The sequence below is a fragment of the Pseudomonas sp. NY15437 genome, from assembly GCF_048068435.1.
GTDB classification, from domain to species: domain Bacteria; phylum Pseudomonadota; class Gammaproteobacteria; order Pseudomonadales; family Pseudomonadaceae; genus Pseudomonas; species Pseudomonas nitroreducens_B.
The window spans coordinates 224750-275103 of sequence record NZ_JBLUQC010000009.1 but is presented as its reverse complement, the minus strand read 5'-3'; the positions used below and the strand labels follow the sequence as shown (position 1 = coordinate 275103).

The window sequence follows — 50354 nt, the reverse complement described above, 5'->3', positions numbered from 1 at the left end:
TCCGCGGATCGCGAGCGTGGCTCGCTCCTACAGGGGGCACAGCGTTGACCTGTAGGAGCTGGCCATGCCTGCGACAGCCCGGGCGCTGGAGCATCGCGGACGGAGTCCGCTCCTACGCCTGGGCTGACATCGGCGTTCGGTGGCGCGCGCGGACGTTGTCCGCGGATCGCGAGCATGGCTCGCTCCTACAGTGAGCGCGGGATTGCCCTGTAGGAGCTGGCCATGCCTGCGACAGCCCGGGCACCGAAGCACCGGGGCGGCGTCCGTTGTGGGCTTTTCGTAGGACCGAGGGGGACGCCCAGTCCTTGCTCGCGAACCCGCCCAGCACCCGAGCGGCCGGGGAACTCGGTTCGCGAGCGTGGCTCGCTCCTACAGCTCCGGCATCAGGCCTGCTGCAACGCGCGCGGGCGGCTGCTGCGGTCTTCGGCATCGGCGGAGGCGGCCCGCTGCAGTTGGAAATCGAATTCGATCTCGGCAAAGCGCCCTTCCACGCCGCGCGCCTGGGCGGCGGCCGCGTCCTCGATGAAACGCACCTCGCCGATCAGCCCGTCGCGGGTGGCGTAGGCGAAGTCGTCCCACAGGTATTGGTCACCGGCCAGGTTGATCTGCGTGGTCAGGTGGCGATGTCCCGGCGCGGAGATGAAGAAGTGGATGTGCGCCGGGCGCTGACCGTGGCGGCCGAGCTGGTTCAGCAGTTCCTGGGTTGGGCCGTCCGGCGGGCAGCCGTAGCCGCTGGGCACGATGCTGCGCGCCTTGTAGCGGCCCTCGGCGTCGGTGACGATGCGGCGGCGCAGGTTGAACTCGGACTGGGTGCTGTCGAAGTAGGAGTACGTGCCCTGGGTGTTGGCGTGCCACAGGTCGACCACCGCGCCGGCCAGCGGCTTGCCCTCCGGGTCGAACACGCGGCCGGAGAGGAACATCACGGTGCCCGGGTCCTTGCCGTCGTCCATCCGTGCTTCGCCTTCGGACAGCGGTGCGCCGGCCACGTACAGCGGGCCTTCGATGGTACGCGGGGTGCCGCCGCCGATACCGGCCGCCGCGTCCTGGGCGTCCAGCAGCAGGTCGAGGTAGTGCTCGATGCCCAGGCCCGCGACCACCAGCCCGGCCTCCTGGCGGGCGCCCAGGCGATTGAGATAGTCCACCGCCTTCCAGAACTCGTCGGGGGTGACGTTCATGTCTTCGATCAGTCTGGCGGTGTCCTGCAGGATGCGCAGGACGAGGTTCTTCACGCGCGGGTTGCCCGCATCGTTCAGGGCGCCGCTGGCTTCTTCGAAGAACTTCTGGATGTCGGCAGTCTGGGAAATCTTCACGGTCATGGTGCGATCCTCAAGTCTTGTTCTTGTCGAGTCGTACGAAAATCAGCGGTCGTCGGCATGGATCGAGGACGGATGGCGGCAAAGCCCGTCGACCTCGATATCCATGTAGGGGAACAGCGGCAGCTGCATCAGGGTGTCGTGCAGTTCCTCGACGCTGGCGAGGTCGAACACGCTGTAGTTGGCGTAGTGCCCGGCGATGCGCCACAGGTGGCGCCACTTGCCCTCGCGCTGCAGGCGCTGGGCCAGTTCCTTCTCGTCGGCCTTGAGCTGGGCGGCCCTGGCCGGGTCCATGTCGACGGGCAATTTCACGGTCATCTTCACGTGGAACAGCATCGGGTGTTCTCCTCTATCGGGCAGTCGGGAAAGGCTTTCGAATCAAGTGCGGCGGAAGCGCGCCAGGCGCTCCTCGTCGAGCGTCAGGCCCAGGCCGGGCGTGCGCGGCACCTGCAGCTGGAAGTCGCGGTAGACCGGCGCGTGGGTGACGATTTCCTCGGTGAGCAGCAGCGGGCCGAACAGTTCGGTGGCCCAGGTCAGCTTCTCCAGGGTGAGGAAGGCGTGGGCCGAGGCCAGGGTGCCGACCGCGCCTTCGAGCATGGTCCCGCCGTACAGCGCGATGCCGGCGGCTTCGGCGATCTGCGCAGTGCGCAGCACGGCGCGCGGGCCGCCGTTCTTGGCGATCTTCAAGGCGAAGATGCTGGCCGCGCCGTCAGCGGCGAGGCTGAAGGCGTCGGCCACGCTCTCGATGGATTCGTCAGCCATAATCGGCGCCGGGCTGCGCTGGTTCAGGCGCACCTGGCCGCTGCGGTTGATCCGCGAGATGGGCTGTTCGATGAGGTCGATGCCGTTCTCGCCGAGCACCTGGCAGCCGCGGATAGCCTGGGATTCGTCCCAGCCCTGGTTGACGTCCACGCGCACGCTGGCGCGCTCGCCAAGGGCCTGCTTGATCGCCACCACGTGCTTGAGGTCCTGCTCCAGCGGGTTGGCGCCGATCTTCAGCTTGAAGATGCGGTGGCGGCGAATGTCGAGCATCTGCTCGGCTTCGGCAATGTCGCGGGCGGTGTCGCCGGAGGCCAGGGTCCAGGCCACCTCCAGGCTGTCGCGCACGCGGCCGCCGAGCAGCTCGCTGACCGGCAGGCCGAGGCGCTTGCCCTGGGCGTCCAGCAGTGCGCTCTCGATGCCGGAGCGGGCGAAGGTGTTGCCCTTGATCGCCTTGTCCAGGCGCTGCATGCAGGCGTTGATGTTGCTGGCGTCCTCGCCCTTGAGCAGCGGCGCGAAGTGCGCGTCGAGGTTGGCCTTGATGCTTTCCGGGCTCTCGTTGCCGTAGGCCAGGCCGCCGATGGTGGTGGCTTCGCCGATGCCCTCGACGCCGTCGGAGCAGCGCAGGCGGATGATCACCAGCGTCTGCTGCTGCATGGTGTGCATGGCCAGCTTGTGCGGGCGGATGGTCGGCAGGTCGACGATGATCGACTCGAGGCGTTCGATGACGGGGCTACTCATGGACGGCGTTCCGGTCTGGGATTTCTGAAGAGGCCGGGTCGCGCTGTGGCGATACCCGGCAGGTCGTTTCACGGTGGACGAAGGATTGCGCCGGGGCTAGCGGGCAGTCCAATATCGATGCCGTCTTGTTGCATACCCTGGAGGTATCATGGAGCTGCGACACCTGCGCTACTTCCGCGAAGTGGCCGGCACCCTCAACTTCACCCGCGCCGCCGAGCGCCTGCACATCGCCCAGCCGCCGCTGAGCCGGCAGATCCAGCAGCTCGAGGAACTGCTCGGCGTGCCCCTGCTGGAGCGTGGGCGACCGCTGCGCCTGACCGACGCCGGGCGCTACTTCCACGAGCAGACCGGCACCCTGCTGGCGCAACTGGAAAGCATCTGCCAAAGCACCCGGCGCATCGGCCTGGGCGAACGCCAGTGGTTCGGCATCGGCTTCGCGCCCTCGACGCTGTACGACGGGCTGCCCGAGCTGATCCGCGAGCTGCGCGGTGACGCCGGACTGGAGCTGGGCTTGCAGGAAATGACCACGGTGCAGCAGGTCGAGGCGCTCAAGAGTGGGCGCATCGATATCGGCTTCGGGCGCATCCGCATCGACGATCCGGCCATTACCCAGCAGGTATTGCGCGAGGAGCCGATGGTCGCCGTGCTGCCCGCCGGGCACCGCCTGCTCGGCGCGCCGTTGAGCCTGGAACAGCTGGCCGGCGAGGACTTCGTGCTCTACCCCGCCAACCCGCGCCCCAGCTACGCCGACCATGTGCTGGCGCTGTTCGCCAACCACGGCCTGGGCATCCGCGTGGCGCAGTGGACCAACGAGCTGCAGACCGCCATCGGCCTGGTCGCCGCCGGCCTGGGCGTGGCGCTGGTGCCGGCGTCGGTGCAACAGCAGCACCGCGCCGACATCGGCTACGCCACGCTGACCGACGCCGAGGCGGTCTCGCCGATCATCCTCAGCCAGCGCCGTGGCGACGTCAGCGCGCCGCTGCAACGCTGCCTGCAGCTGATCGGCGCGAAGCTGCCGTAGACGCATCATCGCGGCGCCTCAGCCCAGATCACCGCCACCCACCGGCAGGGTCACGCCGGTGATGTAGCTGGCTTCGTCGGAAGCGAGGAAGAGGATCGCGCCGACCTGCTCGTCGAGGGTCCCGTAGCGTTTCATCAGGCTGCTGCCCACGGTCTGGTCGACGATCTGCTGGTACCAGCGCTGCTCCTCTTCGCTCTGCTGCGCCGCGTTGCGCGGGATGCGCCGCGGCGGCGCCTCGGTACCGCCCGGCGCGGTGGCATTGACCCGCACACCGCGCTCGGCTGTCTCGAAGGCCAGGCAGGCGGTCAGCGCATTCACCCCGCCCTTCGCGGCGCCGTAGGGCACGCGGTTCACCCCTCGGGTGGCGATGGACGACACGTTGACGATGGCGCCCGCGCCCTGCTCCAGCATCGGCACCAGCGCCGCGCGGCAGCACCACAGGGTGGGGAACAGCGAGCGGCGCACTTCCGCTTCTATCTCCTCTTCGGCGTAGTGCTCGAAGGGCTTGGCCCAGATGGTGCCGCCGACGTTGTTGACCAGGATGTCGAGGCGGCCGAAGCGCGCGAGCGCCTGGGCGACCATATCCTGGCAGTCGGCGAAGCGCTCCAGGTCGGCGGTCAGCGTCAGCACGTCGCCACGCTGGCCGAGGGCGTCCTGCAGCTCGTGGACGATCTCGGAGCGGTCCACGGCGATGACCGTCGCGCCCTCTTCCACCAGCCGCTCGGCGACGCGCCGGCCGATGCCCTGGGCGGCGCCGGTGACGAGGGCGGTTTTGTTGGTGAATCTATTCATGGTGACCTCATCGCATCAGGTGGCCACCCCTGTAGGAGCGAGCTTGCTCGCGAACCAAGCCCCGCTGTGAAGCTGTTCGCGAGCAAGCTCGCTCCTACAAGGATCCGTCACGCCTGAGTTGTGGTTGTCGAATTCAGGCCGCACTCGCCGCGAACTTCTCGTAGTAGAAATTCGCCGGGGTGATGCCCTGTTCGCGGATGTACTGGCTCACCGCCTCGACCATCGGCGGCGGGCCGCAGAGGTAGATGTCCACCTCGCCGTCGTTCAGGTGCGCCGGTGTGATGTGCTGGGTGACGTAGCCCTTGCGCGGGTGGGTGCTCTGCGGGCTGGCCACGCAGGCGCTCCAGGTGAAGGTGGGGATGCGCGCGGCGAAGGCCTCCAGGCGGTCCAGCTCCACCAGGTCGACGTCGTGGGTGACGCCGTAAATCAGGTGCAGCGGATGTTCGCTGCCGCGCTCGGCGATCTGTTCGAGCATCGCGGTGAAGGGCGCAAGACCGGTGCCGCCGGCCAGCAGCAACAGCGGCCGCCTGATCTCGCGCAGGTAGAAGCTGCCCAGCGGGCCGGCCAGGGTCATGGGGTCACCGGCCTTGGCAAGCCCGGTGAGGAAGCTGCTCATCAGCCCGCCCGGCACGTTGCGGATCAGGAAGCTGACCTCGCCGTCCTTCTGCAACGAGCTGAAGGAGTAGGCGCGGCTCTGTTCGCTGCCCGGCACCCGCAGGTTGACGTATTGCCCCGGGAGGAAGGCCAGCGTGCTCAGCGACTCGCCACGAATGGACAGCGAAATCGTGCTGTCGGACAGCTGGCGCACCGCACTGATGCTCGCCTCGAAGCTGGCCTGGGCGGTCTTGCAGACCTGCGAGGAAGCCGGCACGCGCACCACGCAGTCGCTCTGCGCACGCATCTGGCAGGTGAGCACGTAGCCCTGCTGGGCTTCCTCCTCGCTCAGCGCGTCCTCGATGTAGTCCTGGCCCAGGTCGTAGCGGCCGGCCTCGGCGAAGCACTTGCAGGTGCCGCAGGCGCCGTCGCGGCAGTCCAGCGGGATGTTGATGCCCTGGCGGTAGGCCGCGTCGGCCACGGTTTCGCTGGGGCTGGCGTCGATGAAGCGGGTAACGCCGTCTTCGAAGTTGAGGGCGATCTTGTGGTTCATGGCATGCACCTCGGCGCCACGCAGGCGGCGTCGCGCGCGGCGATTCCACGCGCGCTGCGGCCGTCCTGCCGGCGAAGTCAGATGTGGTAGATGTCGATGACTTGCCGTACGTAGTCGTTCTTCAACACGACCTTCTTCGCCAACACCCGCGGTTGCTCGCCGCGTAAATCGAGGGTGTAGAAACTGGTGCCGAAGTAGCTGTCGACGGTCTTGTAGCGGAAGCTCAGGGTGTGCCAGTTGAAGCGCACCTGGCACTGCCCGTCGGCCTCGCCGAGCACCTCGATGTTGCTGAGGTTGTGGGAGGTGCGGGTGTCCGGCAGGGTCGCGCTGGAACGCTCGGTCTTGATGCGGAATACACGGTCTTCCAGGCCGCCGCGGTTGCCGTACCAGATCAGCGAGATTTCCCGCTGCGGGTCCTCGGTGAGCTGGTCGCGGTCATCCCAGGCGGGCATCCAGAAGGTGGCGTCGGCGGCGTACAGCTCCAGCCAGGCGTCCCAGTCCTTGTCGTCGAGGTAGCGGGCTTCGCGGTAGAGGAAGTCGCGCACGGTCTCGTAGCGGCTCATCACACGCCCTCCTCTTTCAGCGCGATGCGCTTGGCCTGCTCGGCGGCCAGTGCGTCGATCATGGTCTGCTGCCAGTACTGGTGCTGCAGCACGAACAGGCCTTCGTCCTCGGTGCGTACGCCGGACAGCGCCGGGGCAAGATCGATCTCCCGCGCGGCGGCATCGGCGCCTTCGACCCAGTGCTGCGCCCCGCGCGACAGGTCGTTCCAGCCGCCGGCGCTGCCCTGGTAGGCCTGCTGGCAGGAACGGAACTCCTCCAGGTCGTCCGGCGTGGCCATGCCGCTGACGTTGAAGAAGTCCTCGTACTGGCGGATGCGCTGGGCGCGCGCCGCGCTGCTCTCGCCCTTGGGGGCGATGCAGTAGATGGTGATCTCGGTGCGGTTGACGTCGATGGGCCGGGCGATGCGGATCTGCGAGCTGAACTGGTCCATCAGGTAGACGTTGGGGTACAGGCACAGGTTGCGCGAATTCTCGATCATCCAGTCGGCACGGGCCTGGCCATGGTCGCGGACCAGTTCGTCGCGGCGCTCGAAGGCCGGGCGCGCCTCGGGGTTGGCCCAGCGGGTCCAGAGCAGCAGGTGGCCATGGTCGAAGGAGTAGAAACCGCCGCCCTGCTTGGCCCAGCCGCCGGCGCTCATGGTCTTCACCTCGCCGCCTGCTTCGCGCTGCTGCCGCTGGTTCTGGGTGGCGGCGTAGTTCCAGTGCACGGAGCTCACGTGGTAGCCGTCGGCGCCGTTCTCGGCGGTGAGCTTCCAGTTGCCTTCGTAGATGTAGCTGCTCGATCCGCGCAGCACTTCCAGGCCTTCGGGGGACTGGTCGACGATCATGTCGATGATCTTCGCCGACTCGCCCAGGTGCTCCACCAGCGGCCTGACCTCGGCCTTCAGGCTGCCGAAGAGGAAGCCGCGGTAGGACTCGAAGCGCGCGACCTTCGTCAGGTCGTGGGAGCCTTCGCAGTTGAAGCCTTGCGGGTAGCCCGCCTCGGCCGGGTTCTTGACCTTGAGCAGCTTGCCGGAGTTGTTGAAGGTCCAGCCGTGGAACGGGCAGGTGTAGCTCGCGCGGTTGCCGGACTTGTGCCGGCAGAGCATGGCGCCCTTGTGGCTGCAGGCGTTGAGGAAGGCGTTGAGCTGGCCTTCCTTGTTGCGCGCGATGAAGATCGACTGGCGACCGATCATCGTGGTGAGGAAGTCGTTCTTCTCGGGGATCTGGCTTTCATGGGCGAGGTAGACCCAGTTGCCCTCGAAGATGTGGGTCATCTCCAGGTCGAACAGGCGCGGGTCGGTGAACATCTCCCGCCGGCAGCGGTAGACGCCCTTCTCGGGGTCTTCCTCAAGCAGCGAACGCAAGTACTCGATACCCAGGGACATGGCCGGGGCCTCCGTTGTTATTGTTCAGGCAGGCTCAGGTTAGGGCTGGGGTCGCAGGGGCAATATCCGCTGTGTGCAGAGTGCTATCCGTTTTCTGCACGGTTGCCGTGAAGCCGGGATGGGGCCCGCGCGGGTGGGCCGGCCGGGCGTTCAGAGGCGGAAGATGACACCGTATTCGCCGGCCACGGCGACGGTCTTCGGCACGTCCAGCGGGCCGGGCGGGAGTTCGCGATCCAGCGCGCGGAACATCTCGATGGCCTGGCTCTGGCTGCCGGTGATCTCCAGCATCTCGCCGCCGCCGGGGCCGAAGTGGAAGCCATGCAGGGTGCCGGCGGGAATATGGATCAGCGTGCCGGGATGGCAGGCGGCGGTGCGCTCGGCGACGGTGAAGACGACCTCGCCGTGCAGCACATAGAAGGACTCGTCCCAGTCATGGGTATGCGGCGGCGGCCCGGCGCCCTCCTCGCCCGTCTGGAAGGTGATTCGCTGCGCTGCCGAATCGGTGTCGGCCACCAGCACGTTGATGCGGATGCCGACCACATTGAGCGCCGGGCTGCGCTCGCCCGGCGTGAGGATGAACGGGGTGGGATGCATGGACGCGACCTCCCGGGGACGGCGCAGGAATTGCGCACGCCTCTTCCCAGTACAGCCCCATCCGCGCAAGCGAAGCGGGGAATCGGAGGAACGGCAGGGTCTGCCTTGCAGGACCGGGCCACGCCCGCGATTCGTGGCCGCACGGCGCCTGCCGATCAATGCTGGAATGGGCGGATGCGTAGGAGCGGACTTTGTCCGCGATATTCCGGCACGCCGGCACCAGGAGCGTCTGCGTGCAAGCCAAGGAGTTCACCTTGCAGGCCCCATTGCGCCGCGGTGGATTTCGCGGGCATGGCCCGCTTCTACAGCGCAACGCCGGCGTTTGAGTATGCCCCGGCTTACACCGGACGCCTCGGCGCCAGCGCGGTGGCTTTCGCGGACAAGTTCCGCTCCTACGCGAGCCAGGACGTCGATGTCGGTCTGTAGGAGCGGGCCATGCGCGCGATCGCGGGCATGGCCCGCTCCTACACGGGCGCGGGCGGCGGTCAGCCGCGGCGCCTGAGCGTCTCCGAGGGCAGTTCGCCGAACTGTTGCCGGTAGCCTTCGGCGAAGCGCCCCAGGTGCAGGAAGCCATAGTCCAGCGCCAACTCGGTGACGCTGCGCACCGGGCACGCCGGATCGCTCAGGCAGGCGCGGATGCGCTCCAGCTTGAGCCGGCGGATGTACTGGCGCGGTGTGGTGCCGGCGTGGCGCTCGAACAGCGCATAGAGCGAACGCAGGCTCATGGACGCCTGGCGCGCCAGGGCCTCGATGTCGATGTCCTCGCGCAGGTGCCCCTCGATGTACGCCTCGATGCGCTCGAAGGACGCACTGGCGCCTGCGATGGGCTCGCGGCTGACGTTGGTCTTGAGCAGGGTCAGCAGCTTGCTGGCGACGATCTGCTGGTAGTGCTCGTCCACCCGCGCCAGGCGCTCGCTGGCCTCGGACTCCTGGCAGATCATCGACAGCAGGTTGACGAAGCCTTCCAGCTCGCCCAGCCGGTAGCGATTCTCGGTGAAGCGCACGCCGGCGCGCGGGTGCCGCCAGCGCTGGTCGGCGCAGATGGCTTCGAGCAGGGTCACCGGAATCTTCAGGATGAACTTCTCGCAGTCGTCCGAGTAGGTGAGGTCCACCGGGTCGTCCGGGTTGATCAGCAGCAGCTCGCCCGGCGCCAGGGCGTGCTCCTGGCGCTGGCTGCGCCACAGGCAGTGGCCGCTGAGGAGGATCTGCAGGTGGAAGATGCTCTCCAGTGCCGGCGAGGTGACGCGCACTGCGCCGCCATAGCTGATGCGGCACAGGTCCAGGCTGGCGAAGCGCCGGTGGTTGAGGCTGGCCTGCGGCTGGCCATGGGCTGGCAGGCGCAGGTCGTGGCTGCCGACATGCTGGTTGACGTAGCCGGACACCGCATAGGGGTCGGCACGCTCGAACACACGGCTGCGCTCGCTCAGCAGGCTTTGCATACAGGCACTCACTCTTGTGGATGGCCGCGCTCTTCGTCGTGGCTCGTGGCCCAGTCTATGCCGCGGCCCGGAGCACGGGCCGTGGCGGAGATGGACGGTCGCGCGGGCATTTTCAGGCGCAAGGCAGGCCCGCGAATGCGCTACACCCTAGAGGCACGACCTGACCTGCGCCATTGGACCTGTGGCGCAGTGTTCGCCAATCGCACGCTTTCGGCACCGGCTCACTGCCAGCAGGTGGTGCCGGTCCCCGTGCCGGTGTTGCTGCGGGTGCCGGCCTGGTCGATGCTCAGGCTCAGGCACTGGCCGTCCTTGGCCTGGGCGCCCTGGGCGGTGGCGGTGAGCGTGTAGCTGGTGTCGGTGACGTTGGAGATCGCCAGGCTGTAGTACTGCAGCGCGTTGACCTGGCCGGTCATGTTCAGCGCCGCCGCCGTGCTGGCGTAGGCGTTGTTCTGCGAGTAGTAGCGTTCCTGCCGGGCGGCGGCCTCGCTGAGCAGCGCCTGGGCTTCTACCCGATGGCTGCGCAGCACGTAGCGCTGGTAGCTGGGAAAGGCGATGCCGGCGAGGATCGCCACGATCACCACCGCGATCATCAGTTCGATCAGGGTGAAGCCCCGCTCGCGCCGCTGTTGCTTCATGTGCTGTTCCTGTCAGTTGGCTGGCTGGATCTGCCAGGTGCGCCGGCCGCTGACGGCGCCGGTGTTGGTGTGGATGGCATCGGGCAGCACGCTGGTGCCACCCCCTTCGGCACCGGTGTAGGTGTAGCCACCGGAGACAGTGATATCGCCACCGCCGGTGATGAATCCCGAGAGCGCATCGAAGGTGCCGTCGTTGTTCAGGTCGAAGACGTTGTAGAGCGTCAGCCCGCCGCTTTCGGGATCGATGGCGTAGCGGGTGCCGGAGAGGCCGGCGGCGCAGGTGCCGGTCTGCGGCGTCGAGCTGCTGAAGATGAGGCTGGCGCCATAGAGCGTCATGTCGTAGATCTGCCGCTCGCCGGCCACCGGGAAGTCGAAGTACCAGCCCCACCTGTTGACGTTGGCATCGGCGGTGTTGCCGGAGCTGTCGTACCAGGCCACCGCGTTGTTGCTCAGGGTGTAGGTCGACGTGCCGTTGAAGGTGCCCGCCGTGAGCGTCTGCGCCTGCAGGTTGCTGCGCGTGCGCGCGGCGGTCAGCGAGGCGCTGGTGGCCTCGCCGGCGACCTTGCGGTCCCAGATGCCATAGAGGCTCTGGGGCGCGGTGGAGGTTTTGTCGGACGTGAGCAGGTAGCGCCCCGTGCCGAAGGCGACGATGTAGCCGGTGCCGCTGGGATGGTCGACCAGGGACGGCGCGCTGGTGATCGGCTGGCGCGTGCCGCTGGCGTTGCGCGCGACGTACAGCGGGTTGCCGCCGAAGGACACGGCGTAGCGCGCCTCGGCGGCGGCGCTGTTGAGCGGGTCGCTCAGGCTGGTGTCGATGAGGTCGAAGCGCCAGAGGTTGCCCAGCAGGTCGCCGCCATAGGCATAGTCGGCGATGCCGTCACTGTTGGCGTCGGCGACGAACAGGCGCGACAGGCCATTGTTCAGCGCGTCCAGCGAGGCGGTTTCGGCGGCGGAGAGGCTCGGGGTGGCGGTGATCTTGCGCAGCAGCGCGCCGGTCTGGATGTCGATGATCAGCAGTGCGGCGCTGCTGCTGCCGATGTCGTAGCCGTTGGGCACCAGCGCCACCCACTTGCCGTTGTGCAGGCGGGCGATGGACGGCCGCGCCGCCGTGTAGCCGAGGCTGCTGTCGTTGTCGCTGGTGAACTCCCAGAGCAACCTGGGCGCGGTGGGGTCGGTGACGTCGAGGGCGAACACCTCGCGGCCGCCGGCGCCGAGGCTGCCCACCAGCACCTTGTGCCAGGCCGAGCCGTAGTAGACGTCGGAGACCACCGGCGTGCCGTCGACGAAGTAGCGGTGCTCGGTGCCCTGCTGCTTGCCGTAGTCCGGCGCGGTGAGGGCATTGAGGTTGGGGATGACGGCGCTGGGGATGAAGGCGAACAGCTCGGCGCCGGTGGCGGCGTTGAAGGCGTGCAGCATGCCGTCGTTGGCGCCGACGTAGACCACCGAGGGTTTTGCCGCCAGCGCCGTGGCATACGCCGCGTAGGTCGTGCTGCCCTCCAGGGCATCGGCGCGCGAGGCCAGGTAGTCGGAGCCGCTGACCAGCACCGGCGCCGAATTGATCATGTCGCCCAGCAGCGTGGTGCGGGTGCGGAAGCTGTTGTTCTCGCCGCGCAGGAAGCCGACCCGCGCCTGCCCCTGGCTGTCCACCACGCCGGCGACGGTGCGGTTGAGCTGGGTCTGCTGGGCCGCCGTCAGGTTGTTCCAGTTGAATGCGCTGAGCGCGCCGTTCCTGGCGAAGAGGATGTTGCGCGTGCTGGGCGTGCCCAGTTGCGCCGACGCGCGCCACAGCGTGGTGGTGGTCGTGGTGATCGCGCCGCTGCTGGTGGTGGTCAGGGTCTTCTGCTTCTTCACCAGATCGCCGGTCCAGTCGCCGGTGACGAAGGTGGGGACGTAGGTGTAGCTGCCGCTGTCCAGCGACTGCGAGTCCACCGCCACCGCGGCGACCGAGGTGTTGAGCTGGAGGATGTCGTCGAAGGCGGACTTGAGCTGGGAGGCGAGCTTGCCGGGGTTGCTGACCAGGAAGTAGTTGTCCGGGACGCCGTCGCCGTCGCGGTCCCAGTTGACCAGGTCGGTCTTGCCGTACTTGGCGGCGTACCACAACGGGTCCTGCAGGTTGGTCACGGCCGTGGTGGCCGAGGGCGTGAAGGTGCGCGTGTGATAGGCCAGGCGGCCGCCGCTGAGCGCCCCGCTGCTGCCGTTGAGGCCGGGCAGCAGGGCGCAGGTGACGCCGCTTGCCGAGCAGTCGCCGGGGAACCGGCCATCGGGCGTGTCGAGCTTGTTGCGCACGGACCCGCTGCCACCGCCGGTGACCTCCAGGTACACGCCATCCCGGGTGGTGCCAGCCATGGTGTAGCCCATGTGGGATTCGTCGCCGGCCACCGAATACTCGGTCCGGCTGGTGACGTCCACGCTGCCGTCGCTCTTCGCCGTCACGGTGTAGAGCACGATGGCGTCCATGTCGTAGTCGCGGCCCTGGGCAGAGTCGTCGTAGACCACGCGGAAGGTGATGGCGGTGAGGTTGCCGGCGCTGTCGCGGGTGAGCGTGTCGATGTAGAAGCCGGTGATCTGGCTGACCACGTTCTGGCTGACGTTCATGCTGAACGGCACCAGGCGCAGCGTGCCCTTGCTGGTCTTGATGCGGATGTTGGGCAGCGTCGAGGACTGGGCGATGGAGAAGCTCTGCACCCGGTTCGAGCCGGCGGTGGTCAGGGCGTTCTGGCTACCGAAGAAGGACACCGCGGAGGTGGCGTAGCTGCCCTGGCGCGTGGGTTCCTCGGCCAGCCCGCGAATGCTGGCGAAGCTGCTGGCGGTCTTGGCGGTGGGCGCCGAATCGTTGCTGGCGCCAGACTGGCCGACGTTCACCGACGCGCTGCCGCCCACCTCGCGGCTCCACAAAGTGGCGCCGATGCTGGCGAAGTCGAAGCCGATGTCGGTAGTCGGGCGGCTGTCGGTGCCCAGGGTGCTGCCCGGTACATCCGAGTCGTAGCTGGGGTTGACGTCGCTCATCAGCGTCATGAACGGCCGGGTGCAGGACGGATAGGTACTGTAGGGATTGGCCCAGGTGCTCAGGCTGGAAAGGCCGAGGGCGGTGTCGGCGGCACCGGCGGCATAGGCCGCGGTGGGCGCCTTGCCGGCGTAATAGCGCAGGGTCTCGTAGGCCATTTCGCCCAGCGGGTTGCCCCAGTCCACGCACTTGCCGTTGACCAGCGGGTTGAGGTTGTACCCGGTGGAGTCGGTGCAGCCGGCGGAAAACACCAGGCGGTCCAGGTTGGCGACGATGCCGCTGTTGTTCACGTAGCAGCGGCCGTTGAGGCAGCCGCTGCCACTGGTGGCATCGGTGAGGAAGCGCCCGGTGGTGCTGCTGTATTCGTTGCTGAAGGACGCCGCGGCCTTGCGCACCACGCCGCCGCGCAGGTTGTTGGCATAGGTGCCGGTGACCAGGCCGAAGTACATCTTGTCGGCGGCGCCGTAGTCGTGCAGCACGCCCGTGGGCTTGTAGAGGCTGCCGTACTGGGCGCAGTTGCTTTCCAGCAGGCCGGCCACGCAGACCTGCACGCGCACGTTGAGGTCGTAGGCCGGGGCGATGGTGGCGTCGCTGTTGGTGGTGCTGGTGAGGGTATTGGTGCCCTGGGCCGACTCCCGCGAGACCCAGCCCCAGATGCGGTAGGTGCCCAGGGTCTGCTGGGTGCTGGTGATGATGCGCAGACGGGGCACCGCGGCGCTGTTGTAGGCGCCCAGGGTGCCGCTGCCGATGGAGGTGTTGGCGAAGAGCACGTACTTGCCGTTGGTGGGCGCGCTGATCGGCGTGTAGTCGGCCAGGTTATAGCCGTCGCGCGCGACGCTCAGGTACTCCTTGCCCCAGCTGTGCGCGTCGTTGGGAATGAAGGCGCGCTCGAGCACCGTGGCCAGGCCGCTGTCGGTGGAGCGGTAGCCGCCGTAGAGCACCTTGCGCAGCACGTCCAGGCGCGACATGGTCAGGTAGTTCAGGTAGTCGCCGCTCCAGCGCCCGGCCGCGCTGGTGCAGCGCTTGGTGCTGGTGGTGCTGGACGGCGCGAAGGTGCCGCTCAGCGCGTCATAGACATAGCACTTGTAGGAGTCGAAGTAGCCGGTGTAGTCGATGCTCGGCTCGTAGTAGGTATCCAGCTCGCCGTCACCGTCGATGTCCGAGGCATCGTTGTAGGCCGGGAAGTACAGCTTCTGGTCGCGGCCGACCACCAGCATGTTCATCGGCGGGGCGATGTTGCTGACCAGCAGCGGCGTCTGCGCCAGTGAGGCGCCAAAGGCCTCGGCGCTCGCCAGGCAGGCGAGCAGCAGCAGGAGCGTCGCGCGCAGCAGGCTCAGGGGATGGGCCATGTCGTCGGCATCCTTCCAGCGGAACGGTTCACGGGATCACCAGCCCGAAGGTCGAGCGCAGGCACAGCGCATCGGCGCCGCAGGCCTTGCCGCCGGCGGTGCCCTTGTAGGCCTGGGCATTGACCTCGTAGTAGTAGGTGCAGCCCACCTGCCCCTTCGACAGGTAGGAGTTGCCACTGCCCCCCGCGCCGCCTTTGCAGTTGTTGGCGATGTAGCGCAGGTACCAGCGCGCGCTGCGCAGCAGGCGGGTGCTGCCGTCGAGGCCGGCGTAGAGGTTGGACTTGCTGAAGTCGGTGGCGTAGGTGGTCGCCGGCGCGGTGAAGCACGGCGTGGTGCCCGCCGTGCAGTTATCCAGCGCGCGGGTGCTGCTGCGCAGGCGCCCTTCCCCTTCGCGCAGCGCGGATTCCGCCGCGCTCATCAGGCGGTGCTGCTCCAAGCGGTTGCCGGTCATCCGGCCCTCCAGCTGCATGCCGCGCATGCCCGCCACGGCGGCCAGGGTGATCAGCAGCAACATCACCAGCGCGACGAACAGCACCGCGCCGCGCTGACGGTGGAAAGTCTGTCGGTTCATGGCATCAGGTTCCTCAGCATGCTGGTGCCGCTGACGATGCGCCGCACGGGCCCGTCGCCATCGGTGCAGACCTTGCTGCCGTACAGGTCCTGCCAGCGCTGGCAGGTGGTCGCGGCCAGGCCGCCGCTGACCGATTCGCTGCTGGCCAGCAGCAGCGCGTAACGCAGGCTGCGCACGGTTTGCCCCGCGGCGGGCACGGCGACGTACTGCCTCACCTGGCGATCGAATTCGTCGTTGCTGGTATCCACCCCGAAGTCGAAGCGCAGCGCGGCCACGTTCTCCACCAACGTGGTGCCGTTGCAGGTCAGCTGGTCACCGCTGAGAGTGAGCTTCTCCACCACGTTGTTGCTCGGGCTGTAGGTGCTGTAGGGCTCGCTCACCCCGCTACGGCTGCCCAGCGACGCGCCGGTGCAGTCGGTATCGCTGGGGTCGCGCGGCTGGTAGCGCAGGCAGAGGGTGTTGGCATCGCCCCGCACCAGCGCCTGCCCGGCAGCGAAGACGCAGCCGTCGGTGCTCTGCGCGGGAAACGCCGCGCTCATGCGCGAAGACGGCAGGCGTCGGTAGCCGGCTTTGGACAGGCGCGCGTCGAGCATCTGCTGGGCGTAGCGCGCGTTGTCCTGGTTCTGCGCCTGGCCGTCGAAGTAGCGCGAACGGTTCTGCCCATCGAGGAACATCTGCGTCACGCCGAGAATCAGGAACAGGCTCAGGCCCATGGCGATCATCAGTTCGATGAGCGTCACACCGCCCTGCCGGCACGCGCCTGGTCGACGCATCCTAGGGTTCCTCCCGCAGCACGTAGCGACAGATGGTGTCGTCGCCGGTGGCGCTGGCGTCCAGGCACTCGCCCGCCTTCACCCGCCAGGCCAGCTGGATCTCGATGGCCGAACCGCTGCCGGTGCAGGGACCGGTGCCATTGGTGCGGCACACATGGAACTCGCTGGCCAGGCCAGAGGCGCCCGGCAAGGCCTGGTTCACCCGTTGCGCCCAGCAGGCCAGGCGCTGGCTGGCGGTCAGCGACGCCAGCGAGGCGCAGCTGTCCGGCGCGCTGGGAAACGCCGCGCTGGCGGCCTTGTAGTAGCCCCAGTTGCTGGGGGGTAGCACCTGGGCGGCGCTGCCGTCCTGGGTGGAGTACAGGTCGGTGCGCATCATCTCCATCAGCTCGTCCGCCAGTTCCGCCGCGTTGCTGCGCAGCAGGGTGTCCTGGGCGTAACCGATGGTGCGCCCCTGCATCGCCAGCATGCCCAGCACGCCGATGCAGGTGACCAGCAGCGCCACCAGCACCTCCACCAGGCTGAAGCCCGCCATGGGCCGGCTCATTGGGCGCTCGCCCCTTGCAGGTTGATGTAGCCCGAGGCGGCCACCTTGATGCTGAACGCCTTGCTGGTGCCGCTGCTGGCGATGCCCAGGTCAGCCGCCGCTGCGGTGCCATCGGGCTTGAACGAGAGCGCGTTGACGCTGCTACTGACGCTCAGGCTGCCGGGCAGGTCGAGGCGCTGGCTGACCAGGTTGCCAGTCAGCGAGCCGCAGGTGCTGGCGCGCACCACCACCCACTGCAGGTTGCCGCTGGCGGGGCAAAGGGTGAGGGTCTGGCGGGTGTTCACCGCATCGGCGCGCGACGCCTGGAGCAGCCGGTAGAGCGTGGTGGCGCCGCTCTGTACCCGGCTGGATTCGATCAGGTAGCGAAAGCCTGGCAGCGCCACGCCGGCGAAGATCGCCAGCAACGCGACCACCACCATCAATTCCACCAGGGAAAAGCCTTCCTGGCGTCCGCGACCCCGCCGCACGGTCGGGCGGGAAATTGAGCATCCTACTGCATGAAGAACCATGGACTTTTCCAACGATGGTCAGGTGGCTGGCTCCCAAAGGAGCCCCCTTGCGGGGTGCCAAGACAAAGATTGGCTATTGGTCCGACAGCAATTTCTTCAGGGAGTTGAATCGGATTTGGCGAAAAGGGAGGAAATTTCGACCGCTCGCTCCTGCTCAGCGACCGTTCATCCTTTTGACGCCAGGGTAACCGACAGAGTGTCGGGTGTCGCCGAGCCAGCGATGGCGGCTGGCAGAAGGGCCGCGATCGTGCATCGCGGCCCCTTCAGAAACGCCTGTCAGGTGGCGTCGGCGTGACTCACCAGGCCCTTGACCAGCACGGCCGCCGTGGCGATGGCCGCGGGCACCATCAAGGCGGTCAGCACCTGCTCGAAGTTCCAGCCCAGGCCCAGCAGTGTCGCACCGATCCAGGCGCCAAGGATGGCGCCGAAGCGGCCGATGCCGAGCATCCAGGACACCCCGGTGGCGCGCCCCTGGGTCGGGTAGAAGCGCGCCGCCAGGGACGGCATGGCCGACTGCGCGCCGTTCACGCACATGCCGGCGGCCAGCACCAGGGTCGCCAGCAGCGTCACGGTGCCCAGGCTCTGGCCGACGAAATAGGCGAACACCCCGGCCAGGCAGTAGAAGATGCCGATGACCTTGTGCGGGTTGAAGCGATCCATGGCCCAGCCCACCGCGACCGAGCTGAGCACCCCGCCCAGCTGGAACAGCGCACCGATGAACGCCGCCTGCTCCATGCTCGCGCCGGCGTCACGCATCAGCGTCGGCAGCCAGCTGGTCAGCAGGTAGACGATCACCAGCCCCATGAAATAGGTCAGCCACAGCAGCAGCGTGCCCGCGCTGTAGGTGCCGGCGAAGATCACCTTGAACACGTTGCGGCTCTGCACCGTCTTCTGCTCGGGCACGCTGAAGTCCCGCGCGGCGACCACCTCGGCCGGCGCGATGGGCGCCAGCACCTGCTTGACCTTGTCCGCGCCACGGTTGCGCACCACCAGGAAGCGTGCCGACTCCGGCAGCCACACCAGCAGCACCGCCGCCAGCAGCAGCGGCAGCACGCCGCCGAGCAGCAGCAGGCTGTGCCAGCCGTAGGCCGGGATCAGCTTGGCGGAGACGAAACCGCCCGCCGCCATGCCCAGGTTGAAGCCGCAGAACATGCTCGTCACCAGCAGCGACTTCAGGCGCTCGGGGGTGTATTCGGAGAGCAGCGTGGTGGCATTGGGCATCGCCGCGCCCAGGCCGATGCCGGTCAGCAGGCGCAGCACCAGCAACTGATCGAGGTTGCTGCTGTAGGCCGAGATCAGGCTGAACAGGCCGAACAGGAACACCGCCACCACCAGCACGCCCTTGCGGCCGAAGCGGTCGGCCAGCGGGCCGGAACCCAGGGCGCCGAACACCATGCCGATCAGCGCGGCGCTCATCACCGGGCCGAGGCTGGCGCGGTCGATGCCCCAGTCCTGGGTCAGCGCCGGCGCGATGAAGCCCATGGCGGCGGTATCGAGGCCGTCGAGGAACACGATGAGGAAGCACAGCAGCACGATGCGGCACTGATACAGCGACAGCGGCTGGGCGTTGATGAAGGACTGGACGTCGAGAGTGCCGGCAGCGGGCACGCGGGCGGAACTGGTCATGCGAAGACTTCCTGCGAAGGCGTCGTCGCGGGAAGGTCGGCTGGATCGCCTGGCACTCCCGCAAGCTGGACAGGAATGAGGCGCGAGCCGGTGGACGCACGAACCGGCGGACGGGGCAGGCACACAGTGGCCATGGCTGACGCTCATTGTTGTTATGGCCCGTCCGGCTGGACGGGTGAAGCAACAGTACGAAGAGACGCCCAGCCGTTCAATTCGATAATCGCGCCTGTGGGCGGTTAGCGAACAGGATTACCCGCCCTGCCTGCTGCGGCTAAAATGCGCCGCGCCCAATAGGACATTCAGAGGAAGAAATGAACGATAACGAAAGGAAATCCATCAGCAAGTGGCTGTCGCTGATCCTGCGCCACAGCCCGGAAAGCGCCGGCCTGACCCTCGACGCCAATGGCTGGGCGAACGTCGATGAACTGCTCGCGCAGTCAGCTCGCAAGGGCCATCGCTTCGACCGCGCGATGCTCGATGAAGTGGTCGCGAGCAACGACAAGCAACGCTTTGCCCTCAGCGAGGACGGCCTGCGCATCCGCGCCAACCAGGGCCACTCGGTCCGCATCGATCTACAACTGGAGCCGTGCGAGCCACCCGAAGTGCTCTATCACGGCACGGTTCCCGCGGCGATGGCGGCGATCCTGGCAGACGGCCTCAAGCCCATGACGCGCCAGCACGTGCACCTCAGTGCGGACCGCGAAACCGCCGACCGGGTTGGCTCGCGACGCGGCAAGCCGACCATCCTGGTCGTGCGCAGCGGCCAGATGTGGCGCGACGGTCACCGATTCTACCGCTCGGCCAACGGCGTCTGGCTGGCCGACGCCGTCCCCTCGACCTACCTGGAGCAGCGCTGACTGCGATCAATGGAACAGCCGCGTACCCAGCTCGCGGCTGGCCTCCAGCAGCACCGGCAGGAAGCGCGTTTCCAGCTCCTGGCGCGACACGCGGCCGGCGTGGGTGCCGACGTTCAGCGCCGCGAGCACCTGGCCGGCGGAATCCTTCAGCGGCACGGCGATGGAGCGCAGGCCCACTTCCAGTTCCTGGTCGATGATCACCCAGCCCTGCTGGCGGATCTCGGCAATGCTGGCACGGAGCATTTCCGGCGTGTGCACGGTGCGGCTGGTCTTCACCTGCAGGTCGGCATGGGCGAGGTAGTCCTCCAGGGCGTCGTCATTCAGCCCGGCGAGCAGGATGCGGCCCATGGAGGTGCAGTAGGCCGGCAGGCGGCTGCCCACGCTGAGGTCCACGGAGATCAGGCGCTGCGGCGTGGCCGAGCGGGCGATGTAGAGAATCTCGTCGCCTTCGAGCGTGGCCATGGAGCAGGCCTCGTGCAGTTGCTCGCTCAAGCGGTCGAGAATCGGCTGCGCGGTAACCGCCAGCGGCGTCGAGGACAGGTAGGCATGGCCGAGGGTCAGCACCTTGGGCAGCAGCGAATAGGTGCGGCCATCGGAGGTGACGTAGCCCAGCTTCATCAGCGTGTGCAGGCAGCGACGCACGGCGGCGCGGGGGATTTCGGTGCGGTGGCTGATCTGCGCGATGGTCAGGTGGCGCTTGCGCTCCTGGAAGGCATGGATCACCGCCAGCCCCCGGGCCAGCGAGGTCATGAAGTTCGGGTCGCCGGTGAAGGCCTCGATGCGCTTGGCGGGCGAAGCGATGATCGGCGGCGCGAGGGGCGGCAGGCTGGCACGGGGAGCGTCGGTCATTGTGATTGTCCTGGCAGGCGGATGCCGGGCGATTATCGACACGCGCGGGCGATTATCGCAACACGAGTAGCCGATTACCGAACAGTGCTTCGCGGATAGCTGGGAAACTGTTTGCGCCCCTCAACCCTTCCCGCGCCCTGGCTGCGCGCCACGCTCCGAAGGGAGCGGGAGCTGTCCGTACCGGCTGATGCCATAATTTCAACCTGCGGCGAACCTGTCCCCTCTCCCTTCAGGGAGAGGGCTAGGGAGAGGGCACGACCCCGCTGCGGACCAACCGGTTGCGTAGGAGCGGACTTCGTTCGCGATGGGTTCCCGCCAGCACAGCGCATCGGTCGGTCGCGGGCATGGCCCGCTCCTACAGGGGACGTTCGGCGTGGCAGGAGCGGTCGCTTTCCGTTGGCGCAGCCGCGCCAGGCGTTGGTTCGCGAGCAAGCTCGCTCCTACGAAGAGCGGGAACGGAGCTGTAGGAGCGAGCTTGCTCGCGAACAGAGCTCGCCCGCCCGCTCAGCAGCCCCCTACAACGGCTCCAGCTTCAACTGCCGCAACCGGCTCAGCGTGCGCGAAAAGTCCAGGGCCGCGCCTCCGGCCGCCAGCTCATCCAGCGACACCGTGGCGAACAGCTGCAGCTTCAATTGGCGGTCGTAGGCGATGTCGATGAAGTTGAGAAAGCGCATGCTCACGTCCGGCGGATAGTCCGCCAGCGGGCCGAGGCCGCTCACCGCCATGCGCGGGTAATGCTCGATCAGCCACAGGTAGTCGCTGGCCGAGCGCGGGCGTTCGAACATCTCGCTGAAGTCCATCCACGCGCACTGGTCATCGTGGGCGTGCACCTTGAGCGGGTGGTGATTGACGCTGAGCACCTCGTCGAACGTGGCGTCCGCCGCCAACCCCAGCCGGGAGCCGATCAACTCCAGATCATCGGCACGGGCCGGCCAGAGGAAGCTGCCCCACTCCTCCAGCGACGTGCTGTGCTCGCGGTAGTCCTGCCCGGCATCCACCGAAATCACGTCGAAGCGCTTTTCGATCAGCTCGATGGCCGGGCGGAAGCGCTCGCGGTACAGCGGATTCGGACAGAGGTTTTCCGGCTCGTAGTTGGACGTACAGACCAGGCCTACACCTTCGTCCACCAAAACCTTCAGCATCCGCCCCAGGAGCATGGCGTCGCCGATGTCGTGCACGTGGAATTCGTCGAAGCACAGCAGCCGGGTTTCCTCGGCGATGGCGCGGGCCACGCGCACCAGCGGATCGGACTGCCCGGTAATTGCCAGCATGCGCCGCTGCAATTCCTGCAGGAAGGCGTGGAAGTGCACGCGGCGCTTGGCCTGGGTCGGTGCGGCGGCGAAGAACTGATCCATGACGAAGCTCTTGCCGCGCCCTACCCCGCCCCACAGATAGACGCCGGCCACCGGCTTGCGCAGGAAGCCATGGCGGCCGGCGAGGAAATCGTCGAGCCAGCTGGCGAGGTGGTCCACCGCCGCCATCTGGGCATCGTCCGCCCGGTAGCCGCGCTCGTCGAGCGCGGCGGCGAAGTGCCGCCGAACGCGGTCGGCGACCGATTCGGCGGATGCTGCATGTAGTCGTGTGTCAGAAGTCAAAGAACACCGTTTCCGCATTGCCCTGGACGCGGATATCAAACCGGTAAGCGAGCTTCCCGTCCACCTCGCAACGCTTTGCAATGAGGGTTTGCCGACGTTCGGGCTGCTCGATGAGGTTCAAGACCGGGTCCACGGCGTTCGCCTGCGCTTCGTCGTCGAAGTACAGGCGGGTCTGCAGGTGCAGGTTGATGCCACGGGCAAACAGCGACAGGTTGATGTGCGGCGCCATGGGCACGCCGGCGGCGTTTTTCACCACGCCGGGCTTGATGGTCCGCACCTGCCATTCGCCGGCGTCGAAGGTCGTTGCGGTACGTCCGAAGCCGTTGAAGGGCTTCTCCAGATCGTAGGCAGTGTCGTACACGCCTTCGTGATTCGCCTGCCACAGCTCCAGGAACGAATCGCGGATCAGGTGGCCATTGCCGTCATACACGTGGCCGATCAGCAGGATGTGCTCGCCGGGCGCGCCGGGTTTGGCCATCTCGCTCCAGATTTCCTGGTCACGGGTCGGGTTGCCGGCGGCGGCGAGCGCCAGGCCGATGTGCACATAGGGGCCGGCAGTCTGCGAGGGGGTTTCCGGCAGCAGTTCGATAGGCATGGTCGGTCCTCCTCACTTGTTCTCGAAATGTGTCTTGCGCTGGCCGCGCAGTACGATGTCGAAGCGGTAAGCCAGGCAATCCATGGGGTTGGCGTTGCTCATGTCGAGCTTGGCAATCAGGCTTTGCACCGCGTCCGGATTGGCGATGGACTTGACGATGGGGCACATCGGGATCAGCGGGTCACCCTCGAAGTACAGCTGGGTGATCAGCCGCGTGGAGATCGACGGGCCGCTGATGGAGAAGTGGATGTGCGCCGGGCGCCAGTCGTTCGGGCCGTTGCGCCAGGGGTACGGGCCGGGCTTGATGGTGCGGAAGATGTAGCGCCCTTCGCTGTCGGTCAGTGCGCGGCCGACGCCGCCGAAGTTCGGGTCCAGCGGCGCCAGGTAACGGTCGTTCTTGTGGCGGTAGCGGCCGCCGGCGTTGGCCTGCCACATCTCCACGAGGGTGTGCGGCACGGGCTTGCCGTACTGGTCCATGACCCGGCCGGAGACGAGAATGCGCTCGCCGATGGGCAGGCCGCCCTGGTTGAAGTTGAGCAGCAGGTCGTTGTCGTGCTCGCCCATCTTCAGGTGCGAGAAATCCGGGCCGCTGGTTTCGGAGATCGACTGCGGAATGCTCACCAGCGCCTGGCGCGGCGAGCGGGGAATGGAGGTCTTGTAGTCGGGCGTGAGGGCTTTGGGGTGCCAGTTTCGGTCACGAATGACGAAGCGGCTGTTCTCCGCGTCGGACATGTCGGTCTCCTGTTGTTGGATTTATCGGAGCCTGTTGCATCAGGCAGTGCGGCGAAGTGTCGCCGGCAAGCCTGACGCCGAAAACTGAAAAGATGCCCTCCATCCATAACCATATGGTTATGGGTAAGTTCCTTCCCGGTACGCCTCGCCCACCTCGCGCAGCACCTCCAGGCACCAGTGCGCGCCCAGCGAAAGCGGCAACGTCGAATTGCTGCAGACCCCCACCGAACCGCCCGGCTCCTGTACGTCCAGCGGCAGTTCGACGATCTCGCCGGAGCGCAGGTCCAGGCGCACCGAATCCAGCGGGGCGATCCACAGGGCGTCGCTGGTCAATACATAACGACGGCTGAGCACTGTGGAGAGGGTTTCCAGGCGCTGGCGCGGCTGGCCGAGGCCGCTTTGCACCAGCAGGCTGTCGGCGGATTTGCGGATGGTGGTGCCGGCCAGCGGCAGCACCAGCGGCCAGTCGTCCAGCGCCGAGGGCGGCAGCGGCCGGCCCAGCAGCGGGTGGCCGGCGCGGGCCACCAGGGTCATGGACTCGCTGTACAGGTGCTCGAAGGCGAGGCCCTGGATCTGCGGGCTTTCGGTCATGCGGCCCACTACCAGGTCCAGTTCGCCGACGCGCAATTGCGAGAGCAGGTGGGCGCTCGGCCCGGTCACCACGCTGACCACCAGCGCCGGGTGGCGCTGGTGCAGACGCCGCACCGTCTCCGGCATCAGCAGGCTCTCCACGGTGGAGAGCACGCCCAGGCGCACGGTGCTGGAGGCGTACTCGCCGCCGCGCAGGCTGTTCACCCCGTCGCGCAGGGCCTGCACGCAGGGGCCGGCGTAACGCAGGAAGGCCACGCCCGCCTCGGTCAGGCTGGCGCCGCTCTTGCCGCGCTCGAACAGGCTGGCGTCGAGCAGATCCTCCAGTTCCTTGAGCGTCTTCGAGATCGCCGGCTGGCTGACCGCCAGGACGTCCGCCGCGCGGGCCAGGCTGCCCTGCCGGGCCACCTCGAGGAAACACACCAGGTGGCGGAACTTGATACGCGAATCGATATTCATGGCGGCTCAACGCGGCTCGCGGAATGCGCGGGGCGAGACCCCGGCATAACGCTTGAAGAAACGGGAGAAATAGGCGGGCTCGGAAAAGCCCAGGCTGTCCGATACCTGCTGGATGGTCATGGCGGTGTACACCAGATTGCGCTTGGCCTCCAGCAGCAGGCGCTGGTGGATCATCTGCAGCGCCGACTGCCCGGCCAGGCGCCGGCACAGCGCATTGAGGTGCGCGGCGCTGATGCCCAGGGCCGCCGCGTAATGCTCGATGGGCCGGTGCAGGCGAAAGTCCTGCTCCAGCAGGCGGGCGAACGCATGCACGTGCTCGACGCCGCGATCCTGCTGGCTCGCCTCCGCCCGGGACTGCTCCAGGGCACGGCGGCTGAGCCAGACCAGCAGCATGTTCAGCAGCGATTGCAGCATCAGGTCGCGGCCCGGCGCCTGCTGGGCATATTCGCGGTCGATGGACTCGAACAGGGCATCCAGCTGGCGCTTGCCCTCGCCCACGGCGAAGCACGCCGGCTGCTCCAGCACGTTGCTGTGCAGCAGGCCGCCGAGTTGCTCGGCCAGCGGCAGGCCCATGCTCAGCACCCAGCCCTGCACATCCTCGGCGAAGCGAAAACCATGCACCGCCAGCGCCGGCGTGACCTGCAGCGACGCCTCGCGCACCGGCGTCACGCGCCCCTCCACTTCCAGTTCCGCCGCGCCGGATTGCACATACAGCAACTGCACCAGGTCGCCATGCCGATGCGGGCGGATCTCCCAATCGTGCAGGCGGCTGCGCGAGGCGATGGACTCGCAGTGGATCAGGTCCGGCGTCGGCCACACCGTCGTCTCGCCATACAGGCGGAACACCGGGACCGACGTATCAGCAGGTTGTTCGATCACCGCCCACATCCATGAAAAGTCCAAGAAGAGTGTTGGAAATTACCTTCAAAGGCCGCTCCCATCCACAAAAAATGCAGAAGACAAAAACAACAGCGCTCTCCAAGGAGCCACCCCATGAAGACTCAAGTCGCCATCATCGGCGCCGGGCCTGCCGGCCTCCTGCTGGGCCAACTGCTGCACACCGCTGGCATCGACAGCGTGATCCTCGAACGCCAGACCCCCGATTACGTGCTCGGGCGCATCCGCGCCGGCGTGCTCGAACAGGGCACCACCGACCTGCTGCGCGAAGCTGGCGCCGGCGCGCGGATGGACGCCAAGGGCCTGCTCCACGATGGCTTCGAACTGGTGCTCAATGGCCGCCGCGAGCGCATCGACCTCAAGGCCCTCACCGGCGGCAAGCAGGTGATGGTCTACGGCCAGACCGAAGTCACCCGCGACCTGATGCAGGCTCGCACAGCCAGCGGCGCGATGAGCGTGTACGAAGCGGGCGACGTCGAGCTGCACGACGTTACCGGCGAAAAGCCCTACGTCACCTTCACTCACCAGGGCGAGCGCGTGCGCCTGGACTGTGACTACATCGCCGGCTGCGACGGCTTCCACGGCGTGGCCCGGCGCAGCATTCCCGCCGAGCGGCTGAGCGTCTTCGAGCGCGTCTACCCGTTCGGCTGGCTCGGTCTGCTCAGCGATACCCCGCCGGTCAACCACGAACTCATCTACGCCAGCAGCGAACGCGGCTTCAGCCTGTGCAGCCAGCGCAGCGCCACCCGCAGCCGCTATTACCTGCAGGTGGGGCTGGAGGAGAAGGTGGAGGATTGGTCCGACGAGCGCTTCTGGGACGAACTCAAGCGCCGCATCCCTGAAGACGCCGCGCGCCAATTGGTCACCGGAGCGTCGCTGGAAAAGAGCATCGCCCCGCTGCGCAGCTTCGTGGTCGAGCCACTGCAATACGGCCGGCTGTTCCTGGTCGGCGACGCCGGCCACATCGTCCCGCCCACCGGTGCCAAGGGCCTGAACCTGGCCGCCAGCGACGTGAACACGCTGTACCGCATCCTGGTGAAGGTCTACGGCGAAGGCCGCACCGACCTGCTGGAGCAGTATTCGCCCATTGCCCTGCGGCGCATCTGGAAGGCCGAGCGCTTCTCCTGGTGGATGACCTCGATGCTGCACCAGTTCCCCGACAGCGACGCCTTCACCCGGCGCATGCTGGAGACCGAGCTGGACTACTTCCTCGGCTCCGAGGCCGGCCGCACGACCATCGCCGAGAACTACGTCGGGCTGCCATTCGAGGCAGTGGCCTGACAGCGGATTCCCCGCTGTAGGAATGCCCCGCGGGCACGGTTCGCGGGCATGGCCCGCTCCTACACGCAAGGCTCCAGCGCCGAGCCCGCCCGTGTAGGAGCGGATTCATCCGCGACCCGGCCGACAGGCCGGTGCCCTTCTCGTACCGACTACCCCGGGATTTCGCGGAGAGGCTCCGCTCCTACAAAAAGCCGCACACTCCGCAGCCCGGCCTGCAGGAGCGCCCCGGGCACGGTTCGCGGGCATGGCCCGCTCCTACACGCAAGGCTCCAGCGCCGCGCCAGCCCCTGTAGGAGCGGATTCATCCGCGACCCGGCCGACAGGCCGGTGCTCTTCTCAGCCCGCCTGCGCCGGGATTTCGCGGAGAAGCTCCGCTCCTAGAAGCACCCGCCCTCCGAAGCAAAACCTGTAGGAGCGAGCTTGCTCGCGAACCGCCCCAACGCGACCGCCCCCGCACCACCCACTATCCTTACCCCTCCCGCCACGCCGCTCGCCGCGAAACCGCCGGAGGCTGCCATCGACCCGGACGAAGCGAACTTCCTCAGCTACCTGCTCGCCGAAAGCGGCGACGGCGATGCGCGCGCCTTCGCCACGCTGTACCGCTGCACGGCCCCGCGCCTCTATCCCCTGGCGCTGAAGCTGAAGCCCGATCAGTCAGCCGCCGACGCCCTGCTGGTCGACACCTACCTGCACGTCTGGACTGACGCCGACCGCTACCACCCCACGCGCATCGCCGCACTGGATTGGATGGTCGCCCTGCTCTACCAGCTCGCCGATCACTCGTCGCCACCCTCCAGCGACGAGCCCTGGCCGGAACTACCGCCGCCGGACGACCTATGGCCCCGCATCCACGCGCGCATTCCCGATGCCGAGGACGACAGCCCAGGCCTGCGCTGGCCGCTGCTCATCGCCAGCGTGGTCGGCCTGCTGATCGGCGCGGTGATCTGCCTGAGCCTGCTGCTGGAGCTTCGCCCCGCACAGTAGGCGATCGCCTGATGGACGATGGGTATCGCTTCGCTCAACGCCAACCTACAAGCGTGCCCCCTACCAACCTCGGAACGCTCCGTAGGATGGGCGGAGCGCAGCGATACCCATGCCGCTGCCGTTCACACTCCTGTGCCTGGAAGCGACACCCCTGCCCAGCACCCTCACCCGCCATAAAAACCCTGAATTCAGTGCGGCATCACCTTGCCAAGCCGCTGCGTACTTGGCATAAACGTCCGATTCTTTTTCGCACACCTAACAAGGAAGTTTCGATGCGCATTCTCGGCCGCGTCCTACTTGCAGTCCTGCTACTGCTCCTGCTCATCGGAGGCGTCGTCGCCTGGTACACCGCGCATCCCAACCTCCCCGAATACACCAAGCCTGAGCGGATGATCCACCTCGACCAGTGGAGCCCGGCGGATCGCGAAACCTACTACTACACGCCCCAGGGCACCCAGGTGAAAGGCCTGCGCTACGACTGGTTCACCCACCTCGAGCAGCCCTTCTCCCGGGACAAGTTCGCCAGCCCCGAGAACCTCGCGCGCTTCGGCTTCCTCATCGAACCCGAGCAGATCGGCCGCGACGCCGACGACACCCTCGCCGCCAATGCGAAGAACCCGGGCAACCTGCCGGTCGGCTTCGCCCGCCACCAGGACGGCGAAACCGGCGCCTGGTACCTGGACATCACCTGCTCCGCCTGCCACACCGGCGAATTGCGCTACCAGGGCACCGCCGTGCGCATCGACGGCGGCGCGGCCATGCACTCCATCGCCTCCACCGTGCCCACCCTGCGCGGCGGGGCGTTCGGCCAGGCGCTGGGCGCCAGCCTCGCCTCCACGTACTACGTGCCGTGGAAGTTCGACCGCTTCGCCAAGGGCGTGCTGGGCGACCGCTACCCCAAGGGCAAGGCTGCGCTCAAACGTGACGTGCGCAACGTGCTCGGCACGCTCGTGTCCACCGCCTGGAACGACACCCACCGCGGCCTCTACCCGACCCTGGAAGGCCCCGGCCGCGCCGACGCGTTCGGCCGCATCGCCAACAGCGTGTTCGGCGACGGCATCGACGCCTCCAACTACCGCGTCGCCAACGCGCCGGTGAACTACCCGCAGGTGTGGGACATCTGGAAATTCGACTGGGTGCAATGGAACGGCTCGGCCATGCAGCCCATGGCACGCAACATCGGCGAAGCCCTGGGCGTCGGCGCCACGCTGCGGATGTTCGAGAGCGACGGCAAGCCGGTGCTGGGCGATGAGCGCTACGCCTCCAGCGTGCGCCTGCGCGACCTCTACACCCTCGAGGAAACCCTCAAGCAGCTCAAGCCGCCGACCTGGCCGAAGGAGGTGTTCGGCGAAATCGACCTGAAGAAGGCCGCCCAGGGCCGCGCCCTGTTCCAGGCCAACTGCGTCTACTGCCACGGCCCACACATCAAGGCCCTCGGCTCCGCCGACAGCATTGCCCCGGAGCGCGTCCCCGAATGGGCGATGAAGATGGTGTCCACCCAGGAAATCGGCACCGACCCGACCACCGCGAGCAACATCGCCGACCACACCTTCGACGTGCGCGCACTGAAGTGGAAGGTCGAAGACCTGAAGAACATGAACGTGCGCCTCTACCCCAAGAGCGAGGAACCGCTGGATCTGTCGAAGATCTCCGCGGCCAAGGGCCTGGCCTACGTCACCGCGTTCGTCGAGCAGCGCGGCTACCGCGATGCGCACATCAGCCCCGAGCAGCAGAAGGAAATGAACGGCTACGGCCTCGACATCGGCGTGCGTGAACTGCGCGCCTACAAGGCTCGCCCGCTGGACGGCATCTGGGCGACCCCGCCCTTCCTGCACAACGGCTCGGTGCCCAACCTGTTCCAGTTGCTCTCCCCGGTGGCCGAGCGCGACAGCCAGTTCTGGGTCGGCAGCTTCGAGTACGACCCCAAATACGCCGGCTACCGCACCGAGCGCTTCCCCGGCGGCTTCCTCTACAAGACCAGCGTCACCGGCAACAGCAACGGCGGCCACGAATTCCGCGACGGCTGCCGCAAGGACGGCGTCATCGGCCGCGCCCTGTCGCCGGAAGAACGCTGGGCGCTGGTGGAATACCTGAAGGTGCTGGGCAACCCCGAGTACGAAAATCGCCTCGACCCGAACGTGCCCACCCCGCCGTGGACGCCGGGGCCGAAGTGCGAATGAGCCGCGCGCCCGGATTGCTCTTCGTAGGAGCGAGCTTGCTCGCGAACCCGCCCAAATCCGGCGCCGCCGGACAGCCCGTTCGCGAGCAAGCTCGCTCCTACCGGCAAACCGTGCTCGGCAGCACCGCCTGAACACCGATCCGCCCCCTCTCCCTCCGGAGCGGGGCGCGTAGCCAGAGCTGGAGTGAGGGCCAAGGCCCGCTCCGAAGCTCCACCGAATCACCGAACCAGCCCCCTCTCCCTTCAGGGAGAGGGTTGGGGAGAGGGAAACGCCCAGCGCCACCCCCTTCCCGTAGCACCATCCGCCAAGCAGTCCCCTTTCCCCGGAGAGGGTCAGGGAGGGAACCCCCCCCGGGAATCCCCTCCATAAAAAAGAACACGAAAGGACCCCGTGCCATGCGCTCCCTGCTCACCCGAATCTGGCTCTTCCTTGGCAAATGGCTCGGCCGTCTGCTGCTCGCCGTCGCCGCCATCGGCCTGCTCGGCTGGGGCATCGGCAGCCTCTACTACGCGTGGAAATTCTCCGGCCCCGTCTCCGCCCAGGAAGAAATCCCGCCGGGCGAAGCCCAGCTCACCCAGGCCATCATCGAAGACGCCATACGCATCGTCGAACAGCACCGCGACAACACCCGCGTGCTGCGCGACGCCCACGCCAAGGCCCATGGCTGCGTGAAGGCCGACGTCACCGTCGCCAGCGACCTCGCCCCCGGCCTGCGCCAGGGCGTGTTCGCGGAACCCGGCCACAAATGGCAAGCCATGGTCCGCTTCTCCAACGGCAACGCCTACCCGCAGTTCGACAGCGCCCGCGACGCCCGCGGCATGGCCATCAAGCTGCTCGACGTGCCTGGCGCAAAGCTGATGCCCGGCAAGGGCCACGACACCGAGCAGGACTTCGTCATGTTCAACCACCCGGTGTTCTTCGTCCGCGACGTCGCCGAGTACCGGCAGAACTTCGCCGCGCAAGCCAGCGGCCAGAAGATCGCCGCCTTCTTCCCCAGCTGGAAGCCCAGCACCTGGGAAATCCGCCACCTGATCATCGCCCTGCAGACCCTCGCCCCCGCCCCGGACAGCCCCCTTCAGGCCGGCTACAACGGCATCGCGCCGTACAAGCTGGGCGAGGAAAACAACATCAAGTACCGCGTCATCCCACAGACCGAAGGCTGCCCGGCCTACCAGTTGCCCAAGCTCAACGAGAAGCTGCCCAACTTCCTGCGCACCGCCCTGTACCAGCAGCTGTCGGTCGACCGCGTCCCCGCCTGCTTCGCCCTGCAGGTGCAGAAACAGGACCCGAGCAAGTACATGCCCATCGAAGACACCAGCGTTGAATGGAGCGAAAAGGACGCTCCCTTCCAGACCGTCGCCACCGTCAGCATCCCGCCCCAGGACTTCGACAGCCGCGAGCAGAACCTCGCCTGCGACAACCTCTCCTACAACCCCTGGCACGCCCTGCCCGAACACCGCCCGATTGGCGGCATCAACCGGTTGAGGAAGGCGGTTTATGAGGCGGTGAGTGTGTATCGGCACCAGAGGAATGGAGCGGGTGGGGAATGATATTCCCAGAGTTTCGCCAAGTAGAGAGCTGGCACGGACAGCTTCATGAAAATAAAAAGGAAATAGAAAAAACCATCGAATGTCGTTCCCTGCAGGAGCGTGCCATGCACGCGATCGCGAGCTTACCGGGAGCTCATTCGTAGGATGGCGTGGAGCGCAGCGATACCCATCAATGCCTGCGTACCGACAGCATGGGTATCGCTGCGCTCCGCCCATCCCACTGGTGCCGCGGATCGCGGGCATGGCCCGCTCCTACAGTTGGCGCCGAAGCTGCCCTGTAGGAGCTGGCCGCGCCTGCGACAGCCCTGGCGCCGGACCATCGCGGACGCAGTCCGCCTTCGCCTCGCGCCACCCAGGCCATGAGCGTAGGAGCAGACTCCGTCCGCGATGTCTGACCGGCAGAAGCGGCGCCAGACAAGGCATTCGAGCGCTTCCGGGCGCGGCCCCTGTTCACTAGGCAATGATTTCAACATCACGCGGAGAAGTTCGCGAACAAGCTCGCTCCTATAAGAGCAGAGCTGCCTGACCTATCAGAGCTGCCCGCCCAGCTTGAGCAGGGTCACTATCAGCCCACCGAGAGTCATGAAGGACGCGAGCAGCGTGCCGAGGATCAGGGGCACGACGCCGGCCGGCGAGGCGTAGGGCGCCACTTCCAGCAGGAAGCCAGGACGGATGTGATCCGGGGTCAGGCAGGTGACCCGGTAATCGCCCGGCTCGCTGCAGTGGAATTCGCCCAGGGGCATGCTGGAGTTGCCGCCCATGTCGCTGCGGCGCACGGTGAAGACGTTGAAGCGGCTGTACGCCTCGTAAGGCACCGGCTTGCCGCTGGCACAGACGCCGACGGCGAAATCCGCGGCAAAATGCGCGGTACCGGTGACGACGGTGAAGGGCGGGAAGACGATGTTGACGACATAGCGCCCTGGTCGCGGCAACGCCACCACTTCCGCGCGGGCCGGGTCGGCCCAGCGCTGGCAGAGGTCGGGCAGGATCACCCGGCGCAATCCGCCGATGCAGCGGACCAACAGGTAGCCGCCCAATAGCATTACCAACGGGGCGCCCCAGAGGAGCATGGAAACTTCGAATGTCATATCGCCGTCCGGTGGCTGGCCAGGCGGTTAATATGCCGTCTGCAGCGGGCGTCTGGCCAGGGGCGCTACCCAGGCATGCCTGGCGGGCAGTCGCGGCGTGGCCCGCTCCTACAGGTGAAGCACGGCCGGCGTAAGACTTCGTAATTATCGCCGCCACGTGCAGGAATTTTCCGATAGAGCCCTGCTCCCCCGCTCCCTAGCCTTGCGCTCCATGCATTCGACGCGCGCGGGCTGCTCATTCCGTGCATAACCCTCCGCCGCCGTCCTGCCCTGGAGAGTTTCCGCATGTCTGCCGTCGAGAAGAAGTTGAACAAGCTGGCCACCACCTTTCGCGCTGCGCTGGCCAAGGGGAATTACCCGCAGGGCCGCGACGTGGCGCGCCAGGCGCTGCAGATCGCGCCGAACCATCCCACGCTGCTGGCGGATTACGCTCTGTGCCTGATGCGGACGAAGAACTACGAACAGGCCTACAAGACGTATCTCAAGCTGCTCAACACCCTGGGCGAGGAGAAGATGCCGAACACGGCCCTGGACGGGCTGACCGAGGCATGTGGCTGGCTGAACAAGCCGGAGTTGGTGCGCCGCTACGGCAACCTGTCGCTCAGCGTGGCGGACCGCAAGTACAGCCAGTTCCCCGCGCATCCTCTGCCCGCCGCGACGCCGCCGGTATTCGACGGCTCGCATCCCGAGCGCAACCTGATCGTCTTCTCGCTGTTCGGCGCGCGCCCGCGCTATTGCGAGAGCGCACTGAAAAACGTCGAGGCGGCGCGCGAGCTGTTCCCGCAGTGGCGCTGCCGCTTCTATGTGGACGACTCGGTGCCGCAGGCGGTGCAGGCGCGGCTGGCCGAGGCCGGCGCGCAGGTGGTGCAGGTTGACGATGAGACCCGGCACGGCATTCCGGCGACCATGTGGCGCTTCCTGGTGATGGACGATGGCGAGGTGGCGCGCTTCCAGGTGCGCGATGCCGACTCGCTGCTCTCCGAGCGCGACCAGGCGGCGGTGGAGGCCTGGCTGCGGAGCGACCGCTGGTATCACCACATGCGCGACTACTTCACCCATACCGAGCTGCTGCTGGCCGGCATGTGGGCCGGTTGCCACAACCCGAACCTGCCGGGCATCCGCGCGCTGATCGCGCAATATCTGAAGGAAGAAAAGGCGCACCAGCGCTACGCCGACCAATACTTCCTGCGCCGCAGCCTGTGGCCGACCATCCGCCAGAGCCTGCTGAACCACGACGATCTGTTCGGCTTCCTCGACGCACAGCCCTTCCCGCCGCACGCGCCGGTGCGCTGGCGTACGGAAGTCTTCCACGTGGGCTGCAACGCCAGCTACCAGGGCATCAAGGTGGACAGCAAGCTGGCGGACGGCGAGTTGCAGCCCTGGGGCCTGTTCGACGCCGAGGGCACGCTGTTGTGCCGTTACGAGTCACCCGTGACCAAGGGCGCCTGGGGGGAATTGATGCCGTATTTCCTCTGCGAGGCGATTGCCGATGGCCGTTGCACGGTGCGCAGCCTGGCCAAGTGAGGCGGTTGTGGCTGCGTGGGTCGCCGGCATGGAGGGGAGAACGCCCCGAAAAACTGGGCGCCATGCCAGGGCGTTTTCCCGACTAGCACCCGTTCTGCTGGGATAGATTTCGCGGACAAGGTCCGCTCCTACCTCCACTCCTGCGGGGTGGTTGGCCCTCTCCCTAACCCTCTCCCTGAAGGGAGAGGGGACTGGTTCGGAGCAGGATGAAACCCTAGGTGCAGCGGCACGGGTGGCTCCTTCTCCCACCAGCCTCGACCTGTAGGAGCGAGCTTGCTCGCGATCCACTCACAACAGCTGCCCTGGAGGTGCGCCCACGGCCGCGATCATCGGCCTGCCCGCTCCACTACCTGATGACCAGGGCGCCCGTCCTCAGGCATCCGCCAGGGGGCGTGGCTTGTTGACGTATTTGAAGGTGCCCGAGGACATCGCCACCACCACGCCCTGGCTGTTGCGCAGCTCGCCCTCGCAGAAGGCGATCGAGCGCGTGTGGTGCAGCACCTTGCCGTGGGCTTCCAGCACTTCGCCTACTTCGCCGCCGGGGCGCAGGAAGCTGGTTTTCATCTCCACGGTCACCACGCCGCGATAGGCGTCGTCGGCGTCGCTGGCGCTCAGGGCCATGGCGACGTCGAGCAGGGTCATGATCAGACCGCCGTGGGCATTGGCCCAGCCATTGACCAGCTGCGGTTCGACGCGCACCACCAGCCGACCCGGCCCGTTGCCGTCCTCCGCCGGGGCGTGGCGGAACTGCAGGAAGTCGAGCATGGGAATGGCAATGCCGCGGTGGGCGGTGTAGAGCTTGAGCTGTTCGATATCGAAGGGCATGGAACATCCTGAGGCGTCGGGTGGGACCCCTGATGTTCCCCGCCTTGAACGGTGCGCCGCAAGCCCGGCGAGGCGTCATGCACGGCGGGAATGCCCGCCGATGGCGCCCCCGCACGGCCTCTGAGAAAAGCTCAGCGGGATTTGCGCGTGCCGTTCTTCTTGGTGCTCTGGCGCTCCACGGCCTGGACGAAGAGCTCTTCGACCAGCAGCGACTGGATCGGTGCGCGGGTTTCCAACGACAGGCTCATGGCTTCGAGCTTCTGGTTCACTCCCAGCCGGGCGATGCCGCACAGCAGGATGCGCTGGGCGCCGAAGATGCTGCCCTTGTCGACCAGGACTTCCCGGGGCTTTTCGCCGTCCAGGTAACTGACCTTCAGAGCAATGGCGGTGTCATCGTGTACCGCGAGATTCAGCCAGGTGGCGATGTTGAATTCGACCACCCAGCCCAGGCCGGTTTTCTTGGCGACGGCTTCCCGGACCAGATGAGCAGGAACCGGACCCAGGGGGGTGCTGTGGTTTTCCATGGGGCTACTTCTGACTGCTGCGGGTAGAGCGAAATGCGCTAACGGAAGACCCGATTTTATGTGAAGCAGTTCAAGTTTTCAGTCGGATTTTTGTAAGACAACCGCTACCGAGTATGCGGGAAGATACAGAAGCGAACCGCTCTGGAGTGCCACTCTGCGGCGAGAATCGACTGAAGGAAGCGAAGGTGATGGTGCGGAATACCGAATACTGTCCGACGAAGTGAAAGCCAGCGGCAGCGGCATCGTGCGGGGCCGCTCCGGCGCGTGGCCGAAGCGACCTCGCTGTGACCGCCTGGCGGGCACAGCCGCCGGCGTGGCCGGCGCCCCTGCCCGCTCGATCAGGCCGCGCCAGCGAAGGCGCGAGGCCGGTGCTCGCCCGAGCGGTTCTTGCGCACCTCCCGGCGCTCTCTGAAGTCCAGCTCTTCCGGGGCGTCCATGCGTTCCTGCAGGTCCTCGATGACCTGCGGGGTCAACAGCTTGCGATGCCTTGTCATACGCACCTCCTGCGGTCGGGTGCCTCCTCTATTGGACTAGCACGCGGGGAGGAAGATTCAACCGCCAGGCGGGGCGGATTGACCGAGTGGTCAGGCGGGTTAGCTGTAGGAAACCACACCAGAATGACAGCGCAGAAGACGAACCTGCAGGAGCGAGAGGGACGCTTTGTTATTGCTCGGGAACAGGCTTCCCGGCAGCACCCGCATTGGGCTGTTCGCGAGCAAGCTCGCTCCTACAAAAAAGCACACGGCGTACAACCGGGCGGTTGTACGCCGTGTGATCAACGCAACTCGTCGACCAGGCTTGCCACGGTGGTCAGCACAGCCTCCGCCAGGGCCTTGGAGCGCGCGCCGTTCCAGCCGGTGCGCGGGTTGGACGACAGGTTGTGGTCCTTGAACGGCATCTCCAGGGTCAGCGACAGGCAATCGTAGGTGCGGCCGACGTGGTTGCAGGCCAGGGTCAGGTTGGCCTGGCCCGGCGCGTCCTTGGGGTAGCCATGCACGCTCTGGAATTCGCCGTTGGCTTCCAGGCGCTCGCGGAACAGGCTTTCCAGGCGATCCAGGCGCGGGGTGAATTCCGGGTTGCCTTCGCAGCCGGCGGCGAACACGAAGGGGATCTCTTCGTCGCCGTGCACGTCGAGGAACAGGTCCACGCCGTAGCGCGCCATCTGCTCCTGCACGAACAGCACCTCCGGGCTCTCCTCGGCGCTGGGCGCGGCCCAGGCGCGGTTGAGGTCCTTGCCGGCGGCGTTGGTGCGCAGGTGGCCGTGGAAGGCGCCGTCCGGGTTCATGTTCGGCACCAGGTAGAAGTCGGCGCGCTGAAGCAGGCGCTGGATGTCGGCATCGGCGGATTGCAGGCGTTCGATCAGGCCTTCCATGAACCACTCGGCCATGTGCTCGCCGGGGTGCTGCTGGGCGATCAGCCAGATCTTGCGCGCACCCGGCGCGCCGTTGCCGATGCGCAGCAGCGGCAGTTCGCGGCCTTCCACGCTGTGGCCGGTGGCGAGCAGCTCGGCGCCATTGGCGATGGCACGCTTCACCAGCTCGGCGTGGCGCTCGCGGCTGTAGGGTTCGAAGTAGGCGAACCAGGCCTGGGGCTGCTCGGCAACCAGGCTGAAATGCAGGCCGTTGGCGTCGAAGGTGCTGGGCACGCGGAACCAGTCGCGCTGGTCATGGGAAGCCACCGCGTTGTAGCCCGGCCACCCGCCGGTGTAGCTGGAGCCGGGCGTGTTGGTCAGGCTGAACTGGTAGGTCTGGCCGGGCTCCAGGCCCTCGGCCTTGAAGTGGAACCACTGGAAGTGCGGGCTTTTCGTGTCCGGACGCAGCGCCAGGCGCACGTGGCGCGGGTCGCTGTCGTCGATGACCTGGATGTTGCCGCTGTCGAAATCGCAGTCGATCTTCATGAATTCTCCGTGGGCGCGCGGACCTTGGGCGCCAAAGCCCCGCATTTTCGCCCTCCTCGCTGCTCCTGTCATGTCCGCGTGACTTGCGCCGATGAATATATTATGTTCGTAATATAAATCAGGTAACGCTTTCCCGGGCCCCGCGCTGGTGATCCGGCGGGCACGGACTAACCTCGATTCACCCTTCTTTCCAACTGCGGAGAACACGGCATGAGCACTTACGATGTGATCGTCATCGGCGGCGGCCCCGGCGGCTACAACGCGGCGATTCGCGCGGGCCAGCTGGGCCTGAAGGTCGCTTGCGTGGAGGGTCGCGAGACCCTCGGCGGCACCTGCCTGAACGTCGGCTGCATGCCGTCCAAGGCGCTGCTGCATGCATCCGAGCTGTACGAGGCAGCAGCCGGCGGCGAGTTCGCCAACCTCGGCATCCAGGTCAAGCCGACGCTGGACCTGGCGCAGATGATGAAACAGAAGGCCGAGAGCGTCGCCGCGCTGACCAAGGGCGTCGAGTTCCTCTTCCGCAAGAACAAGGTGGAGTGGGTGAAGGGCTGGGGCCGCCTCGACGGGCCGGGCAAGGTCGAAGTGACCGCCGCCGACGGCAGCAAGACGGTGCTCAGCGCCAAGGACATCATCATCGCCACGGGTTCGGAGCCCTCCCCGCTGCCCGGCGTGAACGTGGATAACCAGCGCATCCTCGACTCCACCGGCGCGCTGTCCATCCCCGAGGTGCCCAGGCACCTGGTGGTGATCGGCGCCGGCGTCATCGGCCTGGAGCTGGGTTCGGTGTGGCGCCGCCTGGGCGCGGAGGTCACGGTGATCGAGTACCTGGACCGCATCTGCCCCGGCATGGACCTCGAAACCGCCAAGACCTTCCAGCGCACGCTGACCAAGCAGGGCATGAGCTTCAAGCTGGGCAGCAAGGTGACCCAGGCCACGGTCAGCGGCAAGCAGGTGACCCTGAGCGTGGAGCCGGCCGCCGGCGGCGCGGCGGAGTCGATCCAGGCGGATTACGTGCTGCTGGCCATCGGTCGCCGCCCCTACACCCAGGGGCTCGGGCTTGAAAGCGTCGGGCTGGCCACGGACAAACGCGGCATGCTGGAGAACCACGAGCACCGCAGCAGCGTGCCGGGCATCTGGGTGATCGGCGACGTCACCTCCGGCCCGATGCTTGCGCACAAGGCCGAGGACGAGGCCATCGCCTGCGTCGAGCTGATCGCCGGCAAGGCCGGGGAAGTGAACTACGACGTGATCCCGGGCGTGATCTACACCCACCCGGAAGTCGCCACCGTGGGCAAGACCGAAGAGCAGCTCAAGGCGGAGGGCCGCGCCTACAAGGTGGGCAAGTTCCCCTTCACCGCCAACAGCCGGGCGAAGATCAACCACGAGACCGAAGGCTTCGTGAAAGTGCTGGCGGACGAGCGCAGCGACGAAATCCTCGGCGTGCACATGATCGGCCCGAACGTCGGCGACATGATCGCGGAATACTGCGTGGCGATGGAGTTCCGCGGCGCCGCCGAGGACATCGCGCGCACCTGCCACCCGCACCCGACCCGTTCGGAGGCGCTGCGCCAGGCGGCGATGAACGTGGACGGCTGGGCCATGCAGGCATGACCGTCCGTCGCCTCTGACAAACGGCATATGCGGCGCGATGGCGCACCTTCCATCGCGCTGCAGGCCACGGTTGACGGGGCCTGCAGCGTTCAGCTCGGTTTAATTTGCGACGCCTTTGTGTACAAACGCGACATGGCCTGTGACTTTCTTCGGCTCTGAAAACATCAATTGCGTGAACGAACACGAAAGCGGATGAACCGCTTTCGCCACCTTCGCAATGGATTACCGCAGAGAGATCACAACCATGCATGCGACTCTTCGTTTTAACGAGGCTCTGCTGATCACCGGACGAGCCTTCCAACCCTTCCACTGTGTGACTTGGGTTGATCAAGGGGGCGACGGCAGCCTCGACCTGTCCGTCCTCGACCGTACCGGTACCCGCCTGCTGGGCCTCACCCGCATCCCCAGCTCCGCCTACTCCGACCCGGAGCAACTCGAAGGCCTGCTGAACCAGGCCCGTGACGAGCTGAACCGCGAAGGCTACCGCCTGCAGGAATGGCACATGCCCGCCTGATCCGCATCCAGGTACCTCGAAAAGCCCGGCCCATGCCGGGCTTTTTCGTTGGTGCCGCCAGCCGTCGGCAAGCATTCAATTTCCCACGGCGCTCGCCGATAGAAGGTTACCGGTCGCCGCTGCCCGCAGCGTTGAACGTCGACGCCGAACCGTGGCGCCCCGCTCGTCCGATTCCATCGCCGCGACACGGGTTTCGCAGGGGCGGCGACCGACAATGATGGCAATTTGCACCCATCCTGTGCTCTGCTTCGCACTGGCTACCCCGTCTCGTCTTCCACCGGGCCTTCGGCACGCAGTACGGTCTTCGTTCAATGCTCGATCTGCAGCGATATTTCTACAGCGGCGACTCCCCTTCGCTGCTGGTTTTCGGCGAGCACAACACGGCGCTGGTGCTGCTTTCCGTGCTCATCGCCATCTTCACCTCGACCATGGCCCTGCAGCTGTCGGGCGTGGCGCGACTGGCGCGCAACCCGTTCTATCGTCAACTGGCCATCGGCACCGGCGCGGTCGCGCTGGGCGGCGGCGTGTGGGCGATGCACTTCATCGGCATGCTGTCCTTCCAGCTGTGCGCGGCGGTGCGCTATGACCCGCTGATCACCCTGCTGTCCGGCCTGCCGAGCCTGTTCGCCTCGTGGATCGCCCTGAACCTGCTGGCCCGGCGCAACGTCACCCGCCTGCAACTGATCGGCGGCGGCGTACTGGTCGGCGCCGGCATCGGCGCCATGCACTACAGCGGCATGGCCGCCATGCACATGGCCCCGCTGCTGCGCTACAACCCGTGGATGTTCGCCCTGTCGATCCTGGTGGCCGTCGTGCTGGCGGTGATCGCCCTGTGGGTGCGCTTCGGCCTGCGCGGGCGGATGCGGCCGAACCTGGCCATCCTGCTCAGCGGCGCGGTGATGGGCCTGGCGATTGCCGGCATGCACTACACCGGCATGGCGGCAGCGCGCTTCGTCGGCCGGGAGGAGTTCGGCGTGCCGCAGGGGGTGCAGGGCAGCTTCTACCTGGCGATGGCGGTGTCCATGGCCACCATCAGCCTGAGCATCTGCGTCGCCGCGGTGAACGGCCTGCTGCGCTATCGCCAGCTGTTCCAGGAACTGCAGCGCCGGCGCAAGCACCTGGATTCGTTGCTCGACGCCGCGGTCGAAGCCATCCTCACCATCGACCACAGCGGCGTGATCCGCTCGGTCAACCACGCCGTGCTGCGTCTGTTCGGCTGGCACCCGCACGAACTGGTCGGCAAGTCCATGCAGGTGCTGATGAACGAGGCCTACGGCCAGCAGTTCCGCAGCGCCCTGGAGAACTACAAGCGCAGCGGCGAGCGGCAGTTCCACAATTCCGAGCTGGAACTGGAGGGCCTCACCCGCGACGGTCGCGAATTCCCGGCGCGGGTCAGCCTCGGCGTCACCGACCACGATGGCATGCCCTGGTTCGTCGTGTTCGTCGCCGACATCAGCGAACGCCGCGAGATGGAGCAGGCCCTGCGCACGCGCGAGGAGCAGTACCGCTCGCTGATCCGCAACATGCCCGGCATCGCCTTTCGCGTCGTCCCGGACGAGGTCTGGAGCATCCTCTTCGTCAGCGACGCGGTGGAGGCCGTCACCGGCTGGTCGGCGCAGGATTTCATCGAGCAGCGCGTCACCTTCAACCAGCTCTACCACCCCGACGACCAGCATGCGGTGAACGAGGAAGTCCGCCGCGCCATCGCCGAGGGCCGCAGCTACGTCGTCGAGTACCGCCTGTTCGACCGCACCGGCCGGGAGCGCTGGATCTGGGAGGGCGGCAGCGCCTGCTACGACGAGGCCGGCACGCCGCAGTGGATCGACGGCGTCCTGCTCGACCAGACCGAGAGCAAACTGCTGAGCAACGAGTACGAAGGCAAGGTCACCGCCATCGGCCGCGCCATGGCGCTGATCGAGTTCGACCTGGACGGCCGCGTGCTGGCCGCCAACGACAACATCCTCGAACTCTTCGGCTACACCGAAGCCGACGTGCTGGGCCAGCACCACAGCCTGTTCTGCCCGCCGGATATCGCCGCCAGCGCCGAGTACCGGGGGTTCTGGGACGGGCTGCGCGCGGGCGAACACAGCGCTGGCGAATACCGCCGCCTGGCCAAGGACGGGCGCGAGGTGTGGATCCACGCGACCTACAACCCGATCCTCGATTTCGACGGCCGGCCGGTGAAGGTGGTGAAGCTGGCCACCGACCTCACCCCGCGCCGCGTCATGGAGCAGGAACTGCGCAGCGCCCGCGACCGCGCCGAACAGGCCGCCGCCGCGCGCAGCAGCTTCCTCGCCAACATGAGCCATGAAATCCGCACGCCGATGAATGCCATCATGGGCTTCACCGAACTGCTGCTGGATTCGCCGCTGGAAGACAACCAGCGGCGCTACCTGACCACCGTGCAGAACGCCTCGCGTTCGCTGCTGGGCCTGCTCAACGACATCCTCGATACCGCCAAGCTCGACCGTGGCGCCATCGAACTGGAAGCCCTCGACTTCTCCCTGCCGGAACTGTGCGAACAGGTCTGTGCGGCGCTGCGGCTGTCCGCCGAACGCAAGGGCCTGACCCTGCGGATCGACTACGGCCAGCGTGCCGGCGAGTACTTCCGCGGCGACCCGCTGCGCCTGCAACAGGTGTTGACCAACCTGCTGGGCAACGCGGTGAAATTCACCGAGCGTGGCGAAGTGCGCCTGGTCATCAGCGGCGAACCGGGCGCGCTGCGCCTGGCGATTCGCGACACCGGCATCGGCATCGCCGCCGACCGCCTGGAGCGCATCTTCGACCCCTTCGCCCAAGCCGATGCCTCGATGAGCCGGCGCTTCGGCGGTACCGGGCTGGGCACCACCATCTCGCGCCAACTGGTGGAGCTGATGGGCGGCCGCATCACCGTGGAGAGCGAAGTGGGCCGCGGCAGCGTGTTCACCGTCGACCTGCCCCTGCCCGCCGGGCGCAGCGTGCAGCCGACCGCACGCAGCCATGCGCCGAGCCTGCCGCCGCTGCGCATCCTGGTGGCCGACGACGTGCCGCAGAACGTGGAGTTGCTGGAGCTGAACCTGCGCCGCCTCGGCCACCGTCCGCACAGCGTCGGCGACGGTCTGGCGGCCGTGGAAGCCTACAGCGCCCAGGCGTTCGACCTGATCCTGATGGATGTGCAGATGCCCGGCATGGACGGCCTGGAAGCCACGCGGCGCATCCGCGCCCTCGAACAGCAGCGTGGCGCGGCAGCCGTGCCGATCATTGCGCTCACCGCCAGCGTACTCGACCGCGACCGCCAGAATGCCCTGGACGCCGGCATGAACGGCTTCGCCAGCAAGCCACTGGACCTCGCCGGCCTGCTGGACGAGATGGCCCGCCTGCTCGGCGCCGCGCCTGCCGTCCGCCGTGCACAGCCCAGCGAGCCCGCGCCACTGGCGACCCTCGACTGGGACGCTGGCGCGCACCTGTGGGGCGGCCCGCTGCCCATGGCGCGGGCCATCGTGCGCTTCCTCGACGAACAGCACGCCAGCCTGGCGACCCTGGAAGGCGCGGTGAATCAAGGCGACCGCGCCAGCATCGCCGCCCTCGCCCACCGCCTGCGCGGCGCCGCCGCCAACCTCGCCTTGCCGCGCCTGGCCGGCGCCCTCGGCGTGCTGGAAGGCGCCGCCGACCACGGCACGGCGGAACAGCTGGGCAGCGCGCTGGAGCGCGTTGGCGCGGAATTCGCCGTCGTCCGCGATTCGGTGCCGCTGGTGCCGGAGGCCGTCGCCGAGGTCGTTGGCGAGGCCGCCTCCCAGGACCTGCGCGAGGCGCTGCACGCCCTGCAACTGGCGCTCTCGCGCGGCGGGCTGGACGACCAGGCGCTGGAGCGCCTGCGCCTGGGCACCGCCCACAGCGAACACCGCGACGCCTTCGAAGCGTTGCGCTACGCCATCGACGACTTCGATTTCGACCAGGCCCTGGAATGGGTCCGAACCCTTGGCACCCGCCTGGAGCACGCATGACCCAGACCGCCCCTGACCATCGGCCCTGCCTGTTGCTGGTGGACGACGAAGCCACCAACCTCCAGGTCCTGCGGCACATCCTGCAGGACGACTACCGCCTGCTGTTCGCCAAGGACGGCGACAAGGCGCTGGAACTGGCCAACCGCGAGCGCCCCGAGCTGATCCTGCTGGACGTGATGATGCCCGGCATGACCGGCTTCGAGGTTTGCCAGCGGCTCAAGGCCGAACAGGCCACCTGCGCCATCCCGGTGATCTTCGTCACCGCCCTGGCCGACGTGCCGGACGAGGCGAAGGGCTTCGAGGTCGGCGCCGTGGACTACATCACCAAGCCCGTCAGCCCGCCCATCGTCAGGGCACGGGTGCGCACGCACCTGTCGCTGGTGCGCGTGGAGGAGCTGCGCGAGACGCGCCTGCAGATCGTCCAGCGCCTGGGCAAGGCATCCGAATACAAGGACAACGAGACCGGCCTGCACGTCATCCGCATGAGCCACTATGCGCACCTGCTGGCGCGCGCCGCGGGCTACTCGGAGAAGGCCGCCGACGACCTGCTCAACGCCGCGCCCATGCACGACGTGGGCAAGATCGGCATTCCCGACGCCATCCTGCAGAAACCCGGCCGGCTCGACGAGCGCGAATGGCAGGTCATGCGCCAGCATCCGGAGATCGGCGCGGGGATCATCGGCGAGCACGACTCCGACCTGCTGCGCCTGGCGCGCAGCATTGCCCTCACCCACCACGAGCGCTGGGACGGCACCGGCTATCCCAATGGCCTGCGCGGCGAGGAGATTCCCGTCGAAGGGCGCATCGTCGCCATCGCCGACGTGTTCGACGCGCTGACCAGCGCACGGCCCTACAAGCCGGCGTGGAGCATCGACGACGCCGTGGAACTGCTGCGCCGGGAGAAAGGCGGCCACTTCGACCCGCAGCTGGTGGAGCTGTTCCTCGGCTGCCTGCCCGACATCCTCGCCGTGCGCGAGCGCTGGGCCGACGCCGGCTGAACGGCGAGCCCGGCAAATCCTGCTTTACTCTGAGCTTCCCCTGCGCGGAGTAGATGCGATGAATGCGAAACAGCGCGACGCCCTGCTGGCGACCCTGCAGACGCGCTTCGAGCAGCACCCTGAACGCCACCCGGGCATCGACTGGGCGGACGTCCAGGCGCGCCTGAAAGATGCCCCGGCCAAGCTCAAGGCCCTGGAGCAGATGGAAGCCACCGGCGGCGAACCCGACGTGGTCGGCCGCGAAAGCGCCAGCGGCGCCCTCCTGTTCTTCGACTGCTCCGCCGAAACCCCGGCCGGCCGCCGCAGCCTCTGCTACGACCGCGAAGCGCTGGACGCACGCAAGAAGGACAAGCCCGCCGGCTGCGCCACCGAGCTGGCCGCGCAGATCGGCATCGAGCTGCTGGACGAGGCGCAATACCGCCAGTTGCAGGAGTTGGGCAGCTTCGACCAGAAGACCTCCAGCTGGCTGCGCACGCCGGGCTCCATGCGCAAGCTGGACGGTGCGCTGTTCGGCGACCGCCGCTACGGGCGCGTCTTCACCTATCACAACGGGGTACAGTCGTACTACGCCGCGCGCGGCTTTCGCGGCGTGCTGAAGGTCTGAGGATCGACTCCTTGTAGGCCGTTTCTGAACGATTCCTGTACCGTCACTGAACTTTCCCAAGGCCGCCCGGCGGCCCTTGATACAAGTCAGGCGGATTCCGCCGGGTGGCGCGCAGCCTTGTCGCATCCCATTCGTCGACGAGGAATCCTTCGTGAAAACCCCCGCCTGCCTTCTGCTCGCCAGCCTGCTGGCCGGTTGCGGTCCGACGCCCCCGGCGCCGGCCGAGAGCGTGCGCCCGGTGAAGCTCCTGGGCGTGCCCGCCGCGGCCGCCGAAGGTGTGCGCCAGTTCCCCGGCCAACTCGTGGCCTCGGATGAGGTCGACCTGTCCTTCCGCCTCGCCGGGCATCTCAAGACCCTGGCGGTGAAGACCGGCCAGCGCGTGGAGCGCGGCCAGCTGATCGCCGAACTGGATGACGCCGACCTGCGCCTGCGCCTGCGCGACCGCGAGGCCAGCTACAACCTCGCCCGTGCCCAGTACCAGCGCGTCGCCACGCTCAACGAGCGGCAACTGGTGGCCCGTGCCGAGCTGGACCAGCGCAAGGCCCAGCTGGACTCCGCCGAGGCCGCGCTGAAACTGGCCCGCCAGGAACTCGGTTACGCACGCCTGACGGCCCCCTTCGACGGCGTCATCGCCCAGTTGCCGGTGCAGAACCACCAGATGCTGCAGCCCAAGCAGCCGGTGGCGGTCCTGCAATCGGCCGACCGCTACGACGTGCAGTTCCAGCTGCCGGAAAGCCTGCTGGAGCGCGTCGACGGCGCCAGCCTGCGCAGCGACTACCAGCCCATCGTGCGCCTGGCCCGGGTGCCCGGCCGCGAGTTCCCTGCGCAATACAAGGAGCACAGCACCCGCCCCGATCCGGCAACCCTGAGCTACACCGTCACGCTCACCCTGCAGCGGCCGCAGGACGTCACCCTGCTGCCGGGCATGAGCGCCACCGTCGAGGTGGACTTCGCCCAGCTCGGCCGCGACGCCCGGACCGTTATTTATGTCCCGGTGGAGGCCGTGTTCAGCGCCGACGACGGTGCGCCGGGGCAGAGCCAGGTGTGGGTGGTGAAAGGCCAGGGCGACAACCTGCACGTCGAGCGCCGCACGGTTGAGCTCGGCCAACCGGGCGCCGCGGGCATCCAGGTGCTTGCCGGGCTGGAGCCGGGCGAGCGGATAGTCGCCGCCGGCACCGCCGAGCTGCGCGAAGGCCAGCGCGTGCGCCCCTGGCAGCGCGAACGGGGGCTGTGATGGACATCAGTGGCTACTTCATCCGCAACAAGGTGGGCAGCGGGATCGTCATCCTGCTGCTGGCCCTCGGCGGGCTCTACGCGATCCTCGACATAGGCCGCCTGGAAGACCCAGCCTTCACCGTGAAGACCGCCGTGGTCGCCACCCGCTACGCCGGGGCCTCGCCGCAGCAGGTCGAGGAAGAGGTCACCTACCCGCTGGAGAACGCCATCCAGCAGCTGGCCTACGTCGACAAACTCACCTCGATCTCCAGCGCCGGCCTCTCGCAGATCACCGTCAATGTGAAGCCGCAGTATCGCGCCGGCGACCTGCCGCAGATCTGGGATGAGCTGCGGCGCAAGGTCAACGACCTTGCCCCGCACCTGCCGCCGGGGGTTTCGCCGCCGCAGGTGAACGACGACTTCGGCGACGTCTACGGCATCCTGCTGTCCCTGTCCGGCGACGGCTACAGCTACCAGGAACTGCGCGACTACGCCGACTACCTGCGCCGCGAGCTGGTGCTGGTGCCGGGCGTGAGCAAGGTGGTGGTCTCCGGGCTGCAGGCCGAGCAGGTGCAGGTGCAGGTCTCGCGGGAAAAGATGAATGCCATGGGCGTGCCGCTGCAACGCCTGGTGGACCTGCTGAACCGGCAGAACGTGGTGTCCGACGCCGGCAGCCTGCGGGTCGGCAGCGAGAGCATCCGCCTGCATCCCACCGGCGAGTTCGCCGAGGTCGGCGAGCTGGAGCGCCTGCTGGTCAGCGCGCCGGGCAGCGCCCAGTTGATCCGCCTGGGTTACATCGCCACGGTGCAGCGCGGCTTTACCGACACGCCCAGCCACCTCTGGCGCGCCGATGGCAAGCCGGCGCTGGCGCTGGGCATCGCCTTCGCGCCGCAGGTGAACGTGGTGAAAGTCGGTGACGCCGTGCACCAGCGACTCGACCAGCTGGAAAGCGAACGCCCGGCGGGCATGCAGCTGACCCCCTTCTATGACCAGGCCGTGGAAGTACACGGGGCGGTCAACGGCTTCCTGCTCAGCTTCGTCACCGCGCTGGCGATTGTGGTCGGCACGCTGCTGGTGTTCATGGGCCTGCGCAGCGGGCTGGTGATCGCCGGGGTGCTGGCGCTCAACGTGCTGGGCAGCCTGCTGCTGATGTACCTGCTGGGTATCGAACTGCAGCGCATCAGCCTCGGCGCGCTGATCATTTCCCTGTGCATGCTGGTGGACAACGCCATCGTGGTGGTTGAAGGCGTGCTGGTCGGCCGCCTGCGTGGCCAGGGCATCGATGCCGCGATCCGCCATATCGTCCGCCTCACCGCCCTGCCCTTGCTGGGCGCGACGGTGATCGCAGTGCTGGCCTTCGCGCCCATCGGCCTGTCCTCGGACTCCACCGGCGAATACTGCCGCTCGCTATTCGACGTGCTGCTGGTGTCGCTGCTGCTCAGCTGGCTCACCGCCATGACCCTGGCGCCGCTGTTCGCCCGCTGGGCCTTCGAGAAGATGCCGGCGAAGGCCGACAGCGCCGAGCCCCACGCCGGCTGGCTGTACCGCGCCTACCGCGGCCTGCTGGAAGCCTGCCTGCGCCAGCGCGCGCTGACCCTGGGCGTGCTCGCCGTGGCGCTGGCCGCTTCCCTGCTGGGCTTCACCCAGGTCCGGCAGAACCTCTTCCCGCCGGCCAACACGCCGCTGTTCTTCGTCGACCTGTGGCTGCCCCAGGGCACCGCCATCGAACACACCCGCGACCTGGCCGCCGAGATCGACCGGCACATCACCGCCCTGCCGGGGGTTGAGCGCACAGTGACCAGCATCGGCCAGGGCGCGCCGCGCTTCATCCTGACCTACGGCGCCGAGCGCCAGCACGCCAACTACGCCCAGGTGCTGGTGCGCACCGAAAACCGCGCGCAGATCCCTGGGCTGATCGCCGACCTGCAGCATTACCTCGACGAGCACTACCCGCAGCTGCAGACCGGCCTCAAGCGCCTGATGTTCGGCCCCTCCAACGGCAGCGCCATCGAAGTGCGCCTGACCGGGCCGGACCCGCAGGAGCTGCGCCGCCTCGGCGCGCAGGCGGCCGACCTCCTCGCCGCGGACCCGGTGGCCACCGGCGTCAGTCACGACTGGCAGGCCCGCGCGCTGCTGGTGCGCCCGCAGTTCAACGAGGCCCGCGGCCGCGAGCTGGGCATCGACAAGCGCGACCTCGACAGCCTGCTGCGCATGAGCTTCAGCGGCCTGACGGTGGGCATCTACCGCGACGGCACCCGGCAGATGCCGATCGTGGTGCGCGAACGCGACCTCGACGCCGGGCAGATCAACGACCTGATGCTGTGGAGCCCGTTGAGCCAGCGCTACCTGCCCATCGAGCAGGTGGTCGGCGGTTTCCAGAGCGTGTGGGAGGACCCGCTGATCCTGCGCCAGGACCGCAAGCGCACCCTGACGGTGATGGCCGACGTCCTGGCACAGAGCGGCGAAACCTCCTCGCAACTGCTGGGCCGGGTGCGCCCGCAGATCGAGGCGCTGCCGCTGCCGCCGGGCTACGAACTGGCCTGGGGCGGAGACCTGGAAAGTTCCGGCGACGCCCGCAACGGCGTGCTCGGCAGCCTGCCGATGGCCTTCCTGGCGATGTTCATCATCACCGTGCTGATGTTCTCCTCGCCGCGCAAGGCGCTGCTCATCTGGCTGACCGTGCCGCTGGCGATGATCGGCGTGACGCTGGGCTTCCTGCTCACCGGCATCCCCTTCGGCTTCATGGCGCTGCTGGGGCTGCTGAGCCTGTCCGGCATGCTGGTGCGCAACGGCATCGTGCTGCTGGAGGAAGTCGACAACCTCGCCGAAGCCGGCCAGCCACCCCGCGAGGCGCTGGTGAACGCGGCCTGCGCGAGGCTGCGGCCGATCTGCCTGACCGCGCTGACCACCATCCTGGGCCTTGCGCCGCTGCTGCTGGACGCCTTCTTCCAGAGCATGTCGGTGGTGATCATGTTCGGCCTGGGCTTCGCCACGCTGCTGACACTGATCGTGCTGCCGGTGCTGTATGCGAGCGCCTACCGTCTCGGCGGCCCGAGGGAGGCCGCCCGCTGATCTGGCAGGATCCGTGGGGTGACTGACATTGCCGCCGACGACGCTCGCCGCCACACTCGTGACGTCCAATCAACGAGTCTCGCCATGGAATCTCCCCGCCGCATCGCCTGCCTGCTCTACGCCGAGGTCATGAGCCTGGATATCACCGGGCCGTTGCAGGTGTTCGCCTCTGCCAACGTCGAACGCCAGCGCCAGGGCCTGGCGCCGTGCTACGAGCTGCTGGTGCTCGGCGAACAGGCCGGGCCGGTGGCGACCTCGGCCGGCATCCGCATCTGCGCCGACCAGGCCTGGCGCGACGTCGATCCGTCCAGCCTGGATACCCTGCTGGTGCCCGGCGGGATCGGCGTGCCGGCGCAGTGCGAGAATACCGAGCTGCTGCACTGGCTGGCCGCTGCCGAACCCCAGATGCGCCGGCTCGGCTCGGTGTGCTCCGGGGCACTGATCCTGGCGGCCGCCGGGGTGCTCGACGGGCGCCCGGCCACCACGCACTGGGCGGACGTCGATGCGCTCTGCGCCGGCTTCCCGGAAGTGCTCGTGCAGGGTGATCGGCTGCACACCTACGATCCGCAGCGCCGCGACGGCGACGACCATGTGTTCACCTCGGCGGGGGTCACCGCCGGCATCGACCTCGCCCTGGCGCTGGTAGAGGCCGACCTGGGCCGCGCCCTGGCGCTGGCCGTCGCGCGGCGCCTGGTGATGTTCCTCAAGCGCCCGGGCGGGCAGGCGCAGTTCAGCCACTGGCTCACCCCCGAGCCGACCCGCACGCCGCGCCTGGCGGCGCTGCTGGAGTGGATTCCGGCGCACCTGGGCAACGACCTGTCGCTGGAAGCTCTGGCCGAACAAGCCTGCATGAGCCCGCGCACGCTCTCGCGGGTCTTCATCGCCGAACTGGGTATGGGGCCCGGCCGCTATGTCGAACGGGTGCGCCTGGAGGCGGCGCGCGCGCTGCTGCAGGACGCCCAGGCGTCGATCAGCACGGTGTCGCGGCTGTGCGGCTTCGGTCATCCGGAAAACCTGCGGCGGACCTTTCACAAGCACCTGGCGATCAGCCCGCAGGAATACGCCGAGCGCTTCGGCCAGCACTGACATTCATCCCAACACACCAAAGGACATTGCCATGCTCGAACTCCGCCCCGGCTGCGAATGCTGTGACCGCGACCTGCCCGGCGACAGTGCCGACGCCCT

At 67.5% G+C, this 50354-nt stretch carries 44 protein-coding genes (1 of these 44 cut by a window edge); 17 read left to right on the top strand and 27 right to left on the bottom strand.

Annotated features, from left to right (window positions below):
• Positions 1-383 precede the first annotated feature (383 nt).
• From catA to ACNFIA_RS21110, 3 genes are read right to left on the bottom strand one after another with little or no spacing between them, the layout of a single operon-like run.
• A complete protein-coding gene (gene catA / locus ACNFIA_RS21120) occupies positions 384-1316 on the bottom strand; it encodes a catechol 1,2-dioxygenase (protein WP_416788372.1) in 933 nt (310 codons plus the stop codon).
• 42 nt (positions 1317-1358) lie between these two features.
• Positions 1359-1649 carry a muconolactone Delta-isomerase gene (gene catC / locus ACNFIA_RS21115; RefSeq protein ID WP_089390365.1) on the bottom strand — a complete coding sequence of 97 codons (291 nt, stop codon included), beginning with the start codon at positions 1647-1649 and terminating at the stop codon, positions 1359-1361.
• A gap of 42 nt (positions 1650-1691) precedes the next feature.
• Complete coding sequence (locus tag ACNFIA_RS21110) at positions 1692-2813, bottom strand: muconate cycloisomerase family protein (RefSeq protein ID WP_416788368.1); 1122 nt, start codon at positions 2811-2813, stop codon at positions 1692-1694.
• A 148-nt stretch (positions 2814-2961) separates the two neighbouring features.
• Here ACNFIA_RS21110 and ACNFIA_RS21105 point away from each other — a divergent pair, with 148 nt between their 5' ends.
• Positions 2962-3834, top strand: coding sequence for a LysR family transcriptional regulator (locus ACNFIA_RS21105; protein ID WP_416788365.1), 873 nt, complete (start codon positions 2962-2964; stop codon positions 3832-3834).
• An 18-nt stretch (positions 3835-3852) separates the two neighbouring features.
• On the opposite strand, the gene ACNFIA_RS21100 is transcribed toward ACNFIA_RS21105, so the two are convergent.
• The 5 genes from ACNFIA_RS21100 to ACNFIA_RS21080 form a co-directional block, all read right to left on the bottom strand.
• Positions 3853-4626: a 1,6-dihydroxycyclohexa-2,4-diene-1-carboxylate dehydrogenase gene (locus ACNFIA_RS21100; RefSeq protein ID WP_416788362.1), complete on the bottom strand. Its 774-nt coding sequence runs from the start codon at positions 4624-4626 to the stop codon at positions 3853-3855.
• A 133-nt stretch (positions 4627-4759) separates the two neighbouring features.
• A complete protein-coding gene (gene benC, locus ACNFIA_RS21095; protein ID WP_416788360.1) occupies positions 4760-5773 on the bottom strand; it encodes a benzoate 1,2-dioxygenase electron transfer component BenC in 1014 nt (337 codons plus the stop codon).
• Between the two features lie 77 nt (positions 5774-5850).
• Positions 5851-6336 carry a benzoate 1,2-dioxygenase small subunit gene (gene benB / locus ACNFIA_RS21090; RefSeq protein WP_416788358.1) on the bottom strand — a complete coding sequence of 162 codons (486 nt, stop codon included), beginning with the start codon at positions 6334-6336 and terminating at the stop codon, positions 5851-5853.
• Complete coding sequence (gene benA, locus ACNFIA_RS21085) at positions 6336-7703, bottom strand: benzoate 1,2-dioxygenase large subunit (RefSeq protein WP_416788356.1); 1368 nt, start codon at positions 7701-7703, stop codon at positions 6336-6338. The genes benB and benA overlap by 1 nt, the downstream gene beginning before the upstream one ends.
• Positions 7704-7853: 150 nt before the next feature.
• The gene (locus ACNFIA_RS21080; RefSeq protein WP_416788354.1) at positions 7854-8297 is read right to left on the bottom strand and encodes a cupin domain-containing protein; all 444 of its coding nucleotides are present in this window, start codon (positions 8295-8297) and stop codon (positions 7854-7856) included.
• Positions 8298-8588: 291 nt separating this feature from the next.
• Here ACNFIA_RS21080 and ACNFIA_RS21075 point away from each other — a divergent pair, with 291 nt between their 5' ends.
• Positions 8589-8723: a hypothetical protein gene (locus ACNFIA_RS21075; RefSeq protein WP_416788351.1), complete on the top strand. Its 135-nt coding sequence runs from the start codon at positions 8589-8591 to the stop codon at positions 8721-8723.
• 59 nt (positions 8724-8782) lie between these two features.
• Here the strand turns inward: ACNFIA_RS21075 and ACNFIA_RS21070 are convergent, their stop codons facing one another.
• The 8 genes from ACNFIA_RS21070 to ACNFIA_RS21035 form a co-directional block, all read right to left on the bottom strand.
• Positions 8783-9736, bottom strand: coding sequence for an AraC family transcriptional regulator (locus ACNFIA_RS21070; RefSeq protein WP_259754281.1), 954 nt, complete (start codon positions 9734-9736; stop codon positions 8783-8785).
• Positions 9737-9957: 221 nt separating this feature from the next.
• Positions 9958-10371: a type IV pilin protein gene (locus ACNFIA_RS21065; protein ID WP_416788348.1), complete on the bottom strand. Its 414-nt coding sequence runs from the start codon at positions 10369-10371 to the stop codon at positions 9958-9960.
• 12 nt (positions 10372-10383) lie between these two features.
• Complete coding sequence (locus ACNFIA_RS21060; protein WP_416788346.1) at positions 10384-14724, bottom strand: pilus assembly protein; 4341 nt, start codon at positions 14722-14724, stop codon at positions 10384-10386.
• Positions 14725-14752: 28 nt separating this feature from the next.
• Positions 14753-15295, bottom strand: coding sequence for a pilus assembly PilX family protein (locus ACNFIA_RS21055; protein WP_416788343.1), 543 nt, complete (start codon positions 15293-15295; stop codon positions 14753-14755).
• Positions 15292-16068 (bottom strand): PilW family protein, encoded by a 777-nt coding sequence (locus tag ACNFIA_RS21050; RefSeq protein ID WP_416788341.1) that lies wholly within the window; start codon positions 16066-16068, stop codon positions 15292-15294. Before ACNFIA_RS21050 ends, ACNFIA_RS21055 begins: the two co-directional genes overlap by 4 nt.
• A gap of 1 nt (position 16069) precedes the next feature.
• Complete coding sequence (gene pilV, locus ACNFIA_RS21045; RefSeq protein ID WP_416788338.1) at positions 16070-16600, bottom strand: type IV pilus modification protein PilV; 531 nt, start codon at positions 16598-16600, stop codon at positions 16070-16072.
• Between the two features lie 8 nt (positions 16601-16608).
• Positions 16609-17121: a GspH/FimT family pseudopilin gene (locus ACNFIA_RS21040; RefSeq protein ID WP_416788336.1), complete on the bottom strand. Its 513-nt coding sequence runs from the start codon at positions 17119-17121 to the stop codon at positions 16609-16611.
• Between the two features lie 276 nt (positions 17122-17397).
• Complete coding sequence (locus ACNFIA_RS21035) at positions 17398-18747, bottom strand: MFS transporter (RefSeq protein WP_416788334.1); 1350 nt, start codon at positions 18745-18747, stop codon at positions 17398-17400.
• Between the two features lie 311 nt (positions 18748-19058).
• Between ACNFIA_RS21035 and ACNFIA_RS21030 the strand changes: the two genes are divergently transcribed.
• Positions 19059-19604 (top strand): RNA 2'-phosphotransferase, encoded by a 546-nt coding sequence (locus ACNFIA_RS21030; protein WP_416788332.1) that lies wholly within the window; start codon positions 19059-19061, stop codon positions 19602-19604.
• A gap of 6 nt (positions 19605-19610) precedes the next feature.
• On the opposite strand, the gene ACNFIA_RS21025 is transcribed toward ACNFIA_RS21030, so the two are convergent.
• The 6 genes from ACNFIA_RS21025 to ACNFIA_RS21000 all read right to left on the bottom strand — a co-directional run bounded on the left by ACNFIA_RS21025 (position 19611) and on the right by ACNFIA_RS21000 (position 25298).
• Positions 19611-20453, bottom strand: a complete 843-nt coding sequence (locus ACNFIA_RS21025) for an IclR family transcriptional regulator (protein WP_017519476.1) — start codon at positions 20451-20453, stop codon at positions 19611-19613.
• A gap of 515 nt (positions 20454-20968) precedes the next feature.
• Positions 20969-22048, bottom strand: coding sequence for a cell division protein ZapE (gene zapE, locus ACNFIA_RS21020; RefSeq protein WP_416788330.1), 1080 nt, complete (start codon positions 22046-22048; stop codon positions 20969-20971).
• Positions 22038-22643 (bottom strand): protocatechuate 3,4-dioxygenase subunit alpha, encoded by a 606-nt coding sequence (pcaG, locus tag ACNFIA_RS21015; protein WP_259754272.1) that lies wholly within the window; start codon positions 22641-22643, stop codon positions 22038-22040. Before pcaG ends, zapE begins: the two co-directional genes overlap by 11 nt.
• A gap of 12 nt (positions 22644-22655) precedes the next feature.
• The gene (gene pcaH, locus ACNFIA_RS21010; protein ID WP_259754271.1) at positions 22656-23375 is read right to left on the bottom strand and encodes a protocatechuate 3,4-dioxygenase subunit beta; all 720 of its coding nucleotides are present in this window, start codon (positions 23373-23375) and stop codon (positions 22656-22658) included.
• Positions 23376-23492: 117 nt separating this feature from the next.
• Positions 23493-24422: a pca operon transcription factor PcaQ gene (pcaQ, locus tag ACNFIA_RS21005; protein WP_259754269.1), complete on the bottom strand. Its 930-nt coding sequence runs from the start codon at positions 24420-24422 to the stop codon at positions 23493-23495.
• A 6-nt stretch (positions 24423-24428) separates the two neighbouring features.
• Positions 24429-25298 carry a helix-turn-helix domain-containing protein gene (locus tag ACNFIA_RS21000; protein ID WP_416788383.1) on the bottom strand — a complete coding sequence of 290 codons (870 nt, stop codon included), beginning with the start codon at positions 25296-25298 and terminating at the stop codon, positions 24429-24431.
• Positions 25299-25415: 117 nt separating this feature from the next.
• Here ACNFIA_RS21000 and pobA point away from each other — a divergent pair, with 117 nt between their 5' ends.
• The 4 genes from pobA (at position 25416) to ACNFIA_RS20980 (ending at position 31314) form a co-directional block, all read left to right on the top strand.
• Complete coding sequence (pobA, locus tag ACNFIA_RS20995) at positions 25416-26600, top strand: 4-hydroxybenzoate 3-monooxygenase (protein ID WP_416788326.1); 1185 nt, start codon at positions 25416-25418, stop codon at positions 26598-26600.
• Positions 26601-27020: 420 nt separating this feature from the next.
• Positions 27021-27584, top strand: coding sequence for a hypothetical protein (locus tag ACNFIA_RS20990; RefSeq protein WP_416788324.1), 564 nt, complete (start codon positions 27021-27023; stop codon positions 27582-27584).
• Positions 27585-27856: 272 nt separating this feature from the next.
• On the top strand, positions 27857-29764 hold the full coding sequence (locus tag ACNFIA_RS20985; protein WP_416788321.1) for a di-heme-cytochrome C peroxidase: 1908 nt from the start codon (positions 27857-27859) through the stop codon (positions 29762-29764).
• A gap of 395 nt (positions 29765-30159) precedes the next feature.
• Positions 30160-31314 carry a catalase family protein gene (locus ACNFIA_RS20980; RefSeq protein ID WP_416788319.1) on the top strand — a complete coding sequence of 385 codons (1155 nt, stop codon included), beginning with the start codon at positions 30160-30162 and terminating at the stop codon, positions 31312-31314.
• A 530-nt stretch (positions 31315-31844) separates the two neighbouring features.
• Here ACNFIA_RS20980 and ACNFIA_RS20975 read toward each other — a convergent pair.
• Positions 31845-32402, bottom strand: a complete 558-nt coding sequence (locus tag ACNFIA_RS20975) for a hypothetical protein (RefSeq protein ID WP_416788316.1) — start codon at positions 32400-32402, stop codon at positions 31845-31847.
• A gap of 285 nt (positions 32403-32687) precedes the next feature.
• On the opposite strand from ACNFIA_RS20975, the gene ACNFIA_RS20970 reads away from it, so the two are divergent.
• A complete protein-coding gene (locus ACNFIA_RS20970) occupies positions 32688-33926 on the top strand; it encodes a tetratricopeptide repeat protein (RefSeq protein WP_416788314.1) in 1239 nt (412 codons plus the stop codon).
• Positions 33927-34298: 372 nt separating this feature from the next.
• Here the strand turns inward: ACNFIA_RS20970 and ACNFIA_RS20965 are convergent, their stop codons facing one another.
• The 4 genes from ACNFIA_RS20965 to ACNFIA_RS20950 all read right to left on the bottom strand — a co-directional run bounded on the left by ACNFIA_RS20965 (position 34299) and on the right by ACNFIA_RS20950 (position 37172).
• Positions 34299-34751: a PaaI family thioesterase gene (locus tag ACNFIA_RS20965; RefSeq protein WP_416788311.1), complete on the bottom strand. Its 453-nt coding sequence runs from the start codon at positions 34749-34751 to the stop codon at positions 34299-34301.
• A gap of 131 nt (positions 34752-34882) precedes the next feature.
• Complete coding sequence (locus ACNFIA_RS20960; protein ID WP_259754258.1) at positions 34883-35275, bottom strand: hypothetical protein; 393 nt, start codon at positions 35273-35275, stop codon at positions 34883-34885.
• Positions 35276-35613: 338 nt separating this feature from the next.
• The gene (locus ACNFIA_RS20955) at positions 35614-35769 is read right to left on the bottom strand and encodes a hypothetical protein (RefSeq protein WP_259754257.1); all 156 of its coding nucleotides are present in this window, start codon (positions 35767-35769) and stop codon (positions 35614-35616) included.
• A 281-nt stretch (positions 35770-36050) separates the two neighbouring features.
• Positions 36051-37172 (bottom strand): M14-type cytosolic carboxypeptidase, encoded by a 1122-nt coding sequence (locus ACNFIA_RS20950; protein WP_416788308.1) that lies wholly within the window; start codon positions 37170-37172, stop codon positions 36051-36053.
• 210 nt (positions 37173-37382) lie between these two features.
• On the opposite strand from ACNFIA_RS20950, the gene lpdA reads away from it, so the two are divergent.
• The 9 genes from lpdA to ACNFIA_RS20905 form a co-directional block, all read left to right on the top strand.
• Positions 37383-38783 carry a dihydrolipoyl dehydrogenase gene (gene lpdA / locus ACNFIA_RS20945; RefSeq protein WP_416788306.1) on the top strand — a complete coding sequence of 467 codons (1401 nt, stop codon included), beginning with the start codon at positions 37383-37385 and terminating at the stop codon, positions 38781-38783.
• Between the two features lie 244 nt (positions 38784-39027).
• On the top strand, positions 39028-39297 hold the full coding sequence (locus tag ACNFIA_RS20940) for a hypothetical protein (RefSeq protein WP_259754254.1): 270 nt from the start codon (positions 39028-39030) through the stop codon (positions 39295-39297).
• Between the two features lie 311 nt (positions 39298-39608).
• Positions 39609-43280 carry a PAS domain S-box protein gene (locus ACNFIA_RS20935; protein WP_416788304.1) on the top strand — a complete coding sequence of 1224 codons (3672 nt, stop codon included), beginning with the start codon at positions 39609-39611 and terminating at the stop codon, positions 43278-43280.
• A complete protein-coding gene (locus ACNFIA_RS20930) occupies positions 43277-44278 on the top strand; it encodes an HD domain-containing phosphohydrolase (RefSeq protein ID WP_416788302.1) in 1002 nt (333 codons plus the stop codon). Before ACNFIA_RS20935 ends, ACNFIA_RS20930 begins: the two co-directional genes overlap by 4 nt.
• Positions 44279-44336: 58 nt before the next feature.
• Entirely contained in the window at positions 44337-44882 is a 546-nt protein-coding gene (locus ACNFIA_RS20925; RefSeq protein WP_416788300.1) for a DUF4256 domain-containing protein, read from the top strand.
• A 151-nt stretch (positions 44883-45033) separates the two neighbouring features.
• Positions 45034-46116 carry an efflux RND transporter periplasmic adaptor subunit gene (locus ACNFIA_RS20920; RefSeq protein ID WP_416788297.1) on the top strand — a complete coding sequence of 361 codons (1083 nt, stop codon included), beginning with the start codon at positions 45034-45036 and terminating at the stop codon, positions 46114-46116.
• Positions 46116-49169, top strand: coding sequence for an efflux RND transporter permease subunit (locus tag ACNFIA_RS20915; RefSeq protein ID WP_416788295.1), 3054 nt, complete (start codon positions 46116-46118; stop codon positions 49167-49169). The genes ACNFIA_RS20920 and ACNFIA_RS20915 overlap by 1 nt, the downstream gene beginning before the upstream one ends.
• Before the next feature lie 84 nt (positions 49170-49253).
• Positions 49254-50255: a GlxA family transcriptional regulator gene (locus ACNFIA_RS20910; RefSeq protein ID WP_416788293.1), complete on the top strand. Its 1002-nt coding sequence runs from the start codon at positions 49254-49256 to the stop codon at positions 50253-50255.
• Positions 50256-50286: 31 nt separating this feature from the next.
• Positions 50287-50354, top strand: the 5' end (the start) of a protein-coding gene (locus tag ACNFIA_RS20905) for a DUF1272 domain-containing protein (protein WP_259754246.1). 175 nt of this gene lie beyond the right edge of the window; only the first 68 of its 243 coding nucleotides appear in the window; it begins with the start codon at positions 50287-50289; its stop codon lies beyond the right edge, outside the window.

Bases quoted from the DNA above. Each gene is read 5' to 3' on its own strand.
- ACNFIA_RS20965 (WP_416788311.1), bottom strand. From the start codon at position 34,751: ATGCCCTTCGATATCGAACAGCTCAAGCTCTACACCGCCCACCGCGGC.
- ACNFIA_RS20985 (WP_416788321.1), top strand. From the start codon at position 27,857: ATGCGCATTCTCGGCCGCGTCCTACTTGCAGTCCTGCTACTGCTCCTG.
- ACNFIA_RS20950 (WP_416788308.1), bottom strand. From the start codon at position 37,172: ATGAAGATCGACTGCGATTTCGACAGCGGCAACATCCAGGTCATCGAC.
- pobA (WP_416788326.1), top strand. From the start codon at position 25,416: ATGAAGACTCAAGTCGCCATCATCGGCGCCGGGCCTGCCGGCCTCCTG.
- ACNFIA_RS21025 (WP_017519476.1), bottom strand. From the start codon at position 20,453: ATGACCGACGCTCCCCGTGCCAGCCTGCCGCCCCTCGCGCCGCCGATC.
- ACNFIA_RS21080 (WP_416788354.1), bottom strand. From the start codon at position 8,297: ATGCATCCCACCCCGTTCATCCTCACGCCGGGCGAGCGCAGCCCGGCG.
- ACNFIA_RS21040 (WP_416788336.1), bottom strand. From the start codon at position 17,121: ATGGTTCTTCATGCAGTAGGATGCTCAATTTCCCGCCCGACCGTGCGG.
- benB (WP_416788358.1), bottom strand. From the start codon at position 6,336: ATGAGCCGCTACGAGACCGTGCGCGACTTCCTCTACCGCGAAGCCCGC.
- ACNFIA_RS21035 (WP_416788334.1), bottom strand. From the start codon at position 18,747: ATGACCAGTTCCGCCCGCGTGCCCGCTGCCGGCACTCTCGACGTCCAG.
- ACNFIA_RS21065 (WP_416788348.1), bottom strand. From the start codon at position 10,371: ATGAAGCAACAGCGGCGCGAGCGGGGCTTCACCCTGATCGAACTGATG.
- ACNFIA_RS21060 (WP_416788346.1), bottom strand. From the start codon at position 14,724: ATGGCCCATCCCCTGAGCCTGCTGCGCGCGACGCTCCTGCTGCTGCTC.
- pcaH (WP_259754271.1), bottom strand. From the start codon at position 23,375: ATGTCCGACGCGGAGAACAGCCGCTTCGTCATTCGTGACCGAAACTGG.
- ACNFIA_RS21070 (WP_259754281.1), bottom strand. From the start codon at position 9,736: ATGCAAAGCCTGCTGAGCGAGCGCAGCCGTGTGTTCGAGCGTGCCGAC.
- ACNFIA_RS20970 (WP_416788314.1), top strand. From the start codon at position 32,688: ATGTCTGCCGTCGAGAAGAAGTTGAACAAGCTGGCCACCACCTTTCGC.
- ACNFIA_RS20980 (WP_416788319.1), top strand. From the start codon at position 30,160: ATGCGCTCCCTGCTCACCCGAATCTGGCTCTTCCTTGGCAAATGGCTC.
- benA (WP_416788356.1), bottom strand. From the start codon at position 7,703: ATGTCCCTGGGTATCGAGTACTTGCGTTCGCTGCTTGAGGAAGACCCC.
- ACNFIA_RS21055 (WP_416788343.1), bottom strand. From the start codon at position 15,295: ATGAACCGACAGACTTTCCACCGTCAGCGCGGCGCGGTGCTGTTCGTC.
- ACNFIA_RS21110 (WP_416788368.1), bottom strand. From the start codon at position 2,813: ATGAGTAGCCCCGTCATCGAACGCCTCGAGTCGATCATCGTCGACCTG.
- ACNFIA_RS21075 (WP_416788351.1), top strand. From the start codon at position 8,589: ATGGCCCGCTTCTACAGCGCAACGCCGGCGTTTGAGTATGCCCCGGCT.
- benC (WP_416788360.1), bottom strand. From the start codon at position 5,773: ATGAACCACAAGATCGCCCTCAACTTCGAAGACGGCGTTACCCGCTTC.
- catA (WP_416788372.1), bottom strand. From the start codon at position 1,316: ATGACCGTGAAGATTTCCCAGACTGCCGACATCCAGAAGTTCTTCGAA.
- ACNFIA_RS20925 (WP_416788300.1), top strand. From the start codon at position 44,337: ATGAATGCGAAACAGCGCGACGCCCTGCTGGCGACCCTGCAGACGCGC.
- ACNFIA_RS20975 (WP_416788316.1), bottom strand. From the start codon at position 32,402: ATGACATTCGAAGTTTCCATGCTCCTCTGGGGCGCCCCGTTGGTAATG.
- ACNFIA_RS20935 (WP_416788304.1), top strand. From the start codon at position 39,609: ATGCTCGATCTGCAGCGATATTTCTACAGCGGCGACTCCCCTTCGCTG.
- ACNFIA_RS20930 (WP_416788302.1), top strand. From the start codon at position 43,277: ATGACCCAGACCGCCCCTGACCATCGGCCCTGCCTGTTGCTGGTGGAC.
- ACNFIA_RS21100 (WP_416788362.1), bottom strand. From the start codon at position 4,626: ATGAATAGATTCACCAACAAAACCGCCCTCGTCACCGGCGCCGCCCAG.
- ACNFIA_RS20955 (WP_259754257.1), bottom strand. From the start codon at position 35,769: ATGACAAGGCATCGCAAGCTGTTGACCCCGCAGGTCATCGAGGACCTG.
- ACNFIA_RS20915 (WP_416788295.1), top strand. From the start codon at position 46,116: ATGGACATCAGTGGCTACTTCATCCGCAACAAGGTGGGCAGCGGGATC.
- ACNFIA_RS21050 (WP_416788341.1), bottom strand. From the start codon at position 16,068: ATGCGTCGACCAGGCGCGTGCCGGCAGGGCGGTGTGACGCTCATCGAA.
- pcaG (WP_259754272.1), bottom strand. From the start codon at position 22,643: ATGCCTATCGAACTGCTGCCGGAAACCCCCTCGCAGACTGCCGGCCCC.
- pilV (WP_416788338.1), bottom strand. From the start codon at position 16,600: ATGGCGGGCTTCAGCCTGGTGGAGGTGCTGGTGGCGCTGCTGGTCACC.
- lpdA (WP_416788306.1), top strand. From the start codon at position 37,383: ATGAGCACTTACGATGTGATCGTCATCGGCGGCGGCCCCGGCGGCTAC.
- ACNFIA_RS21105 (WP_416788365.1), top strand. From the start codon at position 2,962: ATGGAGCTGCGACACCTGCGCTACTTCCGCGAAGTGGCCGGCACCCTC.
- ACNFIA_RS20940 (WP_259754254.1), top strand. From the start codon at position 39,028: ATGCATGCGACTCTTCGTTTTAACGAGGCTCTGCTGATCACCGGACGA.
- ACNFIA_RS20910 (WP_416788293.1), top strand. From the start codon at position 49,254: ATGGAATCTCCCCGCCGCATCGCCTGCCTGCTCTACGCCGAGGTCATG.
- ACNFIA_RS20960 (WP_259754258.1), bottom strand. From the start codon at position 35,275: ATGGAAAACCACAGCACCCCCCTGGGTCCGGTTCCTGCTCATCTGGTC.
- pcaQ (WP_259754269.1), bottom strand. From the start codon at position 24,422: ATGAATATCGATTCGCGTATCAAGTTCCGCCACCTGGTGTGTTTCCTC.
- ACNFIA_RS21030 (WP_416788332.1), top strand. From the start codon at position 19,059: ATGAACGATAACGAAAGGAAATCCATCAGCAAGTGGCTGTCGCTGATC.
- catC (WP_089390365.1), bottom strand. From the start codon at position 1,649: ATGCTGTTCCACGTGAAGATGACCGTGAAATTGCCCGTCGACATGGAC.